Below are 57,671 nucleotides of genomic sequence, written 5' to 3' on the forward strand. Positions count from 1 at the left end.
CGTTCAAGGCATTCGGGATGCCAAACAAGAGGCCGGTCAAGACCCGAATACTATGCTTCTTGTCGAGACCGCTTACGGCGTTGAAACTGGTGAAGTTGCTTTGCGCGAGGTCATGACAGCCGCACCAGAAACGACTGCCGTGATGTGCGTCAATGATGTTTTGGCGGTCGGAGCCTTACGCGCGGCTCGGGAAATGGGGTTTGAGGTGCCTAAGGATCTCTCAATTACCGGTTTTGACGATATCGAAATTGCAATGCTCGCCGAACCAGCTCTTACGACGGTCCATGTCCCACATCGCGAGATGGGGCGTCGCGCTGCTGGGATGCTGATCCAGATACTCCGTGATGCGCACAGCGGTCAAAGTGTTGAGTTGCCGACAGAAATAAGACTACGTCAATCACTCGGTCCTGCCCGCACTACTGAGTGATCCCGACCTTGAGGGCTATGTCTGGAAATCTACTCGCTCGAATCTACCAACGATGTACGACCCGGATTCGGCATGCACGGCCAATCCAACTTGAACTACTGGTGTGAGTATTTCTTAGATTCAGAGTTTATGGCTAACAGACTAAGAAAGCTGTGAGGAAGGCCTTTGTGCGCGGCTCATCCGTTGCGATGCAGAATGCCCCGAACCGGACGATGCCTGCCGTGGCAATCGGGCAAAAATTATTATGTCGCGGCTGTCTTTCAGGTTCTGGTCACGTGGTTAACAGGGCCGAAAGTTCATTTGCTCCCTTTTTCAGGATACCCAGAAACGACATCAGGCTGTTGACGTTGTGACGTTGTGTCGGTGCATGAACCGAAAGTGTGCCCACCAATCGGCCTTGCCCATCTTGAACGGGTACTGCTAGGGCTGCCATTCCACTCATGAACTCTTCGTCATCGGTGGAATAACCGTTCTCAGCGATATGCTGGATTTCCGTGCGCAATGACTGCGGATCGGTCAGGGAACTTTCAGTCTGTGGCTGCAGATTTCCTGCTGAAAGAAATCCATCCAGTGTTTTCTGCCGGAGCGTGGACAAGTACATCTTGCCGCTGGCGGTGCAATGAAAGGGAACCTGTGTCCCAACCGGCAATTGAATGCGCAAAGGCCACTTCGTCTCGACCCGGTCAAGATAGATCATGCCCTCTCGGTCAGGGATGGCGAGATTGCAGGTCTCACCAACCTGCTCGGCGACACTGCGTAAGATCGCCAAACGCGCTGTGCGCAGATGCTCGGACGACATGGTGTTGACTGAAAGCAACCTTAGACGGTGCCCGGGACCGTATGAGCGGCCATCCAGATCACGCTGCAGGAAACCTTCGGCCTCTGCTGTTTGCAACAAACGGTGGATTGTTGGTTTCGCCAGACCGAGTGACTCGATCAGGTCCGATGGTTTGACGGCAACCCCGCGTCGCACCACCTCCTCAAGGATGAGGAGAAGGCGCAAGTTAGTTGGGATCTGGGTTTCTTTGTCTTGTGTTTCCGTTTCGGCCATCCCGCAACAGTCTAGTTATTTGGCAGCAGGATCAAGGCCAGATCGGGTACAAGCGAGATCAAAATCCACACTGATATCAGCGCTGCTAGATAGGGCACAGTGTACCGAAGCAGACGGAAGTAGGGAACGCCAGTCACCCCTGATGCCACGTAGAGATTGAGACCGTAGGGGGGTGTGATGAAGCCAATCGAAGCCCCCACAAGGAAGATTACCGAGAAATGGATCGGATCAATCCCGACCGAAGCCGCAATCGGTGCCAGAATCGGGGCCAGGATGATCGTGACAGGCAGGCTTTCGAGTACCATGCCCGAGAAGAAAACGATCACCATCGAAGTAAACAGAACCGCATAGTAGCCACCCATCGAGGTTACGAAATCCCCAATGGTTTGCTGAGCGCCAAGCAATGAAAGGATCTGCTGCATCACCACAGAAATCGCGATCAGCGGTGCGAGGATACCTGTGATCTGGGCCGAGCGGATCACGATTGAGGGGATCTCGGGGATCGTGAAGCCTTCGACGACAAACATCTCGGCATAGCTTTTTTCGGTGGGTGAGATGTCGTTCCGCGCGCCCATGATCCGATTGATCGGATAGCTGACCAACCCTGCAATAACGCAGAAGCCGACCGTCACTCCGGCTGCCTCAGTTGGTGAGAATTTGCCTGTGTATATACCCCACAGCACCAGGCCGATGGCGAAAAATCCAAGCCATGCCCCGAATGCGGTCTTCAGCACCCGGTTCAGTTGCAGCGGGATCAGATGACCCCACCCGTTCATGCGGCAAATGATCCAGCACGCGAATTGCATGCCAAAAACCATCAGCGCGCCCGGAAGGATACCCGCCACGAATAGCTCGGAAATCGGCAGGTTCATCAGGAAGCCGTAGACGATGAAGATAATCGAGGGAGGAATGATGATCCCCACCGTACCGCCTGCCGCCGCCGTGGCCGCGCTGAACCGTTCGTCATACCCCCCTTTGACCATCTCGGGGTGCAGCATCGAGCCAATGGTGGCTGTCGTTGCCGAATTCGACCCCGAGATCGCAGCAAACAGCCCACAAGCGCCGAGTGACGCCATCGCTAATCCACCGCGTATCCAGCCCAGACAGGCATAGGCGAAATCGCTGAGCCGCCGCGCGATGCCCGATTTATTGATCAGGTCGCCGGTCAGGATGAAAAGCGGCATCGCCAGCAAGGCGAAACCCTTGTTGAACACGTTCAGAAGTTCAGCACCCATGTTGTCCAGCGTTAGGCCAAGAACAAACGAACAGCCGATGACCCAATAGCCGATTACCAGCAAAACCGGCACGCCCAGCATGAACAGAAAGGTTACCGCAAGAGAGATCAGTGTGACCATAGTTCCGTCTGTCATCAGTCTGCTCCGATCACGGCCTGCTTGATCAGCGGCTCGCCTGTTTTCCAGTTGTTCAGATCATCGGCAAGGTTCTGAAACACGCGCCCGACCATCAGAAAGAACGACAGCGGTGCGGCCAGAAGGAACCACCACTGCATGATATTGTCTGTTCCCAGAACGATCTGAAAGTTTGATGCCGACAATGCCACCAGCCGTGTTGTGGTCACGATGACGATCACCGCAAAGATGAACCACAATATCGCGTCGAGTATCAGGCAAGCCAATTGCCCAGCCCTCGGCATTGCAGTGCGGAATTCGCTGAAGCTCAAATGTGTGCGCAGGCGGACGTTATACGACGCCCCAAACCACGCCATGACCATGAACAGAAGCGGGGGGATGGTGGTCGACCAGGGTTCCTGATCGTTGAACACAAACCGGTCGATCACGCCCCAGAAGATGATTAATGCGATCGCAAGGTAGGAATACACCATCACCGACCGTTCCAGATGACGTTCAACAAAGGGCACCGCCCGATAGATCAACATGATCACGATTCCGCCAATCGCCGAGACAATCGCGCCCAACACCCAGGCGGCGTCGGATTCCAGCGCGGATTGAATCTCGAACGAATCCTGGCTGAGAAAGGCGCTGAAAATCGCGCCGATGTCTGCCCAAAACGACATGAACCCCGTCCTCCCAGTCGGTATAAAGTTGAACCGGCCCGCTCAGGGCCGGTTCGTAACAGTCTATCAGGCTTCGCCTTTCCACCAACGGCGCGGTTCGACATTTTCCGGCAGGGTGTCGGCCGGAATCTCGCGCGCGATGTCGTAGATTTCCTGATAGGTATCAATGCCGCCTGCCCATTTATTCAGACGTTCGCGCCACTGGGCCCAAGGCTCTGGGTTGTAGTTCGGAGCGCACATCTCTTCGGCCAGCTTGATCTGATCGTCAGCCAGGAATGCCGGGCGCACGCCATTTTCGGCGAAGATAGTGTCCGGCAATTGCGGCTCCGAGAAGCCTACCGTATTCAGCAATGCGGCTTCATTCGCACCCTGGATCAACGCTTGAGTGAAGTAGGAAGACTCCATAACTGCGTCCTGCAATTCTCCACTCAGACCGTCAAAGACTTCGGCCGACATGGACGTATGTTCAGTGCCGCAGAAAAATTTCAGATTGACCGACTGCGAAACCACCGGCGCCATGTTGGCGTAAGCCACGGCCGAGGCCCAGGTTTCCGCCCCATCGATCAGACCTGTCTTAAGCGCATCCAGTGTCTCTTCCCAAGCCACCGGGACTGGGTTCAGATTCAGCAATTGCATTGCAATCCGGCCCAACTGCGTACCCGTCACGCGGTTCTTGGTACCAAACAACTCTTCCAGTTTGGTGACGGTCGGCTTGTCGGCAAAGGTCGAACCCATTTGCAGGCCGCGTAGCTCACAATGGGTAAACAGGAACTTCAACCCGTGCCGTTTTTCCAGCGGATCACGCAGGATGCGCTGGCTCGCCGGGCTATAGAAGAAGTGATACTGCGCCGCGCGGCTGGGGAACATATAGGCATAGTCCAGCACGTTCAGATAAGGTGCGCCTCCGGCCGAGTTTTGAGTTGAGGCGGCATAAATATCGACGATTCCCTGTTGGGTCTTTTCGACACAGCTCAGCTGGCCGCAGATCTGGTTGTCGCCGATGAATTCGATGCGAATCTCGCCGTCCGTGCGTTCTTCCAGGTCGCGCGCGAACTCGATTGCGCCGGCGCGCTCAATCAACAGGTTGCGGGTGTTGAAGCCCGACGCGCCGAATTTCAGCGTGTGCTTCGGCTCTTTCGAAAAGCGCTTCTCATAGGTGGATTCGGCGGCCTGCGCCAGATTCGCCAGACTCATCGCGCCGCCGAACCCGCCCGCCGCCAGCAGTGTCGAGCTCATGCCGTAACGCCCGGCCACGCGGAAGAAATCTCGCCGTGAAATGCCACTTAGTTTCCGTCCGATCTCCATTGCTTACCTCCCTGATCGCAATTATTGAGACGTTTTGTATCAAAAAAGGCTAGTATAATTCTTGCATCTTGCATAGAGTTTTTTTCAGCGACGTTGGAAGGAGGCGGTCATGGAGGTGGATTATGCAGTTGTTGGCGCAGGATCGTCGGGCTGTGTCATTGCCAATCGGTTGAGCGCAGACCCCAACACAACTGTTGCGCTGCTCGAAGCAGGTGGTCGCGATACCAACCCGTGGATTCACATCCCCGTCGGCTATTTCAAAACGATGCATAACCCCTCGGTTGACTGGTGCTATCGCACTGAGCCCGACCCCGGCCTTAACGGTCGATCCATCGACTGGCCACGGGGCAAGGTTCTGGGTGGCTCATCCTCGCTGAACGGGTTGCTCTATGTGCGTGGCCAGAAGGAAGATTACGACCGCTGGCGGCAAATGGGCAACGAGGGTTGGGGCTGGGACGATGTGCTACCCCTGTTCAAACGCTGTGAGGATCAAGAGCGCGGCGAGGATGAATATCATGGCGTCGATGGCCCCTTGTCAGTGTCCAACATGCGCATTCAGCGCCCGATCTGCGATGCCTGGGTCGCAGCAGCACAGGCCGCCGGTTACCCGTTCAACCCAGATTATAACGGGGCCGAGCAAGAAGGCGTGGGTTACTTCCAACTGACCACGCGCAATGGGCGCCGCTGTAGCGCCGCCGTCGCCTATCTCAAGCCCATTCGCGGTCGTCAGAACCTCAACATCATCACCAAAGCGCTTGTGTCGCGTGTGGTTCTGGATGGGAAAAAAGTAACCGGGCTGGTCTACCGGGATCGTTCTGGTAACGAGCAGACACTGACTGTTCGGCGCGAGGTCATCCTGTCCGGCGGGGCGATCAACTCTCCCCAAATCCTGATGTTGTCAGGGATCGGAGAGCCGGATCATCTAAAGGAAAATGGTATCAAACCGCTGCACGCCCTGCCGGGTGTTGGCAAAGGTCTTCAGGATCACTTGCAGGCGCGGCTGGTGTTCAAATGCAATGAGCCCACACTGAATGACGAAGTTCGCAGCCTGTTCAATCAGGCGCGAATCGCGCTGAAATACGCACTATTTCGTGCAGGTCCGATGACAATGGCCGCCAGCCTTGCGACTGGTTTCATGAAAACCCGGCCCGATGTTGAGACGCCCGACATTCAGTTCCACGTGCAACCCTGGTCCGCCGACAGCCCAGGCGAAGGTGTGCATCCGTTTTCGGCCTTCACGATGTCGGTCTGCCAACTGCGTCCGGAAAGTCGGGGAGAGCTGCGCCTGAACGGACCGGACCCATCCGAACATGTCAAGATCATCCCGAACTATCTGTCCACTGAAACGGACTGCCGAACCATTGTCGACGGCGTGAACATCGCGCGCGGGATTGCCAAACAAAACCCTCTGGCCTCGAAGATTTCAGAAGAGTTTCGACCAACTGCAGAGCTGAGCTGCGAAGATTATGAAGGCACTCTGGATTGGGCCAGATCTAACAGCGTGTCGATCTACCACCCAACCGGCACCTGCGCGATGGGGAACGCCGAGACGTCTGTTGTCAACGCAAGACTAAAGGTACACGGTATTTCGAACCTGCGGGTGGCTGATTGTTCGATCATGCCGGAAATCGTCAGCGGCAACACCAACGCACCAGCGATCATGATTGGCGAAAAGGCAAGCGACCTGATAAAGGCGGATGCTTGAGAAATCTGCCATCGTATCTGATCGCCTGATCCCTACAGTATCAATAGATCAGAGCGTCAATCGCATCAAAAACGATCTGGCGCTGTGCCGGTGGTTGGAATCTGCATTCGCTTTGCGACCGCTTCGTCTTGTGACTAAACGAAGTCTGGTAACAGAACCTCGGATGATATTGCGTTAGCCAATAGTCCTAACCGCAACTCCAACTTTCCTTTGACCTCCCCCGCGTTTCGGCCGGCTCAAAGTCGATCTTTGCTGCCTACATTAATGTCTCAGGCAGCTCCCTTTGGCTGACATTCACGAATTCCAAAACGACACGCCACCTACGTACTAATGACGTGCCAGCAGGGAACTCATAATAAAGTCTTCAGCGCACACAATGATCCCGGTCATGGGCATTTCTGACAGCACACTACGATATGCACTGCCTTCCAGAACTTCGATCACCAGTTGTGACGCCTGAAGGGGATCCGGAACGGTGCGCAATTCACCGCCAGTAATTCCTCGCTTCACTACGGCTTCCAGGGCCTCAGTCAAACTCGATCGGTTCTCGACGAACAGCTGCGCGATGTCCGGTTGACGAACTGCTTCGCTCGAAATTTCCAACGTGAGAATAACGTTTTCCGGCGCAGCAAGGTATTTTGCGTAGGCCTTGATGAACTTTCTTATGACTTTGGGCGCGGGCGCATCTGAGTTCAGGATTTTCAGAAACGGCTCCATCTCGCGGCGTTCAAGTATTGCGATTTCTACAAGCACATCATGTTTGCCGCGAAAATGATTATAGAGATTTCCAAGGCTGACGCCCGCCCGCGCCGCGATATCGCGGACACCGGTCTGATGATAGCCGCGCTCAAGGAAACACATAACTGCGGCCTCCAAAATCTGGTTGCGACGCTTGGCTGTTGCCTTTTCCCGGATTGATTCCGGCTTTTTGATGTCATCGGACATTTTTTCAACTTAATATTGAACGAACGATCGTTCATAGTATATGACACTCTATCGAACGCCACAAGGTGCAATGGATTCGGCGGCACAGGAAAGACTGGTCTATGACAGAAAAAACTTTGGAAACTCGGCAAAGACCGACCCGGCGATGGCTTTGGATTGGACTATCGTTGGCACTGTTTGTAGCGATCGTCGTCCTCCTGTTTGATACAGAAGATACAATTGATGTTCAGGCAACAACGACCTCACCTCCGCCACCGACCGTCTCGGTCGTCACAGTAGTTTCGGCAACCGTACAAGCGCGGGTTTCGGCGTTTGCCGAAGTTCGGCCTCGGTGGGATGCCAAGCTGCGATCTGCTGTGTCCGGGCGCATCATTGCAGTACACAACGCCGCTTTGGCAGGGACTAAGGTGGAACGGGGTGCCCCTTTGTTTTCAATCGAAAATGCACCTTATCAAAGCGCCGTTGCAGCCGCTGAGATGGAGCTTGAGCAAGCGGAACTGGCGTTATTGCGCGCGCAGAACAAAGTGACAGTCGCGCAACGACAGTTTGACCGGGATGAAACAGAACCGCCAAACGAACTGGCTGTGAATCTACCGCAATTGCGCATTGCCGAGAAATCCGTTGCAGCTGCGCAGGCACGGCTGAATGCGGCGCGAAATGAACTGAAGGACGCGGAGGTTGTCGCCCCTTTTTCGGGATTTGTAACCCATCGCTTTGCCAGCCTGGGCCAGACGGTCAACCCAGGCGATGCCCTGATACACCTTTCGGACGACCAGCAATTCGAACTGGTCGCCGAGTTTAGTCAGGCGGACTGGGCGTTGTTGGATCATCCGATCTCTGGCGCCACTGCTGATCTGACACAGCGCTCGGGCGGAGCGTTGGGGCGGGCTCAAGTCCGGCGTGGAGGAGGGTTTCTGGATCAAGACACGCGGCAGGTGCGGGTCTTTCTGGATGTCACAAAGCCCGATGAACGCATACTCGCCGGAGACTTCCTGCAGGTTCACATTCCCGGACGCCGGATCTCGGACACATTAACCCTACCCGAAAGCGTCCTGACCCGTGCAGGATACATTTGGCTTGTAGACGATAACGACCAATTGCAGAGGCTTAGCCCGAACATCCTGTTCCGCAGCGAAAGTACAGTGACGGTATCGGCTCCCGAAGGGACCGGCCCGTGGCGCGTGGCCAAAACACCTTTGGCCTCGTTTCTACCGGGTCAGCGGGTGACGCCGCAATCAGATGGGGGCTGAGCCATGCATGCTCTGACATCCTGGTTTATCCGAAATCCGGTCGCTGCCAATTTGATGATGGCACTGATCCTATTTCTTGGGGTGCAAACGCTGCTGAACATTCGGATCGAAGGCTTCCCCCGCATTCCGCCGGAAAGTGTTACAATCGCGATCGAGTTTCCGGACGCCACAGCCGAACAGGTTGATGAATTGGTGACCCAGAAAGTTGAGCAGGCCCTCGAAGGTTTGGAGGGCGTGCGTAGTGTGACCTCACAATCCCAAAATGACCTAAGTGTCGTGACTGTCCGTCGCGCAGGTGGCCAGAAACTACAAGCCGTCCTGGATCATGTCCGTATTCGGATCGACGGCTTGACTGATCTGCCTGATACTGCGCGCCGACCCGTGATCGAAGCCTCGGGTTTCGATTTCCCGGCGCTGTATCTGAACTTGTTCGGAGAAACAGACCCCGCCACATTGCAGAGCTTGGCGCAACGCCTGAAAGAAGAGTTGCTGGCGCAACCGGAATTGTCGCGGTTGCAAATCTGGGGCCTGATACCGCGGGAATTGCGCATTGAAATCGACCCGGCGTTGCTGCGCCACTATGGGTTGACGGTTTCGGATGTGACCCGTGCCATCGAAGGGAATTCGCTGGCCTTTCAGGCAGGTCGTCTGAGGACCGATGGCGGTACGATCTATCTGCGGGCCGATGACAGGGCGAAATACGTGCCGGAATACGCAGCTCTGCCGATCATCGAACGTGACGACGGGTCCTATGTGCCTTTGGGCGATATTGCCAAAATCGAAGACGGGTTTCAGGACGGCGAGTACCTGTTTCGCCTGAACGGCAAACCAACCGTAGGGATGGAGGTTCTGGTCGGGCAGAAGGAGAACCTGCTGGAGATCAGTGATGTCGTGCGCAGCACGGTTGACGAGTTCAGCCGACAGCTGCCGTCGCAGGTACAGGTCGAGGTTTGGGGTGATAGCGCTGGCTACATCTCGGACCGTCTGGCGCTGTTGCGCTCAAACGGGGTGCAGGGTTTGATCCTTGTGACCCTGATGCTGTCGATTTTCCTGAACGTGCGTTTGGCCTTCTGGGTTGCCATGGGCATTCCCGTTTCGGTCATGGGGGCGCTTGCTGTCTCGGGCTCGAAATGGGTGGACTATTCGCTGAACGATGTCACGACTTTTGGTCTGATCATTGCCTTGGGAATTCTGGTCGATGATGCCGTTGTAGTCGGCGAAAGCGTTTTTGAAGAACGCCGCAAGGGGAAGGACCCGATTAGGGGCACGGAACGCGGCGTGCATCGCGTGGCTGTTGCGACCGTCTTTGGCGTGCTGACCACAATCGCAGCCTTTTTCCCGATGCTGTTGATCGACAATCCGCTGGGCAAGGTACTTGCCGGGTTCGCGGGCATCGTGATCCTGACGCTGATCTTTTCGCTTATCGAAAGCAAATTCATCCTGCCCGCCCATCTGGCGCAGGTTTCGATGCGGCAAGAGCGTCGATACCTGCTGATCCGCTTGTGGGGGCGGGTACAGGATTCTGCGCAGGGCGGGTTGTACTGGGTGCGGGATTGCATCTACCAGCCTTTGCTCGTCGCGGCGGTGCGTCAGCGCTACGCCGTGCTAATCTTGTTCATTGCCGCCGCAACGCTGGGGCTTGGCCTGATGTACAAGGGCAAGGTCAGGACGGTGTTCTTTCCCGAGGTGCCCGGTCAGGTCATCACGATGAACCTGGAAATGGATGCCCGCTCCCCCTTTGCACTGACCCGCACGAACGTGAATCGGATCGAAGCCGTGTTGAACGAGCTGAACGTCGAGCTTGCAGAAGAGGCGAGCATGTCTGCTCCACCCGTTCAGACAGTATTCACCATCATCAACAGCGCTGGAAATGCGCAAATTTTCGCTGAAATGATCCCGGTAGCTGAGCGTCCGAATGTCCCGATCCTTTCTGTGGTCCGCGAATGGCGCGATCGGGTCGGTGCGGTCGAGGGCGCCACCGAGTTGGAGTTCACCGGATCGGAAACGCTTGCCGGAGGGTTCCGAATCCGGTTGGCGTCAAAAGACGAAGATCTTCTGCAGCAAGCCAGCGCCGAAATGAAAGGTTTCCTGTCGAACATCGAGGGCGTGGCAAATGTAAGGGATGGGTTGGTGGGCGGCCAACCTGAACTGAAACTCCGCCTGCGCCCGGACGCGCGGCACCTTGGTTTTAACGCCGAGGCTCTGGCCAGACAGATTGGCTATGGGTTCGGCGGGGCCGAGGTGACCAAGGTCAGACGCGATGGGTCCGAAGTCCGTGTAGTCGTACAGAACGCGCGTGAAAACCGCGATACGTTGGCGGATCTGGTGCAGACCCGGTTGCGCAGCGTATCCGGCGCTTGGGTGCCGCTTGAGACCGTCGCCGAAATCGAGGGCACCTATGCCTCTGGCACTATCGATCGCCGTGACGGCAAGCGCATGAACATCGTAGCAGCGTCCATCGACCGCGACCTTGTTGCTCCCGAAGAGGTGGGGCAGGCGGTGTTCGAGCAGCTGGTCCCGAAACTCCGTGCCAAATATCCCAGCGTAACCGTCCTGCCGGCCGGTGAACTGGAAGAAATGGCCGATATAAGCGATGGCCTGAAGCGCGCGCTGTTGCTGGCAGCCGTTCTGATCTATGTGCTGATGGCCGTGCCGTTGAAAAGCTATTGGCAGCCTTTCGTCATTCTGGCCATCGTGCCATTCGGCTTTATCGCAGCCGCCGTCGGGCACCTGATCATGGGTGTCTCGCTGTCGCTGTTTTCGTTCTTCGGCATGCTTGCTCTGACCGGTGTGATTGTGAACGACAGTCTGGTCATGATCACCCGCTACAATCAGGCGCGAGAGGAAGGTCAGCCCGTGAATCTGGCGCTGAGAAGCACAGGCATTGGACGTTTCAAGGCGATCTTTCTGACCACCGCAACTACAGTGATTGGTCTGCTGCCTTTGCTGACCGAAACCTCTGAGCAAGCGCAGTATCTGATCCCTGCGGCAATCTCTTTAGTTTTTGGAGAACTCTTTGGCACAGCCCTCATGCTGCTGCTGGTGCCGGTACTGATCGCCATCACCGAGGATGTCATTGCCATTTTCAAGTCACCCCTTCCGCAGCCTTCTGAAGAAAGGACAAAGCCATGATACGGAACCTTCTAGCCCCTGCATTCGCCGTGGTAACGCTTGCGACTCCGGCCTCCGCCGAGGGTCTGAATGTGACTGTGGACGGCATCCGCAACGCCAAAGGCAACATCGTGATCCTTGTATTCGATAACGCGCGCGCCTTTGACAGTTTGGATGTCTGGAGCGCCATTGACTACGCCCAGATTCCGTCACGTAAAGGCAGCGTCAGCCATGAGTTTTCTGACCTGAACGCGGGCCCATACGCTGTGCTGCTGTTTCATGACGAAAACAAGGACGATGACCTGAACATGACTGAGACGAAACTGTTGGAGGGGCTGGGTTCAACAGGTGCCTCAGACCCTCAGGACGAGCCGGATTTCAAGGCTGCCTCGGTCTGGCCGGGCGATGTGCGTGTTCGCATTCACTATGATCAGTAATTCGCCATGCTGACAGATCGAAAACTGACAATCGGCACGCTTCTGAGTGTGTTCCGCTGGCGCGTAGGGCTTACGTGGTTCCTGATCCTGGCTGAAACTGCCCTGACGGTTCTGATTCCGCTGTTCGTCGGCTTCGCCATAGATGGATTGCTGAGCGAAGATTTTGAGCCCTTTGTGCAGTTAGGTGCGCTCATGGTTGCCCTCACTATGATCAGCGTGATCCGGCGGATTTACGATACACGTGTCTACGGTATGATCCGTGTCGAATTGGGCAAGGCGCTTGCCGCGCGGTTTTCAAATCTTCCAATTTCGTCGCTGAACGCCCGGATCGGGATGGGGCGCGAACTGGCCGACTTTCTTGAAGAGATCCTGCCCTCGGCAATCGCAGGGGTGGTGCAGTTCGTCGTATCAGCAATTTTGCTGTTTTACTTCTCGCCAGTTCTGGCCCTGTCTGCCTGTGGGGTTCTTGTCGGAATGATATCTGTATACGCTCTGTTTCATTCGACGTTTTGGCAATGGAACCGTGCGCTGAATGAGCAAATGGAGCATCAGGTCAGTGTTCTGGAACAACGACGTGACCGTCCGGTATTCGTCCACCTGAGTAAACTGCGCCGGCTCGAAGTAAAGCTCTCGGATACCGAAGCCGTTCTGTATGGCGCAATCTTCATTCTGTTAATAGGTCTGCTCCTATTCAACCTGTGGTTCGCGACCCAAAACCTGGATGCGACACCGGGCATGATATTTTCGATTATCAGCTATTCGTGGGAGTTTGCGGAAGCCGCACTTGCTTTGCCCGTCACCTTACAATCCTGGTCTCGCCTGTCAGAAATTACGACCAGGTTGCAGAGCGATTGATCAGGCTTGCATACCATAAATGGCGTGATACGGGATTTGTAATCAGGAAGTAATCAGTCCATTCCGGTCGTGCGCAGCCTAGCTAAAGGAGGGGTAAGAAGAGCTGATAAACTAGAGCTTTGTGAATTCAGACAAAGCCTGCAACGGGCGCAGTATGACTGAAGATCGGGCGTCGCGCTGTAATCGTTCGATGAGCTTCTTGAATATGGCCGGATTTCAATAGCAGATTCAGGTAAGTCAGCTCCAAAAGGTCACGCTGTGCGCGGCTGCCACCCAGACGAGCGTGATCTGCCATGACCGGAGTCAGCTGTTGCAACGCATCCGTCCAATCTTGTCGCGCAATCGCACCCCAAGCACGTGCCACCGGGCGAACAAGATCTGCCGCAAAACCCAAGCTTGTTTCGGTCAGAACCGCAAGGCGTTCACCTTCCCCTGCCATAGCATGAGCCAGCGCGCCATGTATGTCCGCAAAACTCATGCCTGGGTTTGGAAAAAACCGTGATGCGTATTCGCTCAGGTCGCGCCAAAGTTTGGGCGCAACTGTTAGACCTGCAATTTCAGTGCGGTGCAAAAGTGCAGCAGCATCGGTTAGAACATTTATCGGCAACGAATAGGACGCTGCGGGTGCGATAGCTCCCTCGTAAATCGTCCATAGCTCAGCCTCATTCCCTTGCTCCAAGGCCCACAGAGCGCGATGCCAACTTAAGTGGCCGTGCAATACCGAGCGCACATCATAATCCGCGATCCAGTCGGCAAGGTATGCGCGACCGGCCTCTCCATAACCTTGCTCGTAGAGCGTGTGCGCTTTGAAGTGTGACGCGTTTGCATTGGCGTTGTTCAAAGCGAGCGAGCCGTCCATCATGGACATGGCCTCATCAAGCCGCCCAACTTCGCATAGCGCCTGACCGTGTACGCTCATAACCCACCAGTCTTCGCCCAAGGCATCAAATAATTTGGTCGTGTAGGCAAGTTGCGTGCTTTCCCGACCAGGCTCACCCGATGTCCCAATCAAACCAAAAATGTTGGTACAGATCTGCGCGACAAGGACATCGCGGGGGTGATGAGCAGCGTGCTTCAGAACTGCGCTTCGTGCCTGTAAGACACGTCCCTGAAGCAAGAGATCGAATACCGCAAGATGACCCTCCTCGCGCTCAGTCAACCCAGATGCGCAGGCGCGGGCCGACGCCATTGCCTCTTGAGCGCCAGACATATCGTTTTCATACATTCGAGCTCGAGCAAGCCCAACGTGACCGAGGGCGAAGCCGGGATCGGCCGTGATGGCGGCGAAAAAAGCTTCGCTTGCACCAAACGTTGCTGCAAGGATGTGATCAAGCCCCGCGACATAGGCGTCCCGCGCCTCTGGCAGGCCGGTCGTCAGCGTCAGTCCATACCGGTCAACCAGCATCTCCATACTCCCACTTTCGTCAGCATACTCAAACGTGCGTGCTCGCGACTGCCCAACGCTAGCACAAAAAGCGAAACCATAAGCACTATTGTGGATAATCGATTGCTATAAGGATCGAACCATCGGTTAACGGGCTGGCCTTCTGGCCTTCACTGCTGATTGAAAAGATATTGATTGAACCAAGCGTGCCTCATAGCCTTTCTTTGCCAATAGGGTTGTCCGAAGGAGGCACAGCGATGAGGTGCACATTGCCTACCAAGTATATGGCGATGGCTTTCTCGCTACGTTTGACGGACCCGGCCAGGCGATCCATCGTGGCAAGGCGATTGGCGATGCCATTTCCAAGCTGAATCTGGAAGTTCGCATAGGGTTTCACACAGGCGAGGTCGAAGTTTCTTTGCATTATGTGCGCGGAATTTCCGTTAACACTGCAGCGCGTATCTCAGAATTGGGCGGAGGCGGCGACATCGTCGTTTCCAGAACAGTAAAAGATCTGGTGGCTGGGTCCGGTCTGGACTTCGAAAGTCTTGTAACAAAAGAACTGAAGGGCTTATCCGAAGACTGGCAAGTTTATAAAGCGGTCTAAAGGCATCTCTAGCCATTCCACCCAGCAGCTTTCGGAAGTCACAAATTAAACATCAAATGATGACGGCGGGAGGGGTCGAGCAGATCTTCATTAGCCTTAAATTGTGGTTTTCACCCAATCAATATGAACGGCGGATTTGGCCTCAAAGCCGCCGAATAGCAGCGTGCTAGCCACCTCGGCACGAATGCTTCGGAGCTGGGCATCGCCTAATGTGTAACCGCTCTTTGAACGTCCGACATCGTTGATCCATTTGCCAAACGCATACTTTTTAGCCAATTTGCGACAATGGAGTTTCTCGACGTCAGCCACAACAGTTTCCTCGTCGCCATGTCCTGCATTGTTGCCTTCGTGGCAGGGTTTACAGGATTGTCGATGACGCGAGATCTTTCGACGAAGCCGGTCTTTGAAAAGAAGGCCTCGGTGGCTCTTGCGGCTGTTTCGCTTGGCGGTGGAATTTGGGCCATGCACTTCGTGGCCATGCTCGGGCTTCAGATGCCGATCCTGTTCTATTACGACGCTGCAATCACACTTGTGTCTGCCCTTGTCGCGATCCTGCTCGTCGGAGCTGCGCTTATTCTGTTGCATTTCACCGAACGCAACCGCGCCACGATTGCGATGGCAGGAGGCGTTGTTGGGTTGGGCATCTTGGCGATGCACTATATTGGCATGGCTGGCTTGGAGCTTTGCCGGGCAGTGTATACGCCCAGTGGCGTCATCTTGTCCTCGATTGCTGCAATAGCGCTTTGTATGCTGGCTTTCGCGATTGCCTACGGGCAGCGAACAAACAGAAACATTTTGCTCGGCACTTTGTGTTTTGCAGCGGCGGTTTGCACCGTTCATTTTCTTGCTCTGGCGAGCACCCGTTTCGTCGCCGTGCCAAGTGGGGTTGAGTTTGGCCCGTTGATGAGCAATGAGACGCTGGCCATTGGCGTAATCCTGTTCAGTTTCATCATATTTGGTGCTTGCTTGTGGGTCAGCGTGACCTACCTGCCAGGACCTTCGAGGAAAGACCCGGAGCCAACAGAAGCGACCGCGGATGTAAAACCATTGCTGCAAATTCCTTGCGAACGGGATGGAGGAAAGGTCTTCATCTCTGCCGAAGATGTTCTGTTTTTGCGCGCGGATGGGCACTACACCCAAGTTTACACCGAAACGGATCGGTTGTTTTGTGTCTGGCCAGTGACCGAGGCCGCCAAGCGATTGGTGCCCACCGGATTTCTCCAGACCCACCGCAGCTACCTTGTCAATCCTCAGCGCGTGGCGCGGTTTGAGCGTACCAAGGATAAGGGCCGATGCCTGTTCGACGGGGATGGTTTGCCACCCGCGCCGGTCAGTCGATCCAAACTCAAGACGGTTCAGGATGCGCTTGCATCGCAGGTAGGCGCAATTCGTGCGACCTAGGGCGCATTTCGTGCAAAATACCTGTTTTTTGTTGATTTACTGAAGCGTCGCCATCCAAGCGCATGCAGTGATCCTTTCAGCCAGAACATTTGCTTGAAGGGAGGAGAGCCGATGATTCCAGCGGCATTCGAATACTACAGACCCAAGGACATGGCCGGTGTGCTGTCGATCCTGGAAGAGCATGGCGATGATGCCCGCGTCATGGCCGGTGGGCACAGCCTGATTCCGATGATGAAGCTGCGGATGGCGGATGTGCCGCATCTGATCGATCTTCAGGATGTTGGCGGCATGTCTGATATCGAGATCGGAGGTGACAGTATCCGCATCGGTGCGATGGTCACCCAGCACGCGATTATTGATCACGACGCACTGGCTGAGGCCGCTCCGATTCTGCGCGAAGCTGCCCTTCAGATCGCAGACCCGCAAGTCCGATACATGGGTACAGTTGGTGGCAACGTGGCCAATGGCGACCCTGGCAATGACATGCCCGGCCTGATGCAGTGCCTGAATGCGCGTTTCACTGTCGAGGGTCCTGACGGGGAACGCGACATCGCTGCCCGCGAGTTTTACGAAGCCGCCTACATGACCGCTCGGGAAGACGAAGAAGTGTTGACGGCAGTCACCATCCCAACGCCGCATGGCGGTTACGCCTATGAAAAACAAAAGCGCAAGATTGGTGATTATGCTACCGCTGCTGCTGCAGTCCAGATCGTGAAAGAAGGTGGCACCTGTGCCTCCGCCTCGATTGCAATGACCAATCTGAGCGACACACCGGTCTTTTCCGAGGCGGCTGGGGCCGCTCTGGTTGGCACCGGCGTCGATGCAAATGCCGTTAAGACCGCTGTGGCCGCCATGCGCGGTGATATTGACCCCACCGAGGACAACCGCGGCCCCGTCGCTTTCAAAAAACACGTGGCAGGTATCATTCTGACCCGCGCCATTGAGCGCGCCTGGTCGCGTGCGTGAGGAGATCGTCCGATGTCAAAGAAACAACACTACAAGATCACGGTGAACGGCAAGGAAGAGGAATTCCTTGCCGAGCCACGCGAACTTCTCATCTACACGCTGCGCGAGCGGCTCAACATCACCGGCCCGCATATTGGTTGCGAGACTTCCCATTGTGGCGCTTGCACCGTCACCATTGATGGTAAATCAGTCAAGTCCTGCACCATGTTCGTGGCGCAGGCCGATGGCAAGGATATCACAACCATCGAAGGCATCGGCGGGCCTGACGCGCTGCACCCGCTGCAAGAGGCGTTTAAGGAACATCATGGGCTGCAATGCGGCTACTGCACACCGGGCATGATCACACGCGCGGCAAAGTTGCTCGAAGAGAACCCGAACCCGTCCGAGGAAGAGATCCGTTTTGGCATGGCAGGTAATATCTGCCGCTGTACCGGGTATCAGAACATCGTGAAGTCCATCAAAGCCGCAGCGGCCGAGATGAATGCAGCCAAGGAGGCGGCCCAATGAATGACATGACACCAGATCGTGAGGAACGCACCGCGAACCTCAAGGGCATGGGCTGTTCGCGCAAAAGGGTCGAAGATGCCCGCTTTACTCAAGGCAAGGGCAACTACGTCGATGACGTGAAGCTTGACGGGATGCTCTTTGGAGATTTCGTCCGCTCTCCCTACGCTCACGCACGGATCACCAACATCGATACGGCGGCAGCGCTTGAAGTGCCCGGCGTTCTCGCTGTGCTGACCGCCAAGGACCTTGAACCGCTCGGCCTCCATTGGATGCCGACGCTGGCCGGCGACAAGCAGATGGTTCTGGCCGATGGCAAGGTTCTGTTTCAAGGCCAGGAAGTGGCGTTTGTGGTGGCCGAAGACCGCTATGCGGCGGCAGATGGAATCGAGGCCGTCGAGGTCGAATACGAAGAGCTTGAGGTTCTGGTCGATCCGTTCAAGGCGATGGAATCAGAGATAGTTCTGCGTGAAGACACCGTGGGCGAGGATGGCAAACCAATCGATGGAGCACATGGTCCTCGAAAGCATCACAACCACATCTTCACGTGGGAAGCGGGCGACAAGGATCCAACATTCGAGACAATCGACAATGCCGAGGTCGTTGCCGAAGAGACCATGTATTACCACCGTACGCACCCATGCCCACTGGAAACCTGCGGCTGTGTCGCCTCAATGGACAAGGTCAATGGCAAGCTGACTCTTTGGGGCACGTTCCAGGCGCCTCATGCTATCCGCACTGTGGTCAGCCTGATTTCCGGGATCGAGGAACACAATATCCGTGTGATCTCTCCCGATATTGGCGGCGGGTTTGGAAATAAAGTTGGGGCCTATCCGGGCTATGTGTGTTCGGTCGTCGCCTCCATCGTCACCGGCAAACCGGTAAAGTGGATCGAAGACCGGATGGACAATCTGATGACCACCGCCTTTGCCCGCGACTATTGGATGAAGGGCCGCATTTCTGCCACCAGGGACGGCAAGATCACCGGGTTGCATTGCCATGTGACAGCGGACCATGGTGGATTTGACGCCTGCGCCGACCCAACCAAATTCCCGGCGGGTTTCATGAATATCTGCACCGGATCTTACGACATCCCGACTGCATTCCTTGAGGTTGATGGCGTCTACACCAACAAAGCGCCGGGCGGGGTCAGCTACCGTTGTTCCTTCCGCGTGACAGAGGCGGTTTATTTCATCGAACGGATGATCGAGGTGCTGGCGATCGAGTTGAACATGGACGCGGCAGATTTGCGCCGGATCAACTTCATCAAGAAAGAGCAATTCCCCTATCAGGCTGCGCTTGGCTGGGAATATGACTCTGGCGATTATCACACTGCCTGGGACAAAGCGCTCAGCACCGTCGACTACGAGGGATTGCGCAAGGAACAGGCCGAGCGTGTAGTGGCGTTCAAACGGGGCGAAACGCGCAAGCTCATGGGAATCGGTCTAAGTTTCTTCACTGAGATCGTGGGTGCTGGCCCAGTGAAGAATTGCGATATTCTGGGTCTCGGCATGTTCGATAGCTGCGAAATTCGCATCCATCCCACGGGCTCTGCAATTGCGCGGCTTGGAACGATTTCGCAGGGGCAAGGCCACGCGACGACATTCGCACAGATACTGGCCTCCGAGATCGGATTACCTGCCGATAGCATCACCATCGAAGAGGGCGACACCGATACCGCGCCCTATGGTCTGGGCACCTACGGCTCGCGCTCGACCCCGGTTGCCGGGGCGGCTACGGCCATGGCTGGCCGCAAGATCCGCGCCAAGGCGCAAATGATCGCGGCCTATCTGTTGGAAGTGCATGACGATGACGTCGAGTTCGACGTCGACCGTTTCGTGGTCAAAGGAGCGCCCGAGCGGTTCAAGACCATGAAAGAAATCGCGTTCGCCGCCTACAATCAGGCCATTCCAGGGATTGAGCCAGGGCTTGAAGCGGTCAGCTACTATGACCCGCCAAACATGACTTATCCGTTCGGTGCCTATGTTTGCGTGATGGATATTGATGTGGATACAGGCGTGCCAGACATCCGCCGCTTCTACGCTCTGGACGATTGCGGTACCCGGATCAACCCGATGATCATCGAAGGACAGGTGCATGGCGGCCTGACCGAAGCACTCGCCGTCGCTTTGGGCCAGGAAATCGCCTATGACGATCAGGGCAACGTGAAGACGGGCACGCTGATGGATTTCTTCCTGCCGACCGCATGGGAGGTTCCGAACTACGAGACCGACTACACCGTCACGCCGTCGCCACATCATCCCATCGGTGCGAAGGGCGTGGGCGAAAGTCCGCATGTGGGCGGGGTGCCATGCTTCTCCAACGCGGTGCAGGATGCGTTCCGGGCCTTTGGTCTGCGGCATACCAACATGCCACATGATCACTGGCGGATCTGGAAGACCGCCAATGAGCTTGGCCTGCACGGCTAAAGGCGAAAGGCAGGGCGGAGACGTTCCGCTCTGCCCGGAGACACACATGACCTGGACCGATTTACAATCCGCTCTTGAAGGGCAGGGCTATGTCGCATCCGACGACCTAGCAGTTGCTCTCCATTTGGCGCTGACGTTGGAGCGGCCCCTTCTTCTGGAGGGCGCCGCAGGCGTAGGTAAGACAGAGGTTGCGCGCACCCTGAGCGATGCGCGCGACACCAAGTTGCTCCGACTGCAATGCTATGAGGGGCTTGACGCCGCTCAGGCCATCTACGAATGGAACTACCAGCGGCAATTGCTGACGATCCGCGCCGCCGCCGAAGATGGTGAGACGGGCAAAAGCGTTGAAGAGCGTATTTTTTCCCGTGATTTCCTGTTGGAACGCCCTCTATTGGCCGCCATTACCCAGGACACGCCGCCTGTTTTGTTGATTGACGAAATTGACCGCGCTGATGTGGAATTCGAAGCCTACTTGCTGGAAGTTCTGGCCGACTATCAAGTGACTGTGCCAGAACTCGGCACCATCACGGCCTCTAGTAAGCCGATCGTGATCCTGACATCAAACGGCACACGCGATCTATCCGATGCACTGCGTCGTCGCTGCCTTTACACCTATGTCGATTATCCGGACCAACAGACAGAACTTGCAATCCTCAAAGCCCGCTGCCCTGCGATTGAGGCGCGTCTTGGCGCGCAAGTCGTAGGCTTTGTACAAAAGCTTCGCGAGGAGGAACTGGAAAAGACACCCGGCATCGCTGAGATGCTCGATTTTGCTGCCGCCTTGATGGGACTTGGGATTGCGGATCTGACCAACGATCCAACCGTGTTGCACTCCACCTTAACCACGCTGCTGAAAACTCAAAGCGATCAGGCACAGATCACCGCCGAAGTCGCGGCCCGTATCGCGGGGAAGGCCGCATGAGCCGGGTTTCCAAATTTGCGGCGCGTGATCCGGGGCCAGCGGCCCGTGTCGCCGGGTTCATTGCGCATTTGCGCCAGAACGGCCTGCGCCTAGGTGTGGCAGAGGCAGAGCTTGCCTTGCTTGCCCTCGGCGAGGTCAATGCCGCTGTCCCGAATGAAAGCCGTCGCGCGTTACGGGCCATCTGCACAGGATGCAAGGATGAGGCCGAACGGTTCGACAGCCTCTTCGATAGTTTTTGGATGGATTCCGGTCGGGTGAAGCAAAGGGCCGTGCCCAAAGCGCAGTCTGCGCTCAGCGATGACGTGCATTCCTCTCGTCAAGCCAAGGGTCAGGAAATGGGCGCATCGGGAAGCGCCATCGCTCCTGATTCCGGTGACGGCGAAGCCGACAGCGATGGCACCGGTAAACTTATCGCAACTCAGCAACGCAATCTCAGCCGCCGCGATCTGCGTGATCTGGTCCGCGCGGATGATATCGCAGAGGCCGAAGCAATTGCGCGTCGCATCGGTGCCGCTTTGCGCGATCGACGTTCGCGCCGTCGGATCGCCGCCCGCAAAGGCGATCGCCTGCATTTTCGCAAGACCATTCGCCTGAGCCTTGCGACAGGAGGGGAACCTCTGCAGCTCTTGCGCAAGTCTCGCCCTGATCGCAGCCGAAAAATCGTTGCGCTTTGCGATGTATCGGGATCGATGAGCGTCTATGCGCAAGTTTTCCTTGCTTTTCTCGCTGGGCTGATGCGCGCTGACAAAGATGCCGACGCTTATCTTTTTCACACACGGTTGGTTCGCATCACTGAAGCATTGCGCGACAAAGACGCACTACGTGCAATTGGTCGGGTGTCGCTGATGGCAGATGGCTTCGGCGGTGGATCAAAGATCGGGCCATCGTTGCAACGCTTTGCCGATACCTATGCGCGGCGCTTTGTAGATGGCCGGTCTGTCGTAGTGATCCTGTCGGACGGCTATGATACCGAGCCACCCGCAATCCTGGCAGCAGCGCTTGAGAAGCTGAGAAAACGCGGCTGTAAGATCATCTGGCTCAATCCACTGAAGGGCTGGAGCGAATACGCGCCCATAGCTGGCGGAATGGCTGCGGCCTTGCCTTATCTCGACCTTTTTCAACCGGCCAACACCCTTGCCGATCTTGCCGCCCTGGAACCAAAATTGGTGACGCTATGAGTCCGGCAGAGATCCTAGACACGGACCTTGCCGATGCGGCACAAGACCTGCGTGACCGGCAAGAACCTTTCGCCTTCGCGACAATCGTGCGCACTGCGGGGGCGACGGCGGCCAAGCCGGGTGCTAAAGCGCTGCTCAGCGCGGACGGGACAATCCTGCATGGATGGCTTGGTGGCGGATGCACGCGTGGCGCGGTCAAACGCGCTGCGGTAGAGGCTTTGCGCGCCGGTCAGCCGCAACTGGTTTCTGTCGCGCCCGAGGAACTCCTGGAAGAAATGGGCGTGATAGCGGGGGATGAGATCGACGGGACGCGCTTTGCGCGCAATGGTTGCCCGTCAAAAGGCACCGTCGACATTTTTATCGAGCCCTGTTTGCCAATGCCCGAACTTGTCGTGCTTGGCGCATCCCCTGTGGCCCAAGCGCTTAGTTCCCTGGCACCGCAATTCCACTGGTCGGTTTCTGGCACCACGTCGGCTGATACGACGTGCAATCGACGACGCTTCGTTGTCATTGCGACGCAAGGCCAAGGAGATCTGGACGCGCTCAAATCCGTACTGACAGATTTGCCCGACTATGTTGCCTTCGTCGGAAGCGCTCGGAAATTCGCGACACTGGCTGAAAAACTAAAGACCGCCGGCATAACGCCCGAGGCCATCAACACCGTCCACGCCCCGGCGGGTCTGGACCTGGGGGCGGTCACGCCCGAGGAAATAGCGCTGTCGATCCTTGCGCAGTTAGTCCGTGTCAGACGGCAGACTGTGGGGCTTGCCGATGGCTGATGTTGCCGCGATCCTTCTGGCCGCCGGTCTTTCCCGTCGCATGGGGGCGCAAAACAAGCTGCTGTTTCCAATAGACGGCGTACCGATGATCCGCCGTGTAGCCATGGCTTACTTAGGCGCCATTGATACTGACCTGACGGTGGTAACAGGACATGAGGCGAGCGCCGTGCGCCGGGTATTATCAGGGCTAGCTGTTTCTTTGGTTCACAATGCAAACTTCACCAGCGGCCAGCAGAGCTCGGTTGCCACGGGATTGCATTGTGCACCTGACGCCCATCTGCTTCTGATCGGCTTGGGTGATCAGCCGCTATTGACCACTCAGGATCTGCAAGATCTGATTGCCGCTCACATTGCAGGTGATGCGACTAAAGTGACGATACCTGTCCATAACGGCGCACGAGGCAATCCAATTACTATCCCGCAGCTATTGCGCCGGCGATTGCTGGAAAACCCCGTACGCCCCGGCTGCTTGGGCTTTACGCGCGATCATCCCGAACATGTACAAGCCGCTACGCTGCCATCGCCAGGGTTCTACACCGATGTCGATACCCCGGATGACTATGCGACCCATTTGGAAACCGCGAACGAGCCGATCTCATGAGCCGACTTCTGATCTGGATGCGCGGGCGTCTTAAATCGCTCGAAATGACCACTGAACAAGCAGACAACATAAGATTTCCCTGTTGCTAAGAAGGACTAGACTATGGAACTGAAGGACGAAATCATCATCAACGCCCCGAAAGATCGCGTCTATGCGGCACTGAATGATCCCGAGGTGTTGAAACAATGCATCCCGGGTTGTGAAGAACTAATCAAGCATTCTGATACTGAACTGGAGGCCAAGGTCTTGCTCAAAGTAGGGCCCGTCAAGGCGCGGTTCGGAGGCAATGTCACCCTGGACCAGACCGGCGCCCCTGATGCATTCTCACTGTCTGGTCAGGGCAATGGTGGTACCGCTGGTCATGCAAAGGGTGGCGCAGATGTGACGCTGAGTGCAGACGGCGACAAAACGATCCTGCGCTATGAAGCCAAGGCCGAGATTGGCGGAAAACTGGCTCAGCTCGGCAGTCGTTTAATCCAGAGCACAGCCAAGAAGCTCGCAGGAAAATTCTTCAAGTCCTTCGCTGATGTAGTGAATGAAGACGCGATGATTTGATCTTAATGGGTGGAGATGAAGCAGTTCTGTAAGCTTGCTCCACCCGCTAACGATCCGAATGGAAATTTGCACCGTTCCAGCAACAACAAATGTGCCGAATATGCGAGCGGAAGCTGCAGGAGCAAGGATCAAGTATTAAGATTCTGGTAAGTCCACTCATCCATCATTAGCTACTTGGTTCTAAACGCTTGATCTGAACATTTGCCGTCGGTTGCCATAGATTCACAGTTTTTCTTTTGCGCTCATCTGCCTATTGCAACTCGGACATGAACGTCTGGTTTTCGCTCTGGTGCCCCGATCTTACCGGCGTGGCCTGTAGAAGGTTTTTCTATCTATAACCCGCGTACTGCTCATAATTCTGGAATAAGTATAGAAAAATTCTCACCACTTTTTGCCCAGGCACCTAGCGTAAGTGCGCCAGAAACTAACGATCAACGTAATATAGCTTACCTAAATGCACTCTGGTTAGTATTTCTGTCCTCGAAAAAAGCGACGCTTGGAATCTTTCTCCTTGAGGGAGAACTGGGGGGCAATTTAGACCGAGAAAGGGAATGTGATAATTCAACCAATCGATAGTGACTTAATATTCAGATATTTAAGTGAAATATGGCTGATGTGGAAGAATGCCATACTAGGTCATTGACATATTATTTATACACGTAAAGTGGAGGGGCAGGGGGCAAGTTAAAGTTCTTGCTGCCTGGTTTGTATCCGCAACAGAATAATCGCCTTGGTAACTTGACCAACGTTGTAAAAAGGGGAGTGTTTGGCGGTTTTTCTTGACTAAAAGATGGGCCGATCCCCATTTAGCTCAGGCCGACTTCTTTCCCAACACTCCGGGCGACGATCGGACTGGGTCGCCTCCGGATGCTTGGCTCATGCGCCGCAAGCGACGACTTACTTGTCGTCGCCACGGCTTAGAAACTTGGAAAAGTAACCAAGTTCTTTCCTACACGGAAGCAAACACGTGTAGCCTGAGCGGGTACTCACGCTTGGTTCGGCACGTCTCTTTCTGCGACAGTAAAGCGTTGATTTTTGAAACACGCCCTAGGGTAACATCCGGGATAATCCAAGAATGCTTCGGCCTTAGCACCGATTACCGACATTCTTAACTATGCTCCAAAAGTCTCATATTTGATCTGATCGCTCATGACGCCTGCAGCCTCCAATCCAGTTTTCAAACCGGTCATAAACTCCAGAGGGCCGCAGATCATATAGTGCGCGTCCGGCCCCGCCCTGATCGCCAACAAGTCCTTAGCAGTGATCCGGCCATGGACGTCAAACGTTTCGCCTAGAAGATCGGTCCTTTCCGGTGAACTGAAGAATATCAATCGGGTGGCATTCGGGTTTCCCGCAATCAGCTGATCAACCTCACGGCCAAACGCATGGGCGCGCCCACTTCGAGCTCCATGGACATACCACACTGGCCGATGGTTTTCTTCTGCTGAGGCTTCGTAAAGCATTGCAAGCATCGGAGTCAGGCCGACACCAGCGCTGATGAGAACTAATGGATTGTCATCTTTGGGGAGTACAAAGTTACCAGCGGGCGGCTTTGCCTCGATCACATCGCCCACGTGCACCTCGTCATGTAGGAATTGCGACCCGATACCGCCTGCCTCGCGTTTTACGCTTATCCTGTAGTTCTGAATCGCGACCGAGCCAGATAGTGTGTATGTCCGACGTACCTTCGCCCCATGACCTGGGATGTCCAAGGCAATCGGCAAATGCTGTCCTGCAAGAAAAGGTGTCACCGCCTCGCCGTTCGTGGGTGCCAGATGGAAAGAGGTGATGTGCTCGGCTTCTAAGACCTTGTCGATCACGGTCAGTTTTGTCATCGTCGCAGGGTCTGCAGACCACCTCAGAGAAAGCGCGGCTGGTCTGTCGATGACAGATTCTATCTCTACATCAATCACACGAAGGATGCTTGGATCGCGCGCTTCCTCCGGGTCCCACTCGACCGAAGCCCGACCCGTCAAATGCAAAAGCCCGCCAGTTGAGAAGTCGACAAAGAGCAACCCAACACGCGGATCTTCGAGCAGGTTCCCGATCGTGTTGAAGAAGTTATTGCCGGTATAGTCGGGGATGCGCAGGCGCTTCGGCCCAACTACCCGGACGAATCCAGGGTCACCGCCACGATGGGAAGCGTCATAGCCGTCGGAGTGCGCTTCGTTAGAGCTTTGTCGCCCCGATCCGATGAATAGAGTGTCAGCGGCGCCTATGTGTTTGATTTGTTCGGAGCTGAGTTGAGTAGACGTCGTCGCTTCAATCGTCATCGCCCTATCGGCTCGCCACCAATTCCGCTCGTTGATATACTTCGGACAATTCCCAAAGGTCTGATGGATATCGACTGCAAAGCCATCCTTGGTTGGACGCGACTTACCGCTGAAGCGGTTGCGGCGGCGCGTAGCGAGTTCGATGCCAACCACGCCGATATCGGTGCCAGCCATAATCGATTCGCTCAGCGGATCTTGTGGATCAATCCGTGTTGCAAGCGTCAGCGTCTGAGAGTCTGGTGACCCAATAAATCCTTCCTCGCCTTCGATGATCGTCGCCCACACTCGTCCCTGGTTATCGCTGGAGGCAGCAACCAGAAACGGTTGTGCTTGATAAAAAGCGCGGTGTTGATCTGGCATGTGATTTCGGATGAAGGGCGACACGCGTTTGGAAAGCCCCCTAACACCCGCGCGTTCTTGTGCAGCCAGTTCGCCCGGATGAAATGGGGTTTCTTCGTCCAACATCGTTTTGTCCTTCTTTCTCAATCTTGTCATCAAAGTCGCTGTACGCTCAGGTCCGGGTTATCGTCCGCAAGCAACCCCATGACCCAACAGTCCAAGCGACTTTCGGGGTGCTCTGCACGGTTGCGTCAGTTGCCGCCTCGCGTTTATGCGGGCGCGACCTTAGCTACGTTGCGTCCGTTCATGCCGACTTAGTCAAGGCGCGCGTTTTCAATCACGGTTTCCCGAGTCGATGATGAGACGGCGCTTCGTTCGCCTTCGCAAATGTCCATTGAACTACTCGGCAGCAAGACCAACGGCGGTGGCTGGCATCGCTTGAAAACCGGTCAGCGCTTCGAACCTTGCAATCCAGGCACGGACATTCGGGTACGGCGCGAGCGAAATATTCCCTTCTGGCGCATGGGCTGTGTAGGAATAGGCCGCAACATCAGCGATGGTCGGTTGATCGCCAACAAGCCAGTCGCGACCGTCCAGCCCAAATTCCAGTTTTTGCATTGCTTTCGCCGCGGTTGCAGCTGCAAAGTTCTCGTCCAGAGGTGCGCCAAACACCGTAATCAACCTTGCAGCACATGAGCCAAATGCAATTTCACCTGCAGCGAGTGTCAGCCATTGCTGAACGTTCGCTTCTCCTACGGCATCACTTGGTATCCAGTCGGGTGCGTATTTGCGGGCTAAGTAAACTAATATTGCGTTTGAGTCAGAAATGACGGCGTCGCCATCTTCCAGCACGGGCACCTGTCCATTCGGGTTCATGGCAAGGAAGTCAGGCGTTTTGTGCTCACCAGCGGCGAGATCTACAAAGACAGCTTCATGGGCAATCCCTGCGAGCTTAGCAAAAACCAAAGCGCGATGCGCGTGACCTGATTTGGGGAAGTGATGAATACGAACCGGGTTTGACATTTAAGGGCTCCTGCTGGGGTTGGTCATTTACCAAAACAGATACGACTTGCACAATTGCGCGATAATCGTCAATTTTTGAGAAAGTTTAGGCCCTGAGGGGGCGGAATAAGCTATGGATAAGATTGACCGCATGCGAGCCTTTGCGCTTGTCGCAAAGAACGCCTCTTTCACACTTGCCGCACAGCGTATGGGACGATCCGCGCGGCAGGTTAGCAAATACGTCGCGGATCTGGAAGAAGCGCTAGGCGTTCAGCTTCTGAACAGAACCACACGCAGTGTATCCCTGACGGATGTCGGCGCCACGTATCTGGCGATGTGTGAACCACTTCTTGACGGGTTCGACGAGTTGGAAGAAACCGTCAGGAACCAACAAACGGCTTTACGCGGTGTCATCCATATCTCGGCTCCGACGGGATTTGGATCGGTGCGGCTCGCGCCTTCTCTTGCGGTATTCGCCGCACAGCATCCGGAAGTTGAAATCGACCTTCGTCTCTCGGATCGAAGGGTGTCAATTATTGACGAAGGTCTGGATCTCGCGATCCGCATCGGACCGATGAGAGACAGTTCACTTAGAGTACGCCAGCTTGGCCCAATGCCTTTGCTAGTCTGTGCATCTCCAGACTATTTGAAGCGCACAGGTATACCGGCGCATCCACGTGCACTGGAGACGTATGAGTGCATTTTAGACGGCAACATGACGGATCCTACGATCTGGCGCTTCGATTTAGAAGGTCGGGAAATTGCGGTCCATGTTAACGGTCGGCTTCGCGCCAATTCACCGGCAGCATCAGCACGGCTGGCAGCCACGGGAATGGGGGTTGCCCGTTGTCCGGCCTACACAGTTTCAGAAGCTCTAAAGACACGAGAATTGGTCGAGCTCTTCGCCGAGAATCGCGTTACACCCTATGTGGTCGCCGCACTTTTTCCACAGAATCGCCGACTGACGACCCGCGTGCGCGCCCTTATTGATCATCTTGCAAGCGACACGTCGCTTTGCTCTGACTTAAAGGGGTGATGAAGCAAAACCGGTTAATAAAAGCCGTTACGATGTGCAGCTTCCTTTGAAGCTCCTGCTTCTCAGTATATCTTAACGAGCTCCGCCTTGACTGAGACCCGCCAATTGCAGCTTGAAGCTGCGTTCAGGATCACCGCGGAGAATGACTGCAGTGAACCCAAAACAGCCGATGCTACACTTCGATGAGAGTGAGGTTTGGGTCGTGCTCTTATCATTGAGCCTGCTTAACTGAACTGGTCCACCACTATATTTAGTGAACGGATGCCCAAGAATGGCCAATAAGCGACCAAAGCCGGAAGAGATTGTCTTGAAGCTACGACAGTTTGAGCTGCTGATGGGACAAGGGATATTCCGTCTTGATGCAATCAGACAAATCGGTGTTGTTTAACAGACCTACTGCCATTGGCGCAGGCAAGGAGCCGTTGAAGGCGCCATTGGTTCGAGCCCAACGGCGAATGCGGAATGGGTGTAGATCAATTGAAGGAACTGAAGCGGCTCCAGAAGGAGAACGAGCATCTAAGACTTGCCGTATCTGATCTGACACTGGGCAGGCTGACCCTTAAGGAGGAGGCAAAGGAAAACTACAAAACTCGCTCGTCGTCGCGCCTGCATTGAACATGTGCGTAGCGAATTCAAAGTGTCTGAGCACAGAACCTGCCGAGTACTGGGGCAACATCGTTCGACCCAAAAGGATCTCCCGATGGCGCGTGCGATGAGAACCGGTTGATTGCCATCATGATCGAACGGCCAGACAATTTGGTCGCGGCTGCTATCGTCGGATTATAGTTTTGCTCGAACCAGTCTTCCATTTGAACGCGGTCGGATTGTACCTCGCATCCAGCCTGAACCGGATCGTTGGTCAATGGGTAACGGCACCTAGCGTCATTTTCCTGGGATTGCGCCGCGAAGCACCAACCTGAGCCGAGCGTTCAGATGCGTCAACCCGCTTTTAGTTCAGGTTGCCATTTGTCCCAAAATCCCTATCGACGGAAAGTGTTTCGTACAGCTCCAACAACCGTTTCGCCTGCGCGTTCCAGCTATACTCTTTGTTAAGTATCTCGAGGGAGGTATCCGTGAGTTTATAGGCTTCGCGGTTCTCAGCAACTTTCTTTATGGCTACGGCGATAGCAAGTGGGTCGGTTTGATCCATAGCGACGCCATGACCCAATACTCTGACAAATTCCCTTTGATCAGGGCGATCTGGAACGCAAACCGGCAGCCTAGCAAATGTGGCCTCAAACAGTTTGTTCGGCATCGAGTGTAGATAACTCAACCCGATGTTTTGTGAAGCGCTCGCTGCAAGCGTAGCATCTGATACAACGTAGGGTACTGCTTCGGCAGGAACGGGCGCCAGCAAGTGAATTCGGTCAGCAACGCCCAGTTCCTCGGCGATACCCATAATCCAAGCGTCGTTGGGTTCCTTGCGTGGCCCAAGGTTTGCAATATGAAAACCAGGTAAGTGGACTAATGCTGCAGCGAGTTTGTCCACGCCACGGTTTTCTCGTTGGATCCCACCAATGTAAGCGATCAATGGAACGTCTTCTGGCAGATCTAGCAGATCACGAAGCCGGTTTCCGCCTCGGTCAGTTTCACTTCGAGCAATGTCGGGTGAGTTATAGATTAAAGTAGGCTTACTCTTTGTGAAGCGCTCAGAGTAGAGTTCAGCAATTCCCTTAGAAACTGTGATCACATGATCTGTTTGCTTCAGGCAATCGTCTTCCAGTTTCTTCGTTAGTTCCTGCACATCTGTATGGAGTCCGGCACGTTCGGCTTCATACTCATGAGCGTCATAAATAAGTTTACCATTGCCTCGCTTTGCGAGCGCGACACCTGCAGGCAAAGTTAGCAAATCGTGGGCATGAACTATGTCGAAAGTACTGTCGTCCAGCACGGGTAACAGGTTTTGCATGAATACCAGCCCCCGAATTGCGCCGAGGCTCTCCCAACTTGCGGCAAGTTCTTTTTTTTCGCGGTCAAGTTGGGCGATAAGTTCAAATTGCCTTGCAACACCGGGCGCGCCGATGCCTATTTTGTTTAAGCTTCTTATAACCTTGTGATGCAGTTTGCGCCGCATTCGAGCGGTACCACGCGCAGATTTATAATAGTATTTGTTTAACGGAGATTGTGCGCAGCAAAACTGAAGGCGTTCTAGCTGACGCTTCTTCTCAAGATAGTCGTCAAACCGTTTTGTTACTTCTGCTCCCGAGTACTCTAAAAATGGAAGTTTGTTGACAATTTCTCTGTCCAGAGTGGAGCGTTCGAAACAGCGGAAACGCTTAATCTTGATGTTCGAGATCGTTTCGTTTTTCTCTCGGTTTCCAAGCTGGTTGCAAAAGACATGAACATTATGCCCTGCATCAGCAAGAACGCGAGCTTGTTTAAAAACACGCGCATCTTGCGTTACTTCGCTGTAATTCAAGATTGCGATGCGCTTCCGATTGACAATATTCATCGCTGTTTTTGCTCGCTTTAATGTGGTGAGGTCAATTGCTGAATTTTGGATTTGTTTGTCTGATTGGCCAATCTTTTTACTGTCGTCAAACTATCTGAAGTTATGATTTGGATCTAGAGATCACCCTAATATGGTCAGAAAAACTTCTCTTCGTCCTAATCCGAATAGACCCATTGGTGTGCACACCGCAGCCTAGCAGAATCGGTAACATCCCAGCCATGTTACTTCTCATTTCCGATGGGCGAATGCATAAGATGGAATATCTTGGGAAGAGAAAAATATAATCCCCATCCTAATCAAACGGGGTCAAACTGCGGATCATAGACGGTTCCGAACGCTTCGTCAGGGCTCGGCATTTCCTTTTCGTAAGTCTCTACTAGCACAGTTTTGTTAACAAAATGCTTGATCGAAAGATTCTCTGATATGGAATTTTTTCCCCAAGTCCCACACCCCATGGTAAGCGTGAATGGTAGTGCATTATTCATCCCGCCGCCATTACCGAATGTGTGAGCCTGGTTCACGAGAACACGCGCAACGTCGACTTTCTCAGCGAGCGCTACCGAGCGTTCTTTTCTAGTGGTATGAATGCCTACGGAATGTCCGGCACCCTCGTAGTCAAGAATATCGTTGCAAATATCGATGGCGCCGTCAAAGTCTTTCGCTTTGTACACCGAAAGTACAAGTGCAAGCTTTTCTCCGGAAAGAGGAGCTTCTTTTCCGATTTGAGACTGAGGAACCAATATGAAGCGCTTTGAATTCGGGAGCTTCATTTCAAACAGTTTCTGAAGGGTAGAGATGTCTTTCCCTACGGCTTGACGGTTTACGGCACCATTTGTAAACAACTTTTCCTCAATCCTGCCTACTTCTGTAGGAGTCGCGAGGTAACCCCCAGCAGTCTCTAACTCTGAAATCATTGTTTCGTAAACACTTTCGAGCAAAATGACCGAGTTTTCCGAACTGCAGGATGTGGCGTTGTCGAAAGTCTTTGACGCCACAATTTTCGCGGCCGCGTCTTTAATATCCGCGGTCTCATCGACAATTACAGGAACATTGCCTTTGCCGACGCCTATACAGGGTGTGCCACTGCTGTAACCTCTCCGAACGTTTGTCTGGTCACCAGTGACCAGGAGGAGGTCGACATTTCGTGCAAGATAGTCAGCCTTGTCGAATGATATAGGTGCATGTAGCACTTGGAACAATTCAGTCGGGGCGCCGATAGCTCGCAATGCGTCATCGAAATATGATTTCAGTTTTTGAGCAGTGCGCAAACCGGCAGGGGAAGGGCTGATTATGATTGAGTTTCCACCCTTGACCGCCATGAGTGCCTGATTTGCCGGAGTTGCTGCAGGGTTAGTCGAGGGCGTTAGGCTACCGATGACGCCAACAGGCTTTACCCATTCCGTTATGCCGCGCTCTGGATCTTCAAAGATCTTTCCAACTGTTGGAGTCGCGAGTAAGTCGCAAAGTGTTCCAAATGTTTTCCGACGGTTCTTTAGTATTTTATCCTCAATGTTTCCAAGGCCAGTATCGGCAACTGCCATTTCCGCCAGGGTGCGCGCATGGTCCTGTCGATAGATTGCCCAAGCTAGTGCTCGCACAACGTTGTCGATCTGGTTCTGACTATATTTTGCAATTTCCTGCTGCGCGTCATGAGCTGCGGCCAGCTGTTTATCTATCTCTGAAAATGCCAAACGATTTGTCCTGAGTTTGTCGGGTTACTTCTTATTGAGGGGAGTTCAACATTGACACTATATCGTCAAATTTACGAGGCTGTTAGAGCTATCCTAATCTTAAGCACCGCTATCCATAAATTATTTCGAGTCACGAAGGCCTGCGTATATTTCGAGATTTCTTTGATGAGAGATTGCAAAGTTCCCCGATACCACTGTGTTATCAGGGAGATGCGAAATGACGATGCTGCCGATCTTGATATTGCAATTGCGTCCAATCCGCCGATTGTTCGATATCGTCGATCCAGCCCAGATTTCAGTTCCGCTACCGATCTTCGTGCCACCGGCGACCTGGCACCTAGTTCCTATCAAGCAGTCTTCGTCAATTTCGACATTATGTGCGATCTGAGTAAGGTTTCCGATGCGAACCCCATTGCCAATCATTGTGGGCGACAGGCCTCCACTATCAACACAGGTGTTTGACCCAATAGAGACATCGTTCCCGATTACGACACCACCGAGGTGTGGAAACGGCTTAAGGGCACCATTTGGCTGACGTACATGTCCGAAGCCAGGCGCCCCGATGACGCAACCAGAACAAATCTCAACGTTGTCGCCTATGCTTACGCCTGGGTAGACAGTCACATTCGGATGAATAATCACATCTGCACCAATTGCTGCTTCTTTTGAGACAGATGCAGAATGAGCAATCCAGGTATTCTCGGACGTTTGAGCAAACATAGTTTCGTCGTGGAGGCCCTTTGAGAAAGCTATTTCATCGCTGTAGAGCCCAACCAGGATCATTCTAAAGGTGTCACGTGGATTATCCACCAAAATTAGTGTTTTATCGCTCTGAGCTGCTATGTCTTTTGCTTTAGCGTCGGGTAAAATCAAAATACTTGCCGGAACAGAGATTACGTCGGCGGATACCTCGCGCGACCATGTAAGATTTATTGATTCACTTTTTCCAATCGGAGCAGGGCCTATAAAGTCGCGATGGTCTCCAACGATCCTATGGGCTACCCGCATTTTTGTAAGAAACGAGCAAAGAGCTTCGGAGTTTATTGATTGGAACAGCACGGATCAAACCTTTAGAGTAATTAATTCAAACGCTTCTGAGTATTTGACACCCTGCTGGATGCCACGAACTGCAGCAAGCCCCCGAATAAATTCAGATTCAAAATAGTTGCGGTTCTTCAGAATCTGAGACTCATACGACTGTAGTGCTCTTTGCTTCGCCGCTAGATGCTCTTCAGTAACCCGGACAAAAACCCGGCTCTCAAAGCGGAAGTTGTTCCAAGGTAGCTCGTAGCCCAGCATAGTGGTCGTTTTGAATGCGCGCAGTGACTCATTGTGAACAACTTGATGATCCTGATGAACGTCACCACCGGAAGGCGTAAAAATTATGTTTGGTTTGATTTTGCTTCTTAGTTGCACCAGATCTTCGAGAACATCTTGGCGCGAATAATTCAAGCGCCTTACTTGATAATCAAATACGTGCAGCCGCTCTTTGGGAATATCATAAGTTTCCATAGCAGCAAAAAACTCACGTTTTAGGTGGTCCTTGTCGAGGCCACTAGGCAGGGATTGCGCGGCCGTGGAAAACACTGCGACATCAACGGTTTCGCACTCCTCCATGCATCGAGCAAGCGTTGCTCCACACCCAAGCTCTACGTCGTCAGTATGTGGGGCGAGAAACAATACTCTCGCACCGCTGAAAAGACTCATGTTGCCCTCCGGTACAACGCTCTGGTTTCGATCAAAAAAGTGTTATCGGCGTTCTGGCTAGAAATCATAGGGCATTAAATATGTCTAGCAGAAAACCTCTGACTTTGTTGGAGAGATGCCAGCAACCATTTCCGATCAATAAGGTTGGGTCGTTGAGAGTCGCGCGCAAACAGTTCATCAAGGGCTACGAACCTGAATTTGCGCGAACAGTTGACAGCGCTCTTCAGGTTGCCTTCGGCAATTGGTGAGTCAGTTGAATGTTGTGGTAAGGCTTGTTTCGAATGCCGCTTAGCCTTGCGCTGGAAAAGCCCATTGGCCTGCCAACCAAAGGTCGCTTAGGCAAGAAATCAGAACGGCAACAATTCGTGACAGGTCCACAATTGCCAGATAGATGACAAGTAACGAGCCAAATCATTGCGATGGTTTTACTAGGTTGCATGCCACGCTGAGATTAACGTAAATGCGATTGCATCTGAATTTCTAGGCAGGAAACCATCTAATCTGGTTTGGACGAAGATGCGATTTTTAAGGGCTTGTCAATGAAAAGAACTATCGCTGTCGGTCACCGTCTCCCTTTCGTCAAGATTCCCCTCTTCGGTGATCGCGACCGCTTCGGTTTGATTTCGGACCGTAAAGATCCAATGTGGGACGAATGGGAGAAAGCGTGCGCGGATTTTTATCGGGCCAACCAGCGATCAGGGCTCGGAAAGTCTATCAACGACGCGGGTTACCGTGTTCTAAGTACATTTGATTTCACCGGAAAAACTGTGATCGAGATCGGGCCCGGTTATGCGCCACATTTGCCGTTCTTTAAGACGAAACCTTCGCATTACATTCTGATTGATATACGCGAAGAGTTTCTACTGAACGCCGCTGAACAATTGAGCAAGATGGGAATTTCCTACGAAACTCATCTGATCGATCCACAAAATCCGCATAAGCTACCTCTAGAGGCTGGTGTGGCAGATGTTCTGCTGACATTCTATTCTCTCGAGCACCTCTATCCATTGCAGAGTTTCGTTGAGGAATACCGACGTGTTTTGCGGCCCGACGGCCATGTTGTTGGTGCGATTCCAGCTGAAGGCGGGCTTGCCTGGGGCCTTGGAAGATACTTTACTTCGCGTCGTTGGTTGAAACGCAATACTATGATCGATCCCGACAAGCTGATCTGCTGGGAACACCCAAACTTCGCTGACCATATTCTCGATGTTCTTGGCGGGTCGTTCCACTTCAAAAAATTGACATATTGGCCGCTTGGTATTCCATTGATCGATACAAATTTGATAGTTTCCTTCGTCGCAAAAACTCGACATGACGAATGATTGCAAGGCAGCATCCGCTATGAGTAGGTCGGTTCTCGTCATCACGGGGAACGGATCGCCGGCCCGAGCAGCTGCAAATATCTATGCAAAAGCTTTCTCTGAGGCAGGCTACACTATTCATTTCATTGAGAATACGATAGGTCCAAGGCGCATCGCGAGTTTCTTCTGGAAACGGTTCAGACGTTATGGATTACGCGATGTATCAAGCATGTTCTGGCTACGTCTAACTGGTCCGGGGCCTGCGTCGGTCGAAAAAACCTATACACTGCATAAGACCGTTAGTGACCTGGATCACATCGACACCGATTATCTGGAGAGTATCGCTCCGTCTGTGGTCATTACCAATGCCTGCGCCCTTCTGAGTGGTGCTTTGATTGATCGTCTTCATTCGTTTGGATGTGAGATTATCAATGTACACAATGGCATAAATCCCCGTTACCGAGGAACCGGAAACATCTGGGCTGCATACGAGCGCAACTTCAAGATGACCGGCGTGACGCTTCATCATATAGATGCGGGTATAGATACAGGCGAGACCATTGCTACCCGCTATATTGATTTCATCGCACAGGAGACGTGTTTCAGGCAGATTGATGTTGTCGCCTTTGAGGAAGGCGCAAGAATGGCTGTCGAGTATGTTTTGGAGGGATCCGTAACCGGAACGAAAGGAGTTGCTGCACGCAGCCGCGCTTACACCTTTCCACGGCAGGGCCAGTATATCGCTGCGAAGGCACGATATAGTGCGGCACTGAGCGCCGATGCAGTTTGTCAGACATCTGAAATCTGGCAGAAATCGTTTAAGGATTTGGCATCCGAAGAAGACAAGGATGTTTATCAGCGTCAGCACTGGGGGGACTCTGGTACTATCGCTTCGCGGGATCAGCTTGTACGACAGATCGTTGATGAATGCGGACCAGGCCCCAAAATCCTGGACATCGGTTGTGGTGACGGGCGGTATCGTAGCTTTTGGACCGGTAGCGATTATTGGGGCTGCGATTTTTCATTGGAAACAATGAGCTTAGGTGGCAAGCTGGTGCCTTCATCTACCCACTTACAGTGCCCAGTCCGACCAGGTGCAGAAGTCCTTAGCGATGGTGACGGAAATCATTTTGTAGAGGCGGCCGTCGATGCGATGCCTATCGGGGACGCTCAGATGTCTACTGTACTTTGCGTGGGTTTGTTCCAACATCTTGATAACACGGGCGAGGCGGCGGATGAAATTTTGAGGGTGCTGGCGCCGGGTGGCCAGTTAATTGTCAACACATTGAGACAACCATCGTGGTTTGAGCTCTTTCCGCTGCGACTGCTTGGCTTGATGAAGAGGGATCTTGGTGCCCTTGTGTCGGCGATTAGCCGACAAGACTACTTTTGCAATATCGAAATTGCTGGCACAAAACTCGCACGCCGCTATTCAGTCGCCGAGTTGTCTTTGCTTTTCGCTCCGCAAGCTGTGGTGAAAGCCGTCCATTATGGTGGACTCGGGAGAACTCGCTTTTTGTCGCGTGAAATCACGATTGTATTTGAGAAAAAGCACCGCTAGGCGTATTTTATGTTAAATGAGGCACTAGGACAGGCGGTGCGGCTTTCAAAAGCCATATTGGGCTATGCGCAATTACTTGGCGGGCCAGAGAAAAGCTAGAATTCAAGTCTATCGGCTTAGGCGTATGTTGCCAATAATAGGCATAGGCGGGGCTTTCGATACAGCCCCAACGTTGTTTGAAAAACAGAAGTGGTGCATCACTAGGTGCTGAGGAACCAAAGCCGAATGTTTGCGCTTCAGCTTCAATGGCCAGAGAAATCGCATGATCCAGTATGAGTGATGCTAAATCACGCTGGTCAAAGTCTGCCCGCATTGCTCCCCAGCAATAATCCCATCGCTGGCTGTCATGTAGCAAGAACACCCCGCCGACCACTCGCGAATTTTCTCGCGCCAATAACAGTGTACTATGACTCTCAATCTCAAGAAGACGCTGATACAGCGAAAGAGGCTGGCAAATCATCCGGTGCTTATTCCGGTATAACTGTAACATCAGATCGTACCATTCGTTCAGATCATTCGGATCTCGACTGGTACCGATCTCTAACTCGGCTAGTTCTCTCCGAGCTTTGTTCACCTTCGTACGATGACGTTTTTTGTAGCTTTGCCGCTGTTTTTCAATCGTGGAAGACAGCGGCACTTCGCTGACAATTGAAAAGATGGTTTCCGCTAGCTCATGCTGATTGACTACATCTCCATCCAACCGATCTAGCGTCTTGTATTCAGCATAACAGCGCGGGCCTTTGGTTTTGGCCAAAGAAATCAAGTGTTTCACTGCGGCCTGTTGTGAACCTTCCCCTGTGAGCGGTGGATAGAAATTGAAAGGTGCACTTGTAATTTTATGACCGGAAAAAAACGAATGGCTTGCAAAGGCCGGAACCCCGGTAATACCGGTTTCGCTCATTACCGATTGATGGAGCGGTTTGATTTTATAAACGTGCTCCAGCACCGACACAAATTCGCGGGCATTCATATAGGAGCCGGCTTGTGCTTCTGTGAAGAATTCAACCAGACTCATTGGGTGTCTTCCGTTTTATGCCGTTTGCCGTGAATCTGCCAAATTCTCTGATAGAGATCCCGGAAGTTGAACCCATCAAATACCAGAATGTACAGAAGCAATAAGATATTTGGCACTAGCACGATCAATCTCAGCATCAAGCCGTGCACCAAACCCTCGACGACGGGGATTCCGTATGTGCTCAAGGCGAGAGCAATAGCAAACTCATAAGTTCCAATTCCACCAGGAGTCACCGTTACAAATAGACCCAGCGCTCCGGCTATGAAAACCAACAGTACCGCCAATGCGCCGATCTGAGCAGTTGTTCCTTCAGTGTTCAAATGCACGAGGTAAACATAGAAAATAAGGTAGGAATTGGCCCAGACGATGACAGATAAAACGCCCGCCTTCGTAAGAACAGGGGTAGAGTTGGTCAAAGCGTACAGGAACTGAATGGTCATCCGTTTCAATCCGTCAAAGGGCAAATTTTGAACGGCGCGAACCAATGCGTTTGGCGCAAATATCAGTAGTGAAAACACAAGCACAAGGGTCACGGCCAGCGCGGAAAGCAAGGTGGTGCTCCCGATCAGTGCCTCGTCTCGGGCGGCTCCTTGAGCAAAGATCAGTATAGCCAGCATTCCAAGAAGGACAAAAACGTCGAGAGCGCGCTCATAAAATAGGATAGAGAATCCCTTGGATAGCTCAAGAGAGGCACGCTCAAGCAGATACACGGGCTTGACGAGGTCTGATAATCTGCTTGGAAAGACAATTAAAAGTGAGGCAACAAGCGCTATGGATTTGCTCCCGGTGGCAAGGCTTACGCGCCCTTCGCTAAGCACTTGCATTCGCCACGCAGCGCTTATCAGCGACACCCCGCTGACGAGGACCGACAAGATAAAACCTCTGATCGGAACAATGGTGTAGTCTTCCTGCCAGAGTGTCCGAGTTGCCCAGATGATCAACAAACCAAGCAGCAATAATGCGATGCTAATGCGAAGGACTGGCCGGTTTTTGGGTGCTTTCGTTACGAATCTATTGTGAGGCATCGCGCTTTGTCAGACGAGCGTAAATCATGAAGCCTGCGTGCTTATCGAGAAACTTGTGTAAGCCAAGAGGTATCGGGAAAGGTAGCGCCCGAGCCGGAAAGAAGTGATAGAAGATCTGGTCAATTTCAAAATATGGAGACAGCAAATCGACAAATTGCTGTTTCGAATAGGATTTTCCTATGGGGTTCTCGGCGCCGTCATAAAGCCGGACAATTTCGTCAACATCAGAGTTGTTCATTATGTCTTCGCGCCCACGTCCTTTGAGACCACCGCCCAGCTTACTGACGATCCATCCGCCATATCGCAAAATCGGCCACATCCGGATAAACAGATTTCGGTAGTAGACCGAGATCATCGCGGTGCCGCCAGGTTCAAGGACACGAGCGATCTCTCGCACGCAAGATTCTGTATCGGGCGTGTGATGGATTACTCCCTGACAATTCACATGGGTAAAACTCGCGTCGGGGTATGTAAGCTTTTCCGCGTTTTGCTGGCTCGCCTCGACTGTCAAACCATAAATTTCAGCGCGTTTTTTTACCAATTGTACCGCCTGTTCGGTCAAATCCGCCGAACTGACGTGTTTGGCACCCCTATTTTGCAGTTCTACAGACCACATGCCGGGACCACAGCCTAGGTCCAGAACGTGCTCATTCGTCTGCGGGCTTGGGAATAAATGATCGGGCAAAGCACCGGCAAAGCAATCATCAATCACGACCTGACGATGGTGATCAAAAAAAGCCTTCGTCGCAGGCTCATGTTCGGATTCACCGGTGAACAAGGGATTTGCTTCCCAAAAATCGCGGACGTCATCGATGGTTTTATTCTGACTCATTTCCATGATGCCTCCAATTGAACCATTGAATATTGGTTTTGGTTCCGGACTTACTTGATATCAAGGCGCATATGCCACGTCTCTTCCACCTGGCGCAACCATGCTTCAAGGCTAAGTAGCATCCAAATTCGGTGGCTGGGCAACTCGTCCAGCGGGCGAAATTTCCGCTTCAGACTTCTTTGGTAATCATGAACCACAGCCTCAAGGTACTCTGGCCTGAATAGCCGTTGCAGAGGGCTGTCTTTTGCAGTTAGGCGCTTGGTCATCCAAGATTGCATCGGCCCTCGCAGCCAATTGCGCAATGGTGTTGGGAATCCACGCTTGGGCAATTGGTATAGCTCACTGGGTAAAAGGTCGCGGGCACCACCTTTGATGATTGCCTTCAATTCTCCGCCTGTCAATTTGACGTCGGATGGAATCGAAAGCGAAAGAGCAATCATCTTATTGTCGAGCATTGGAGTTCGAGACTCGAGCGCATGCGCCATCGAAATCTTATCTTCCACCACCAATAAACCCGGCAGGTATATCTTGAAATAGGTGTAAATTAGCTGTTCGTACAAACTGTGTGCTTTGGCGTTGACCTCCTTCAACTTGGACGCCGGGTCATGGGGCTCCAAGGCGTTCCAGGCATTGGGCTGCAAAACGCGAGCCTGATGTTTGCGTGAAAACAAAACCGGAAGCAAATAGCGCCCTTCTCCTCCGCGCAGCATCGAAAGCGTAAAGTAGCCAATGTGTGGGAGCTCGGACATACGGATCGAGCGCAGCGCAAACCAAGTCTTCCTTAAGCTGCGGCGGAAACCGGATAGCACCGCGGCAAACTTGAAGACAGGGTAGCCGGAAAAGAGTTCGTCACCTCCATGTCCGGTAAGGATCACCTTGCATTTTTGCGCAGCAGCTTGTGCAACCAAATACTGCGGAAGTGCACCCATACCCATTTGGGGAGCGTCAAGTGCATAAGCCAGATTATCCATCTCTGCCATCGCACAATCTGGAGTGATATCCACACCTTGATGCGGGGCGTTAATACTGTCAGCAACAAGCGCGGCCCCTGACATCTCATCGTACCATCCACCTTCGGGGAAACGCCCGGTAAAAGTCAGTGGTGGGGTCGGCAATAGCGCGGCTGCGGAACTGGCTACTGCCGAACTGTCAAACCCTGCACTGAGATAACTGGCAACCCCCACGTCGCTCATCAGGTGTCGCTGTACACTTCCCTTTAAGGTATTTTGAAAGCCCATGGAAGCTTGCACGAAGTCAATTTCGTTGTTTGGAGTAACGCAGAGCTCCCAATAGTGTGTCTGCGTTACGTGATCTTCAGAGACTTCGAGAAAACAGCCAGGCTCAAGAAGCTTGACATCCTGAAAAAGCGTCGTTGAACCGAACTGGTTCTGGTAGGTCAGGTATTGAGAAAGTCCTGTTGGATCAATTGGCCATTCTCGGGCATCGATAGCGCCAAAGAGGGCCTTGATTTCAGATGCGAACAGAAACTCGCCCAACCGGGTGCTGTAATAGTATACCGGTTTGATACCCATCCGGTCACGAGCAAGGATGAGACGTTTTCGGGCAGGCTCCCAGATGGCGATCGCGAACATTCCGTTTAACTTAGAGAAGGCATCCGTTCCATACTGTTTGAATAGGGGCAGAATAACTTCGCTATCGCAATCGGAGTGAAACACATGACCAAGCGCTTGCAATTCGCGACGTAATTCAGGGTAGTTGTAAATCTCTCCATTGACGACACTGCTCAAGGTGCCGTCGGTGCTGTGCATTGGTTGGCTTCCCGCATCGGTCAGATCGACAATCGCAAGGCGCGTATGTCCGAGAGTAATATCGTTATCCGACCACGTTGCCTGTCCATCGGGTCCACGATGCCGCAGGCGTGCCATCATTCCATCAACCCGAGTTTCACGGTTCTCGGGTGTCCCACGAGCAAAATCTAGAATACCACAAATCCCGCACATATCCTGTTACTTATCTTCCAGGTCTTTGAGACGAGCGCTGATCCGGGATAGCAGGACATAGTTCTCTTCAAAATTCTTCCGATTTTGTTGAGAAATGAAATAAAACACCATGAAGATAAAAAGTATCACCGATGAAATGAATACTAAGAACAAGGTAAGGTACCCGTTGATCAACGTTTCGCGGAGCGATTCGTAGAAGGAAAATGCCTCAACTCCCATTCCGCCCCAGATGTAGATAGTTAGAAAGTTCTTGAGAAGGATCACCAAGCCAACAAAGATGACGCTTGAAAGGAGCACCGTGGGTACAAACAAAATCAGTCCCGGTCGCAGCAGCCAGTTATAGACCAAGTGTGACGCCATCGTGCTGGACATCGAAACAAAAGGTAACGATGCAATAAAGCCTTTTTTAGCGGCTTTTCCACGATCCCGATCGCGCCATTTCAGCAAGGCGGGAACCTCGACAATCTTCAGGTTGCCTAATCGCGCTTTTTGTAGGATCTCTAGGTGTAAGTCTTTGCCATCATTAATTAACTCCATAGCATTGATGGCCTCGCGCGTATAGCCGCGTACGACGCAGGTCACGGTTGCAAATTGCCCATTGAGGCTGGCCGACAGAATTTTGTTTCCCCATTTTGACATCAATGCGCGCGAAGTTGGCACATTCTCGACACCACCACCGGGCGCATACGCCGAGGCCAAAGAGATATCTGCAGTGCCATTCTGCAATGGCTCAAGTAGTGCAGGAATGTGTGACGGGGCGTAAGAAAGGTCGGCATCAAGACAGATCACAACCTTCCCTAAAGATTCATCAAAACCGGTCCGAATAGCTTTTCCGCGCCCCATGTTGCGTTTGTGATGTGTGACCCGAACTCGAGCGTGCTCTTGTGCATAGCTATCAACAAGATCACCCATGCCATCAGTTGACCCGTCGTCGACGACCAGAATCTCGTAGTCGAGATCTGGCATATTCTTCTTAAGCCAGTCCCGAAGTTCTGTTAGATTTCGAAGGATGATCTCGCTCTCGTTAAATGCGGGGACAAGAAGTGACAACTCAGGAGTAGCAAAGTCCTGCGGCATATCTGCGTATGTCATATGGGGTCTTTCAGCAAGTCGGAATTAGGATGCATTTAGGCTGGCCACGTCGAGAACGAAAAAGGTATCATTCTCGAATACTGGTGTATAGCGCGGACCATCCACGGCGTGTTCTTTTAGGTATACAAAATAATCGATTTCATAGTCACGGACCATGTTGGTCATCCAGTCTAGGTCCTGCGCGTAGTATATCCTGCGTGCAATACTACAGACATTTCGAAAGTTCCGTCGGATACTTGATGGATCCTCCTGCAACATTTTGCGACTATCGATACCGATCCTTTTAGCACGCGCCAACCCTTCGTCGAAATTGTTCAAATTCCCTGAGTAGAGCCATCCATTCTTGAGGAATTCTTGAATGCTACCCCAAGAGCTGCGCTGCGAGAAATCACGCCAACCATATGAAATACAGGGATCGGTCATGAATAGATCGGTTGGGTCAGAGTTGCTCTGCGCCCATAGTTGTACTTCTTTGTATTCCGATGCCGTGGTGCGACGGTTTTCTGTTAGCGTGTAGCGTTCAGTGATCCATAGATAAGACAGAATCATGCTGATTAGCAGAATGCTGAGCGCGGTCAGCCGCGCCAGCCAATTCGGCAAATGCCACAGCTTAATTGAGGTAGCTGATTGAATGAGGATTAATGCAACCCCAACTAAGGATAAAGCAAAGAGCCATGGCGTACCGAAATATCTAGCAAACGACAATTGATATCCCGCATGAAAGTGAAGGGCCAGCAGTAAGGCTGGGGGTAAGGCAAACAGGACAACCGCCGTTTCGTAGGACCACAACTTAGGTCGGTGCACAATGGCACCGATGACCGGACTGGCATAGAGAAGCGCAAGCACGATTGAATATGGATATTTCTGAAACAGCGCTGTCGCGAGAAAAGCAATGCCAATCAAAACATACCCATAATTGCCGCCCAGCAAATCGCGAAACAGACGATGAACTATGATCGGTAGTAAAAGCAGCGCACCAAATGCACTTAGTCGCTGAGGTGATATCTTTAGTAGTTTTACACTCCACTTATGTTCGGCTGCCAGCAAGCCAAACAAACTAACGATACAAATTACGGAAATCATCACCAGGATCTGCTTGCGGCGCAGATCACCCAGTTCGGGCGTGCGCCTCAATGCCTCGACACCTACCAAAACAAGCCCCATGAAGGGCAGAAGCACCCTGTCCGGGTTTGGTAGAATCATGCCCAAATCGGACAGATACCAATGAAAGTTGAAGAGGCGACTAAACTCGATATACTCAAATTCAGGTATTTCTGGCCCCGTCAGTGATTGTGACGCGATGAATTCAAAAAACCAGATCGCAGAAAATGTGACGGATACAACAGCCGCGATCCACGGTGTCGGCCGTTTCAACTCGGACTTGTCAATCAGGAAAGCAAAAAACAGAACCGGAAGGGTCAGCGCTGTCATGGACGGATGGATGGTAAAGCCGGCCATCAGAAGGACCGCCATCAACACATATCTATGGGTCAAAAGCGCGCAAAGCGCCGCTAGTCGCAGCATGTCGGCAAAAACGTAGAATTGCCCGACCAAGAATGGTGTGCCAAATCTTGCAAGATCAATCTGGCGGGCGCTACTTGCTAAAAAAAGGATGGCAAGCAGAACAAAACTGTACGGAAGCGTTTGCGGTAAAAGTGTTCTCAGGATCAAAACAGCGCCAGCGATCAATAGCACGACTTCGCAAGCGATCATCATGTACATAGCGACGATAGGCTGAATGCCTAGATAGCTAGCGACAAAGGGATAAATCCAAACAAGCAGTGAATTGCCGATAAAGGCGGCACCACCAGGGTAGTCCTTAGAGAAGTTCTCAGGGTAAAGTACCGAATTCGCGAAATCCACGGCCGAGAACCCACCCCAAGCTACAACGAGGTCTAGTTCAAGGAAATAGGTGTGCCCAAGGTAAGCGAATACCGCCAGAGCGGTCATACACAGCCATATAACCGCGAACTCATGACGTTGCATTAGGATTTGCCAAATTTCATAGAGACCCGCAAAGGGTTGCCAGCGCAGGTTTTTTCATGGAGGTCTTTCACGGTGTCGGAACTGCGATCAGCAAGGGTGTGCTTCCGTTCTATATCTGCTAACTGGGTGCTGTTCTAGTCCTTTTTGTGAGACCCCTCATGTCTAATAATGTGGTTGTCCAGTTCGTCTTGCAAAGTGCTGAGCGCTATTGTGCCGAGGCGACGAAGGATGCCCTGATTGACCTTCCAATACCGACTACTTCAAAGCCATTCGATTGGCCGCTTGTCCGCATTTGCCTGCCGGACTGGGCCGCGGATATTGGTGTCGGCCAGCCCTCGCACCTGATGGCGCCAGCCTTTTGTGTAACAGGTGAAGGTGCGGACTGGGAGTGCTGCGATTGGTGGCGTGCTTGTTTTTCATTTCTGACTTGCGAAGCTGAACGCCATTACGAACAGAGAATGGGCCCCTGTCATTCCTATGCCTATCGGCTACCTAAGACACTTACATCACTCTGGGACCATGCTTGGGTAAACCGTATTCTACTTTTTCTGCGGCGCTGGGCTGCCTGGAAGGCAGGGCGAAACGAAGCTGATATGTTTGGTGCGTTACGTGGGGCGGAAATTTTGCTCACGCATGATGTTGATGCATTACAAAAAACCTTGCCAATAAGGATCAAAGCGCTGGCCTTTGACGGGTTCAACGCCCTTAAGCTTGCACGGCAAGGTGCGCTTCGTGACGCTGTAAAGCGATTGGTCAAAGGGACTGGTTTTTTCTTGCGTCCGGCCGATTATAATTACTTGGCGCATATTGCTGCCCTTGAGCAAAGTTTCGGACAGGTCAGCACATTCAACTTCCACGGTGGAAAATCGCGACGGATACGCGGGCCAAAACGCTATCTGATGGATCCCGGCTATGATGTGACATCTCCGTCAATTGCACATGAGTTGCGCAAATTGGCCGCGAACGGCTTTACGATCGGAGTCCATCCATCCTTCGACGTGTTTGCCGATGCAGGACAATTGCGCGCCGAAATGGATCGCATACGCTCAGCAACAGGTTTGTCGGTCGTAGAAATCCGCCAGCATTGGCTGCGCTTCAGTTGGGCAGACACCTGGCGGGCGCAAGAAAAGGCGGGGCTATTGCGTGATACCACATTAGGTTTCAATGATCGCCCAGGATTTCGCAATGGTGCAGCAATGTGCATACCGGCGTGGATAGCACCAGAAAAGCGCGCCTCAGAGCACTTGCGTAGTATACCCATGATCCTTATGGATTCACATTTGTTCGATTATCATGTTTCAGACGAGCAAACGCGACGTGCCACAATCGATCGGTGGTTGGACGAGGTGAAAGCCGTGCACGGGATCGCCACGGTGGTCTGGCATCAGAGAGTGTTTCACCCTAAGGACTACGGCTGGGGGGACGACTACACCTATCTCCTGTCTCGCCTGCCTGGCTCCAAGGAAGATCTTTAATGATAGACAAGGTCCATTGCCCATATCTTCAACAGGTGCACAGGGCGTTGCCACGACTTCTGGCACTCTTTGACACAGATCCGCTTTCGCCAACGCTTGGTATGGGTGATCGAACTTATTGGGCTTGGAAACTCAAGGACTTTCCCAATGCCACACAACAAGGTGCGGTTAACGGGCTCGCGCGGCTTGTCTGCGCGGATCTCCTGCCGGATGGGATTAGCGCGAGATCGGTGATCGAACGGATCATACAGATCATCCACGGAGCGAATGAAGCTACCGATCGTAACGGATCACTATCTGAAGCGCTTCCAAATGAAGGGTCATTTTGCGTCACCGCTCTTGTTGCTGCGGACGTCCTGACTGCGCTGGATCTGCTCGGCGACCGACTGACTGCACAAGAGCAGCAAGCGGTCGAAGCCGTCGTCGCGCCGTGGATTGCATTTCTGCATCGCCAAGACGAGTTTCACGGGATCATATCAAACCATCTCGCCGTTGCGGTCCTTGCGCTGGTAATGTGGGAAGACCGCACAGGCGAAGACCAAAGCGTACGTGCGAAGGAGTTTATGAACCGAATTCTGCAGCATCGTTCGACCGAAGGCTGGTTCCGTGAGTATAATGGGGCTGATCCGGGCTATCAAAGTTGGCTTATGAGTGCGCTTGCCGAGGTGCATAAGCGGCGCCCTGATTGGGCACTTGGTGATGCGTTGGAACAAGGATGTACTTTTTTGATGCATTTTGCACATCCCGACGGGTCATACGGCGGAGTTTATGGCAGTCGTATGACCCGGTTCTGCTTTCCTGCCGGATTTGAGGCGCTTGCCCACGAAATGCCGTCAGCACACAGCATGGCGATTTTTGTTCGCAACTCGATCTCTCGTCATGCACTGGTTACGCTGGATACTATGGATGCCCATAATTTGGTTCCGCTATTCAATGATTACGTCTGGGCAGCTGTTGAGCGGCGCGCCAACAGCTGCCGCCCAACCCCCTTGGGCCTTCCCGCCACGCAAGCCGGCCTTCGGGTTCATTTTGAAGATGCTGGATTGTTGATCGACGTAGGGGAGACACACTACACCGTCATCGCCACAAAGAAAGGTGGCGCCTTGCTTCATTTCCAAAACGGCATAGCTGTCCGCGAAGACGAGGGCACAGTTTGTACCAAACGTGGGTCTGCGCCTTTGACTTCGCAATACCTGGATCAGAATTCCGAACTTCAAGTTCTGGATGCTACGGTGCAGATTTCATCAGATCTACGGCCAGCACGTGCACAGTTACCAACTCCTTTCCGCTTTATCATTCTTCGAATACTGTCACTTACCTTTTTCCGCACTGTCGCATTGGGAAATACGATCAAAAAAGCGCTCGCTGCCTTCCTTGTCACCAAAGTGCCTAAGGCGAAGGGTAGAGTTACACGGTTGATAACCCTTGGTCACGATCTGAACCTGCAAGATACGGTTCAAGCACCTGCCGGTTACAAGCAAACCAAAGCCTCTAAATTCAGGGCGATACACATGGCCAGCCAAGGATATTGGCAAAGATCGGACGATACCCGATGATTCCGCGTTTCAAGGCGGATTTTGGTGCCGCGGAGCTTCGTGCTGCATTCAGCCCATTACTTGGGCGTGAAAAGGAAATCGCAAAGTTCGAATTAGATTTTGCTGGGCTCTTTGACCAGCGGTATGCCATTGCAATGCCTTATGGGCGCACTGGCCTGATCATGCTGCTGAAAGCGTTTGGTTTTGAAGGAGACGAAGTGCTGTGCCCATCTTACACCTGCCTTGTCGTTCCCGAAGCGATCGAAAAAAGTGGCAACCAAACTGTATTCGTCGATTGCTCGGCTGCCGACTACAACGTGGATTTTGATCTGCTGGAAGAAGCAGTCGGCCCACGTACAAGCGCCTTTGTCGCAACCTCGATTTTTGGACATCCCATAAATGCTAAGAAACTAGCGTCATTTCGTGCGCGTCATCCGCAGATCAAAGTAATCCAGGACTGCGCCCACAGCTTTGCAGCCGAGTGGGACGGGGAATCGGTGGTGGCAATGGGTGATGCGGCCTTCTTCGGACTCAACATATCCAAGACGATGTCCTCGATCTTTGGTGGCATGGTTACAACAAACGACGTGGCGCTTGCCGAACGCCTGCGAGTGCTTTGTGCCGAGCAGATACGCGCCCCGGGAGTAAAGAAAAACCTTGCACGCAGAGCTTATGTGCTGGCGGCTTGGACCGCATTCACCCGTCCGGTATATGGTGCAGTAAACTGGCTTGAGCGTATTGGCGCCTTAAGTAAGTTCACAACCTACTATTCTGAAGAAACCGTTATGATGCCTTCAGACTATCTCGACGGGATGACAGCTATAGAAGCGCGGGTCGGGCAACTGCAATGCGGCAAGTACAAAGACATTGTCGCGCATCGGCGTGCGGTCGCGAAGATATATTTTGACGCATTGTCTTCGACTGAAGCAGAGGATTTTATCCTGCCACCCAACCTTGCTGGCGCCAGTTACTCGCATTTTGCCGTTCGGACCAAATTCGCACCCGCCCTCATTGAGGACTTGCGTAAGAATGGTGTCCAATTGGGGCATCTCATCGAATATCATTGCCCTGATCACCAAGCATTTAATGCAAGGCGCTGCATCGGCCCACGTCATGCTGCAGAATGGCCAGGAACCATGATTAATTTGCCATTGCAGCGTGATCTCAAGCCAGCTGAGGCGTTAGAAATCGCAGAATTGATCACGGGTAGTTTGCTGAGATTACGTGCAGAAGCCCCGAGAACCTGCGTGTTAAAGTAAGTTCGATCCAGAAGTTCTTGAAGATTCAATAAAGCAACCAGCATGGGACGATTGACGCTGAGCGTCTTGCTCGCTTTGCGCAGTTTGTACGAGAGGTGACCGCAGAGCGCATTCGAGACAAGATTGCTGCTTCCAAACGAAATGAGTTGTGGATGGGTTGAGATGCAGCCTGCGGATACCTCGCAGATGGAAGATCGCTGCTAAAGATGGATGAAAAAGAGGCAGAAAGGCACTTCTGATGATGGCATTTCATCCGTGATTTGTGCAGTCAGGGCTGATAGAAGGCGAACTTCAATGGAACAGCGCTGAGAAGTTCGCGGGTTTCTGAGTAGAAGCTGCTTCGCATCCCAAGGGTTCAGCCCCGACAGGCAAATCAAATCATCGAATGTTTCCGGCGCAACTGCGGGCGCGGTTGTCCACGATCAATTGGGACAACAAAGGTTTACAACACACTCACTATGCTGAATGACCGAGTACGCTGGCAGATCGTCTTCGGGGCGTTTCAATGGCTCGCATAGCGGATAAGAAGGCGTTGTAAGGGCTCTCTGCCAAACTTGGAACGTTCACAGCACCGAAGTATAACCAGACCTTGATTTAGAAATGGCGATGCTGCGTTGTAGCAGGTTGGAATGGCATAAATTGCTATCGAATCGTTCTCGGTCGATCAATATCGAGCAACGCGGACGCCAGCGTTAAAGCCGCTGACAGCGATACCTCAAAACCAGACTTATTGAAAATCAGCAGCACTTTAGCGCAGAATCTGTGACTAACTTGCTAGCAGTAACCGCAAGTGTAACCCCCCAGCCCTCATTGGACATACACTACGGCCAGTTAATTCCCCTGATTACGAGCTTCCAGCCGTTCAAGGTTTACAACCGTCGAAAGCATAAGACGATCATGGCTCCAATCCTGAGTTTGACGAACCGAGGCCGAACCAATTGCAAGCACAACAACAAGGGAAAGCGCCGACCCAACGAAAATAGCCGACAATTGGGTCGTCGTCACTGGTGCATCGGTCAGGGCGATCACACGCTGTCGCAGAACATGCTTTGCTTTCGGCCCGTTAACCAAGGCCACATGAAGAATGCGAGGGCTTTTTAGCTTAACCGATCGTGTGCAGTAGTCCAGTAAACAGGCGGTATAGTCGGTCGCGTCAATCCCTTTACGCGAGACGACAGACTGATCGCAGGCCAATTCGCGAAGCCGGTCAAACTGATGCTTCATAGCCAGATAGGCCGGGTTCCAGAACAGCAACGGGCGTAAAAGCTCGAAACCCAGTTCCCATTCCACGTCCAATGCGCGGATGTGCTGAAACTCGTGCGCCAGAGCAAAGCGCAGATCGCGTGGCGAGTTCAGTAGATGGCTGGGCAAAACAACGTGGCGGCGACGAAGGCCGCGTACTGCAAAGGGTACGGTCACGCGATCCGAAAGACGAATGTCCACTTTGGCCGATTGTCGCCATAGAAAGCTGGAGCTTACAGCGTTGCGAATTGCAAGCGCGTTGAGGGCAACCCGAATTGCCAGAACAGCCGCCACCAAAACCAGTGTAATCAACGCACAAGTCACAAAAACAGAGCCGCCTGACATGACATGATCAACCCAGCGTTCGCGCGTGTTCAGAAGGGTTTCGAACTGCGCAGCCGGCATTGCGATTTCGCCGCGCAAATAGGCTGCCACTGCGATATCCCCCAGCGCAACAACCCGTCCGGGCCATACCTGAGCAACAAAACCCGAAACACCCATCGCCAGAACCGGGCTGAGCATAACGCCGATGCAGAGTATCTTGAGCGAACGAAGCTGAGCAACAAAGCCGTACCGCATGGGCGTCAGCGCAAGGCCTCCGCGCACGGCCAGCCAGATCAGCGCCGACAATCCAAGCACTATGTTGAACTCGAGAAACGCATCGAGAACCGGTTTAACCGCTGTCATTTTGCAGTCTCCTCTCTACCAGTGCTCGAATCTCCTCTAGATCATCTTCTGTCAGCCCCTCATCATCGACCAGCCTTGCCACCAGAGTTGCGGGCGTGTCGTCAAACAGGGTCCGGGACAAATTCTGCAACGACCGCGACTGATACCTGTCCTTCTCCAGAAGGGGTCTGTAGATCAGCGACTTGCCGTTCTTCTCGCTTTCGACAAAGCCCTTTTCATCAAGAATACGCAAAATTGTGGCTCCGGAAGTGTAGGCCAGATTGCGATCAGGTGGCAGGCGATCAAGGACTTCACGGACCGAGCCCTGACCAAGCGCCCAGAGTTCGTTCATGAACTCAAGTTCCACGTCGGTCAGAAGATTTGTTGTCTTTTTCTTTCGCATCGATCTCGGTGTCGCCATTATTTAGTATGCCTGACAGACAAGCATCCTTTCGCTGTTTCTCAAAGCTTAAACTTTCCAGAAGACGAAGACGCCCCAACCGATGGACAGGAAAAGAGGCGTCCATACAGGTTGGCCTACCAGCCCAAGCCAGGCCAGGAAGATATAGGTCGAGCCGAGCAGTGTTATGAACAACCGATCGCCCAACGTGGTTGTCAGACCAAGTACACCGCGACGTTCAAGGCCGTCGCGGAACTTGAACCCTTCCAAAAGTCCAATTAATGCGATGGCCGCAAAGATACCCACGAATACCGCCAACGTCGCCGGGGTCCAGGCCATCCAGAAATCAGGCCAAAGAGGGGCGGTCCACGAGAATCCCTTTTCCTCTTGCTGGCCAACATTGCCCCATCCGGCTTGCTGGGCGAATGCCATCGAAGGCAGGAAGGGGAGGGTGAGAAGAAGTCTACGCATATCGAACCTCACACACGGCCCATCGCGAAACCGCGCGCGATGTAGTTGCGGACAAACCAGATGACAATGGCACCAGGGATAATGGTCAGTGTTCCGGCTGCTGCCAGCAGACCCAACTCATACCCCGCGCTGGAGGCGGTGCGGGTCATCACGGCGGCGATGGGCTTGGCCTCGACCGCGGTGAGGGTCTTGGCCAGCAGCATCTCGACCCATGAAAACATGAAGCAGAAGAAGGCCGCGACGCCGACACCCGCTTTGATGTTGGGCAGGAAGATCGTCACGAAGAAGCGTGGGAAAGAATAGCCGTCGACATAGGCTGTCTCATCCAATTCTTTCGGGATGCCGCGCATGAAGCCTTCGAGAATCCAGACCGCCAGCGGCACGTTGAACAGCGTGTGCGCGAGCGCCACGGCCAGATAAGTGTCGAACAGGTGGATTGACGAATAGAGCTGGAAGAAGGGCAGCGCGAACACCGCCGCTGGCGCCATCCGGTTGGTCAGCAGCCAGAAGAATAACTGCTTGTCGCCCAGAAACCGATAGCGCGAGAACGCATAGGCCGCTGGCAGCGCTACACAGACCGACAGCACCGTGTTGATCGTCACGTAGATTATCGAGTTGATATAGCCCCAATACCACGTCGGATCGGTGAAGATGGTAATGTAGTTCTCCAGCGTGAAGGTCTGGGGGAACAGGGAAAAGCCCGACAGGATCTCGTTCGTGGTCTTGAAGGACATCGCCACCAGCCAATAGATTGGCAGCATCAGGAACGCGATATAGAGGATCGGGATAAGGGACCGCTTCTTCATTGCGCGTCATCCTTTGTCATCAGAGTGTAGAAGACCCAGCTGACCAGCAGCGTGATGGCGAAGTAGATCAGGCTCATCGCGGCCGCAGGGCCAAGGTCGAACTGTCCCAGCGCGATCTTCACAAGGTCGATCGACAGTAAAGTGGTTGAGTTGCCGGGGCCACCGCCGGTCAGAACGAAAGGCTCGGTATAGATGTTGAAACTGTCCATAAACCGCAGCAGAACGGCGATGGTCAGGACGGTTTTCATCTTGGGCAGCTGAATATAACGGAATACTGACCAGGGGCTCGCGCCGTCGATCTTAGCAGCCTGATAATAGGCATCCGGGATCGACACGAGGCCGGCATAGCACAGCAGCACGACCAATGAGGTCCAGTGCCAGACATCCATCACGATGACCGTGATCCAGGCCGACAAAGGTTGCTGCGTCATGTCATAGTTGATGCCCAGGACGTCATTCAGGAAGTACCCCAGCAAGCCGATCTTGGGCAGAGTGAAGATATTCCACATCGAGCCGACCACATTCCACGGGATCAGCATCGGCAGGGCCATCAGGACCAGACAGACCGGCACCCAGAACCCTTTGCGTGGCATGGAAAGCGCCACGATGATACCAAGCGGCACCTCGATCAGCAGGATCAGAAAGGTGAACAGGAACTGCCGTCCCAGAGCCGCCTGAAACCGGTCGGAACGCAGGATCTGTTCGAACCAGCCCAGTCCTTCCCAGAAGAACTGGTTGTTACCGAAGGTCTCCTGCACCGAATAGTTGACCACCGTCATCATCGGCACCAGCGCATTAAACGCGACCAGCGCCAGCACCGGCAGGACAAAGAACCATGCTTTTTGGTTTTCCGTTCTCATTGCGTCCGCTCCTCGGTTGCGATCCAGCCGTCACGGTAGACGCGAGATTGTTCGGGTTTGAATTGCAGGTACACATGTTGGCCAGGGTTGGGCGCATTGTGTTCTGCTACGGCTTTCACCGGCGTATCACCGACCATGGCACTGACCACATAGTGTCGCCCGATATCTGCGACCTTGGTAACATGGGCAGGGATGCCGGTTTCGCCAAAGCTTATATATTCAGGCCGGATACCCAGATCGGTGCGGCCTCCGTCACCGTGGGTCTGGCCTTCCAGCATCACTTCATGGCCTTCGAATAGGGCCCGATCGCCCTTCGCTTCGCATGGCAGCACATTCATGCCGGGTGAGCCGATGAAATGGCCGACAAATGTGTGCTGAGGGCGCTCGAACAGTTCCACAGGGGTGCCGATCTGCACGACTTCGCCCTCCTGCATCACGACAACTTCGTCCGCGAAGGTCAGCGCCTCGGTCTGGTCGTGCGTGACGTAGATCATCGTGGCTTTGACGCGCTGGTGCAGCTCTTTCAGCTTGGACCGCAGTTTCCATTTCAGATGTGGGTCGATAACAGTCAGCGGCTCATCGAACATCACCGCGTTCACGTCGTCGCGCACCAACCCACGACCCATCGAGATTTTCTGTTTGTTGTCCGGGCTCAGACCTGAGGCCCGGGTATTCAACATATCCGTAACGTCCAGCATTTCTGCAATCTCATCGACGCGACGTTTGATCGTTGCCGGGTCAACCCCCCGGTTCTTCAACGGGAAGGCCAGATTTTCGCCCACAGTCATCGTGTCGTAGATCACCGGGAACTGGAACACCTGCGCAATGTTGCGTTGATCTGGGGGCAAGGCAGTAACGTTCTGACCATCGAACAGAATCTGTCCCTCGGAAGGCGTCAGCAACCCCGAGATGATGTTCAGCAGCGTTGACTTGCCGCATCCTGATGGTCCCAGCAGCGCATAGGCCCCGCCGTCGCGCCAGGTGACGTCGATTTCCTTCAGGGCGTAATCCTGTGGCCCCTTGGGATTGGGGAAATAGCTGTGTCGCAGGTTTGCAAGCTTGATCTGTGCCATGTCAGGCTATCCTTTTGCCGTCTTGGCCGAAATACCGGCAATGGGCCGGGTTCATGTAGAAGCTGTGGTCTTCACCCACCTGATAGGGATGGACACCCGAGGCCAGGGATACCCACGCCTCATCCCCATGTTGGAAGTGCGCGCTGGAATCCGAGCCCGAAAGCTCGGTCACGATGACCCGCCCGGTCAGCTCCACGTCGGCGTCGGAACAGCGGAACGGGGTCACCCGGTGCGGACGCACGGCGACCAAGTAGTCACCATCGGCTATATCGGTGACTTTCCAGCCACCACCGCCGACCAATTGCGCCTGCGCATCAGACACAGTGATGCGCGCCACATTGATGGGCGGGTCAGAGAACACACGAGCTGCAGAGATGTTCTCGGGGTTGCGATAGATATCTGAGGTGGGGCCAAATTGGGTGACGCGCCCGTCCTCCATCAAAGCGGTGTAGCCGCCAAGCATCAACGCCTCTTCCGGTTCCGAGGTGGCATAGACCACCACGGCCCCGCGCCCGGCGAACAGGTCGGGCAGTTGTTCACGCAGTTCTTCACGCAGCTTGTAATCGAGGTTGGCCAGTGGTTCGTCAAGAAACACTGCGCGGCTTTCCTTTGCAATCGCGCGGGCCAGCGCGGTACGCTGCTGCTGGCCACCTGACAACTCATGCGGACGGCGCTGTAGCATTGGGCGCAACTGCAGCAAGTTGGCGGCCTCTTCGACGCGGCCTTCGATTTCGGATTTTGCCATCCCCGCCACGCGTAAGGGCGAGGCGATGTTGTCGAAAACGGTCATATGCGGGTAGTTCACGAAGAACTGGTGTACCAAACTGATCTGCCGCTTTTGCGTGTTCAGCTTGGTGACGTCCTGCCCGTCCATCAGAACTTTGCCCGAGGCGATCGGGTCCAGCCCTGCCATCATCTTGATCAGCGAGGTTTTGCCCGACCCCGTAGCGCCCAACAGCACATTGAAATGGCCAGTCTTGAGCGTCAGGTTCGTAGGCTTGATATGGATGACATTGCCAACCCGTTTGGTGGCGTCTTTAAGTTCGATCATGTCCGTGGGTTCCGGTCCTTCAGTGCGTCGCACTGGCCTTGGGGTGGGGATGCCGCACACGGCACCCCCGGTTTCGTTTGCTTACTGAGACTGCCAGCGCTGAACCAGTTCGTCATAGTTGACGGTCTGGCCCTGCGGCTTTTCGTTCTCAAGCTTGGCCTTGGGCGAGCCCGGCTTTTCCAACCAGAAGGCGGCATCCTGCGGCTCGTTCAGACGCGGGCCACAGCCACCGTAGACACCGGCGCTTTCGTCAGCGGCCTGCATCCGGGCCATAGTGATGTCCATCTCTTCTGCCAGACGGTCCATCGCCTCTTGCGGGGTGAAGGCGCCCGAGTTCACGTCACCGATCTGCTGCCACCAGATCTGGGCCAGCTTCGGATAGTCCGGCACGTTGATGCCGGTCGGTGACCATGCCACACGGTCGGGTGAGCGGTAGAACTCGACCAGACCACCCAGCTTGGGTGCGCGCTCGGTGAACGACTCGTGGTTGACCGAGCTGTCGCGGATGAAGGTTAGGCCCACATGGGATTTCTTCACGTCGACAGTCTTGGAAGTCACGAATTGGGCATAGAGCCAAGCCGCCTGAGCACGATCCGCAGGCGTCGACTTCAGGAAGGTCCACGACCCCACGTCCTGATAACCAACCTTCTGGCCTTCTTCCCAATAGGGTCCGTGCGGGCTGGGCGCCATCCGCCACAGCGGCGTGCCTTCGTCATCCACGGTGTTGTTGCCTTCGGACTTCGGCTTCACCATGTCCGCGGTGAAGGCAGTGTACCAGAAGATCTGCTGAGCCACGTTGCCTTGGCTAAGCGCTGGCAACGACTGGTAGAAGTCATAAGACGCCGCACCCGGAGGCGCATAAGCCCGCAGCCATTCATCCCACTTGCGGATCGCATAGACCGCAGCCGGGCCGTTCGCAGCACCACCACGCGAAACGGATGCGCCAACAGGGTTACAAGTGCCCGCTTCCATGCGGATGCCCCATTCGTCGACGGGAACGCCGTTCGGTTCACCCACGTCACCGGCGCCGGCCATCGACAGCCAGGCGTCAGTCATGCGCCAGCCGAGGTCAGGCGCGCGCTTACCATAATCCATGTGGCCATAGATCGTGGT

The 57,671-nt window shown here is 53.7% G+C and carries 49 protein-coding genes and 2 pseudogenes (2 of these 51 cut by a window edge); 24 read left to right on the forward strand and 27 right to left on the reverse strand.

Annotated elements, in window-relative coordinates; translation table 11 throughout:
- Positions 1–427: the 3' portion of a LacI family DNA-binding transcriptional regulator gene (locus ACR0AH_RS16035; RefSeq protein WP_170733105.1), read on the forward strand. The gene continues 611 nt to the left of window position 1, outside the view; the window shows 427 of its 1,038 coding nt (coding positions 612–1,038); its start codon lies beyond the left edge, outside the window; the stop codon is at positions 425–427.
- A gap of 271 nt (positions 428–698) precedes the next feature.
- Here the strand turns inward: ACR0AH_RS16035 and ACR0AH_RS16040 are convergent, their stop codons facing one another.
- The 4 genes from ACR0AH_RS16040 to ACR0AH_RS16055 form a co-directional block, all read right to left on the reverse strand.
- The gene (locus ACR0AH_RS16040; RefSeq protein ID WP_480592748.1) at positions 699–1,478 is read right to left on the reverse strand and encodes an IclR family transcriptional regulator; all 780 of its coding nucleotides are present in this window, start codon (positions 1,476–1,478) and stop codon (positions 699–701) included.
- Positions 1,479–1,489: 11 nt separating this feature from the next.
- On the reverse strand, positions 1,490–2,848 hold the full coding sequence (locus tag ACR0AH_RS16045; protein WP_170594355.1) for a TRAP transporter large permease: 1,359 nt from the start codon (positions 2,846–2,848) through the stop codon (positions 1,490–1,492).
- Positions 2,848–3,513 (reverse strand): TRAP transporter small permease, encoded by a 666-nt coding sequence (locus ACR0AH_RS16050; RefSeq protein WP_170392533.1) that lies wholly within the window; start codon positions 3,511–3,513, stop codon positions 2,848–2,850. The genes ACR0AH_RS16045 and ACR0AH_RS16050 overlap by 1 nt, the downstream gene beginning before the upstream one ends.
- Positions 3,514–3,579: 66 nt before the next feature.
- Complete coding sequence (locus ACR0AH_RS16055) at positions 3,580–4,818, reverse strand: TRAP transporter substrate-binding protein (protein WP_170402109.1); 1,239 nt, start codon at positions 4,816–4,818, stop codon at positions 3,580–3,582.
- 109 nt (positions 4,819–4,927) lie between these two features.
- Here ACR0AH_RS16055 and ACR0AH_RS16060 point away from each other — a divergent pair, with 109 nt between their 5' ends.
- Positions 4,928–6,523, forward strand: coding sequence for a GMC family oxidoreductase (locus ACR0AH_RS16060; protein WP_480592752.1), 1,596 nt, complete (start codon positions 4,928–4,930; stop codon positions 6,521–6,523).
- A gap of 327 nt (positions 6,524–6,850) precedes the next feature.
- On the opposite strand, the gene ACR0AH_RS16065 is transcribed toward ACR0AH_RS16060, so the two are convergent.
- Positions 6,851–7,468, reverse strand: coding sequence for a TetR/AcrR family transcriptional regulator (locus tag ACR0AH_RS16065; RefSeq protein WP_170733069.1), 618 nt, complete (start codon positions 7,466–7,468; stop codon positions 6,851–6,853).
- 101 nt (positions 7,469–7,569) lie between these two features.
- Here ACR0AH_RS16065 and ACR0AH_RS16070 point away from each other — a divergent pair, with 101 nt between their 5' ends.
- From ACR0AH_RS16070 to ACR0AH_RS16085, 4 genes are read left to right on the forward strand one after another with little or no spacing between them, the layout of a single operon-like run.
- Positions 7,570–8,718: an efflux RND transporter periplasmic adaptor subunit gene (locus ACR0AH_RS16070; RefSeq protein WP_480592754.1), complete on the forward strand. Its 1,149-nt coding sequence runs from the start codon at positions 7,570–7,572 to the stop codon at positions 8,716–8,718.
- Between the two features lie 3 nt (positions 8,719–8,721).
- The gene (locus ACR0AH_RS16075) at positions 8,722–11,850 is read left to right on the forward strand and encodes an efflux RND transporter permease subunit (RefSeq protein WP_480592756.1); all 3,129 of its coding nucleotides are present in this window, start codon (positions 8,722–8,724) and stop codon (positions 11,848–11,850) included.
- Entirely contained in the window at positions 11,847–12,266 is a 420-nt protein-coding gene (locus tag ACR0AH_RS16080) for a DUF2141 domain-containing protein (RefSeq protein ID WP_170512800.1), read from the forward strand. Before ACR0AH_RS16075 ends, ACR0AH_RS16080 begins: the two co-directional genes overlap by 4 nt.
- Before the next feature lie 6 nt (positions 12,267–12,272).
- Entirely contained in the window at positions 12,273–13,121 is an 849-nt protein-coding gene (locus tag ACR0AH_RS16085; protein ID WP_480592759.1) for an ABC transporter six-transmembrane domain-containing protein, read from the forward strand.
- 127 nt (positions 13,122–13,248) lie between these two features.
- Here the strand turns inward: ACR0AH_RS16085 and ACR0AH_RS16090 are convergent, their stop codons facing one another.
- Positions 13,249–14,532 carry a tetratricopeptide repeat protein gene (locus ACR0AH_RS16090; protein WP_480592761.1) on the reverse strand — a complete coding sequence of 428 codons (1,284 nt, stop codon included), beginning with the start codon at positions 14,530–14,532 and terminating at the stop codon, positions 13,249–13,251.
- A gap of 235 nt (positions 14,533–14,767) precedes the next feature.
- Here ACR0AH_RS16090 and ACR0AH_RS16095 point away from each other — a divergent pair, with 235 nt between their 5' ends.
- Positions 14,768–15,112: an adenylate/guanylate cyclase domain-containing protein gene (locus ACR0AH_RS16095; protein WP_170733066.1), complete on the forward strand. Its 345-nt coding sequence runs from the start codon at positions 14,768–14,770 to the stop codon at positions 15,110–15,112.
- A 96-nt stretch (positions 15,113–15,208) separates the two neighbouring features.
- Here ACR0AH_RS16095 and ACR0AH_RS16100 read toward each other — a convergent pair whose 3' ends face one another.
- Positions 15,209–15,388, reverse strand: a complete 180-nt coding sequence (locus ACR0AH_RS16100) for a hypothetical protein (RefSeq protein WP_480592764.1) — start codon at positions 15,386–15,388, stop codon at positions 15,209–15,211.
- 9 nt (positions 15,389–15,397) lie between these two features.
- On the opposite strand from ACR0AH_RS16100, the gene ACR0AH_RS16105 reads away from it, so the two are divergent.
- The 9 genes from ACR0AH_RS16105 to ACR0AH_RS16145 all read left to right on the forward strand — a co-directional run bounded on the left by ACR0AH_RS16105 (position 15,398) and on the right by ACR0AH_RS16145 (position 24,447).
- On the forward strand, positions 15,398–16,513 hold the full coding sequence (locus ACR0AH_RS16105; protein ID WP_480567406.1) for an MHYT domain-containing protein: 1,116 nt from the start codon (positions 15,398–15,400) through the stop codon (positions 16,511–16,513).
- 111 nt (positions 16,514–16,624) lie between these two features.
- Entirely contained in the window at positions 16,625–17,479 is an 855-nt protein-coding gene (locus tag ACR0AH_RS16110; protein WP_480592766.1) for an FAD binding domain-containing protein, read from the forward strand.
- 12 nt (positions 17,480–17,491) lie between these two features.
- The gene (locus tag ACR0AH_RS16115) at positions 17,492–17,986 is read left to right on the forward strand and encodes a (2Fe-2S)-binding protein (protein ID WP_170392521.1); all 495 of its coding nucleotides are present in this window, start codon (positions 17,492–17,494) and stop codon (positions 17,984–17,986) included.
- Positions 17,983–20,412 carry an aerobic carbon-monoxide dehydrogenase large subunit gene (locus tag ACR0AH_RS16120; RefSeq protein ID WP_480592768.1) on the forward strand — a complete coding sequence of 810 codons (2,430 nt, stop codon included), beginning with the start codon at positions 17,983–17,985 and terminating at the stop codon, positions 20,410–20,412. The genes ACR0AH_RS16115 and ACR0AH_RS16120 overlap by 4 nt, the downstream gene beginning before the upstream one ends.
- A 46-nt stretch (positions 20,413–20,458) precedes the next feature.
- On the forward strand, positions 20,459–21,334 hold the full coding sequence (locus ACR0AH_RS16125) for an AAA family ATPase (protein ID WP_480592770.1): 876 nt from the start codon (positions 20,459–20,461) through the stop codon (positions 21,332–21,334).
- Positions 21,331–22,512: a vWA domain-containing protein gene (locus ACR0AH_RS16130; RefSeq protein ID WP_480592772.1), complete on the forward strand. Its 1,182-nt coding sequence runs from the start codon at positions 21,331–21,333 to the stop codon at positions 22,510–22,512. Before ACR0AH_RS16125 ends, ACR0AH_RS16130 begins: the two co-directional genes overlap by 4 nt.
- Entirely contained in the window at positions 22,509–23,291 is a 783-nt protein-coding gene (locus ACR0AH_RS16135) for an XdhC family protein (RefSeq protein ID WP_170564287.1), read from the forward strand. The genes ACR0AH_RS16130 and ACR0AH_RS16135 overlap by 4 nt, the downstream gene beginning before the upstream one ends.
- A complete protein-coding gene (locus ACR0AH_RS16140) occupies positions 23,284–23,892 on the forward strand; it encodes a nucleotidyltransferase family protein (RefSeq protein WP_480592774.1) in 609 nt (202 codons plus the stop codon). Before ACR0AH_RS16135 ends, ACR0AH_RS16140 begins: the two co-directional genes overlap by 8 nt.
- A gap of 102 nt (positions 23,893–23,994) precedes the next feature.
- Positions 23,995–24,447, forward strand: coding sequence for an SRPBCC family protein (locus tag ACR0AH_RS16145; RefSeq protein ID WP_170513592.1), 453 nt, complete (start codon positions 23,995–23,997; stop codon positions 24,445–24,447).
- Between the two features lie 1,112 nt (positions 24,448–25,559).
- Here the strand turns inward: ACR0AH_RS16145 and ACR0AH_RS16150 are convergent.
- Both ACR0AH_RS16150 and ACR0AH_RS16155 read right to left on the reverse strand, forming a co-directional pair.
- On the reverse strand, positions 25,560–27,185 hold the full coding sequence (locus tag ACR0AH_RS16150; RefSeq protein ID WP_170646647.1) for an FAD-binding oxidoreductase: 1,626 nt from the start codon (positions 27,183–27,185) through the stop codon (positions 25,560–25,562).
- 273 nt (positions 27,186–27,458) lie between these two features.
- Complete coding sequence (locus ACR0AH_RS16155) at positions 27,459–28,082, reverse strand: glutathione S-transferase (RefSeq protein WP_170424858.1); 624 nt, start codon at positions 28,080–28,082, stop codon at positions 27,459–27,461.
- Between the two features lie 112 nt (positions 28,083–28,194).
- Between ACR0AH_RS16155 and ACR0AH_RS16160 the strand changes: the two genes are divergently transcribed.
- Together ACR0AH_RS16160 and ACR0AH_RS16165 are read left to right on the forward strand one after the other, a co-directional pair.
- Positions 28,195–29,097, forward strand: a complete 903-nt coding sequence (locus ACR0AH_RS16160; RefSeq protein ID WP_480592777.1) for a LysR family transcriptional regulator — start codon at positions 28,195–28,197, stop codon at positions 29,095–29,097.
- 271 nt (positions 29,098–29,368) lie between these two features.
- Positions 29,369–29,891: pseudogene (locus tag ACR0AH_RS16165) on the forward strand (transposase family protein); the annotation flags it as partial.
- Positions 29,892–30,046: 155 nt separating this feature from the next.
- On the opposite strand, the gene ACR0AH_RS16170 reads toward ACR0AH_RS16165, so the two are convergent.
- The 4 genes from ACR0AH_RS16170 to ACR0AH_RS16185 form a co-directional block, all read right to left on the reverse strand.
- The gene (locus ACR0AH_RS16170) at positions 30,047–31,549 is read right to left on the reverse strand and encodes a glycosyltransferase family 4 protein (protein ID WP_480592779.1); all 1,503 of its coding nucleotides are present in this window, start codon (positions 31,547–31,549) and stop codon (positions 30,047–30,049) included.
- A 296-nt stretch (positions 31,550–31,845) separates the two neighbouring features.
- Positions 31,846–33,240, reverse strand: a complete 1,395-nt coding sequence (gene sauS / locus ACR0AH_RS16175; RefSeq protein WP_480592781.1) for an acylating sulfoacetaldehyde dehydrogenase — start codon at positions 33,238–33,240, stop codon at positions 31,846–31,848.
- Positions 33,241–33,360: 120 nt separating this feature from the next.
- Positions 33,361–34,299, reverse strand: a complete 939-nt coding sequence (locus ACR0AH_RS16180) for a UDP-3-O-(3-hydroxymyristoyl)glucosamine N-acyltransferase (RefSeq protein WP_170733056.1) — start codon at positions 34,297–34,299, stop codon at positions 33,361–33,363.
- A gap of 3 nt (positions 34,300–34,302) precedes the next feature.
- Positions 34,303–34,947: a PIG-L deacetylase family protein gene (locus ACR0AH_RS16185; RefSeq protein ID WP_170733055.1), complete on the reverse strand. Its 645-nt coding sequence runs from the start codon at positions 34,945–34,947 to the stop codon at positions 34,303–34,305.
- 506 nt (positions 34,948–35,453) lie between these two features.
- On the opposite strand from ACR0AH_RS16185, the gene ACR0AH_RS16190 reads away from it, so the two are divergent.
- Both ACR0AH_RS16190 and ACR0AH_RS16195 read left to right on the forward strand, forming a co-directional pair.
- Positions 35,454–36,269 carry a class I SAM-dependent methyltransferase gene (locus tag ACR0AH_RS16190; protein ID WP_480592783.1) on the forward strand — a complete coding sequence of 272 codons (816 nt, stop codon included), beginning with the start codon at positions 35,454–35,456 and terminating at the stop codon, positions 36,267–36,269.
- Between the two features lie 19 nt (positions 36,270–36,288).
- On the forward strand, positions 36,289–37,809 hold the full coding sequence (locus ACR0AH_RS16195) for a formyltransferase family protein (protein ID WP_480592785.1): 1,521 nt from the start codon (positions 36,289–36,291) through the stop codon (positions 37,807–37,809).
- A 7-nt stretch (positions 37,810–37,816) separates the two neighbouring features.
- On the opposite strand, the gene ACR0AH_RS16200 is transcribed toward ACR0AH_RS16195, so the two are convergent.
- From ACR0AH_RS16200 to ACR0AH_RS16225, 6 genes are read right to left on the reverse strand one after another with little or no spacing between them, the layout of a single operon-like run.
- Complete coding sequence (locus tag ACR0AH_RS16200) at positions 37,817–38,824, reverse strand: GNAT family N-acetyltransferase (RefSeq protein WP_170733052.1); 1,008 nt, start codon at positions 38,822–38,824, stop codon at positions 37,817–37,819.
- Positions 38,821–39,849, reverse strand: a complete 1,029-nt coding sequence (locus tag ACR0AH_RS16205; RefSeq protein ID WP_480592787.1) for a lysylphosphatidylglycerol synthase transmembrane domain-containing protein — start codon at positions 39,847–39,849, stop codon at positions 38,821–38,823. The genes ACR0AH_RS16200 and ACR0AH_RS16205 overlap by 4 nt, the downstream gene beginning before the upstream one ends.
- Entirely contained in the window at positions 39,836–40,681 is an 846-nt protein-coding gene (locus ACR0AH_RS16210) for a class I SAM-dependent methyltransferase (protein ID WP_170733050.1), read from the reverse strand. The genes ACR0AH_RS16205 and ACR0AH_RS16210 overlap by 14 nt, the downstream gene beginning before the upstream one ends.
- A gap of 50 nt (positions 40,682–40,731) precedes the next feature.
- Entirely contained in the window at positions 40,732–42,642 is a 1,911-nt protein-coding gene (asnB, locus tag ACR0AH_RS16215; RefSeq protein WP_480592789.1) for an asparagine synthase (glutamine-hydrolyzing), read from the reverse strand.
- 6 nt (positions 42,643–42,648) lie between these two features.
- Complete coding sequence (locus ACR0AH_RS16220; RefSeq protein WP_170733048.1) at positions 42,649–43,734, reverse strand: glycosyltransferase; 1,086 nt, start codon at positions 43,732–43,734, stop codon at positions 42,649–42,651.
- Positions 43,735–43,758: 24 nt separating this feature from the next.
- Positions 43,759–45,684: a hypothetical protein gene (locus ACR0AH_RS16225; RefSeq protein ID WP_480592791.1), complete on the reverse strand. Its 1,926-nt coding sequence runs from the start codon at positions 45,682–45,684 to the stop codon at positions 43,759–43,761.
- Between the two features lie 629 nt (positions 45,685–46,313).
- Between ACR0AH_RS16225 and ACR0AH_RS16230 the strand changes: the two genes are divergently transcribed.
- From ACR0AH_RS16230 to ACR0AH_RS16245, 4 genes and pseudogenes are all read left to right on the forward strand, one after another.
- Entirely contained in the window at positions 46,314–47,195 is an 882-nt protein-coding gene (locus ACR0AH_RS16230) for a polysaccharide deacetylase family protein (RefSeq protein WP_480592793.1), read from the forward strand.
- Between the two features lie 101 nt (positions 47,196–47,296).
- A complete protein-coding gene (locus ACR0AH_RS16235) occupies positions 47,297–48,751 on the forward strand; it encodes a hypothetical protein (RefSeq protein ID WP_170733045.1) in 1,455 nt (484 codons plus the stop codon).
- Entirely contained in the window at positions 48,748–49,989 is a 1,242-nt protein-coding gene (locus ACR0AH_RS16240) for a DegT/DnrJ/EryC1/StrS family aminotransferase (RefSeq protein WP_170733044.1), read from the forward strand. The genes ACR0AH_RS16235 and ACR0AH_RS16240 overlap by 4 nt, the downstream gene beginning before the upstream one ends.
- 24 nt (positions 49,990–50,013) lie before the next feature.
- A pseudogene (locus tag ACR0AH_RS16245) lies at positions 50,014–50,147 on the forward strand (recombinase family protein); the annotation flags it as partial.
- A gap of 673 nt (positions 50,148–50,820) precedes the next feature.
- Here ACR0AH_RS16245 and ACR0AH_RS16250 read toward each other — a convergent pair.
- The 8 genes from ACR0AH_RS16250 to ACR0AH_RS16285 form a co-directional block, all read right to left on the reverse strand.
- A complete protein-coding gene (locus ACR0AH_RS16250; protein ID WP_170401969.1) occupies positions 50,821–51,918 on the reverse strand; it encodes a M56 family metallopeptidase in 1,098 nt (365 codons plus the stop codon).
- Positions 51,905–52,300, reverse strand: coding sequence for a BlaI/MecI/CopY family transcriptional regulator (locus ACR0AH_RS16255; RefSeq protein WP_008759241.1), 396 nt, complete (start codon positions 52,298–52,300; stop codon positions 51,905–51,907). Before ACR0AH_RS16255 ends, ACR0AH_RS16250 begins: the two co-directional genes overlap by 14 nt.
- Positions 52,301–52,366: 66 nt before the next feature.
- Entirely contained in the window at positions 52,367–52,768 is a 402-nt protein-coding gene (locus ACR0AH_RS16260) for a DUF2160 domain-containing protein (RefSeq protein ID WP_170401966.1), read from the reverse strand.
- A gap of 8 nt (positions 52,769–52,776) precedes the next feature.
- Positions 52,777–53,574 (reverse strand): carbohydrate ABC transporter permease, encoded by a 798-nt coding sequence (locus ACR0AH_RS16265; RefSeq protein WP_058280831.1) that lies wholly within the window; start codon positions 53,572–53,574, stop codon positions 52,777–52,779.
- Positions 53,571–54,434: a carbohydrate ABC transporter permease gene (locus ACR0AH_RS16270; RefSeq protein ID WP_170392846.1), complete on the reverse strand. Its 864-nt coding sequence runs from the start codon at positions 54,432–54,434 to the stop codon at positions 53,571–53,573. The genes ACR0AH_RS16265 and ACR0AH_RS16270 overlap by 4 nt, the downstream gene beginning before the upstream one ends.
- Positions 54,431–55,507 carry an ABC transporter ATP-binding protein gene (locus ACR0AH_RS16275; RefSeq protein ID WP_170733043.1) on the reverse strand — a complete coding sequence of 359 codons (1,077 nt, stop codon included), beginning with the start codon at positions 55,505–55,507 and terminating at the stop codon, positions 54,431–54,433. The genes ACR0AH_RS16270 and ACR0AH_RS16275 overlap by 4 nt, the downstream gene beginning before the upstream one ends.
- Position 55,508: 1 nt before the next feature.
- Positions 55,509–56,558, reverse strand: a complete 1,050-nt coding sequence (locus ACR0AH_RS16280) for an ABC transporter ATP-binding protein (RefSeq protein ID WP_480592796.1) — start codon at positions 56,556–56,558, stop codon at positions 55,509–55,511.
- Positions 56,559–56,639: 81 nt separating this feature from the next.
- Positions 56,640–57,671, reverse strand: the 3' portion of a protein-coding gene (locus ACR0AH_RS16285) for an ABC transporter substrate-binding protein (protein WP_170392843.1). Its footprint extends 708 nt past the window's final position; only the last 1,032 of its 1,740 coding nucleotides appear in the window; the start codon falls outside the window, past its right edge — the gene reads right to left on this strand; its stop codon occupies positions 56,640–56,642.

It is taken from the genome of Ruegeria sp. AM5, from assembly GCF_056540645.1.

Coding starts and splice junctions, on each gene's coding strand:
- ACR0AH_RS16040 (WP_480592748.1), bottom strand. CDS start 1,478: ATGGCCGAAACGGAAACACAAGACAAAGAAACCCAGATCCCAACTAAC.
- ACR0AH_RS16045 (WP_170594355.1), bottom strand. CDS start 2,848: ATGACAGACGGAACTATGGTCACACTGATCTCTCTTGCGGTAACCTTT.
- ACR0AH_RS16050 (WP_170392533.1), bottom strand. CDS start 3,513: ATGTCGTTTTGGGCAGACATCGGCGCGATTTTCAGCGCCTTTCTCAGC.
- ACR0AH_RS16055 (WP_170402109.1), bottom strand. CDS start 4,818: ATGGAGATCGGACGGAAACTAAGTGGCATTTCACGGCGAGATTTCTTC.
- ACR0AH_RS16060 (WP_480592752.1), top strand. CDS start 4,928: ATGGAGGTGGATTATGCAGTTGTTGGCGCAGGATCGTCGGGCTGTGTC.
- ACR0AH_RS16065 (WP_170733069.1), bottom strand. CDS start 7,468: ATGTCCGATGACATCAAAAAGCCGGAATCAATCCGGGAAAAGGCAACA.
- ACR0AH_RS16070 (WP_480592754.1), top strand. CDS start 7,570: ATGACAGAAAAAACTTTGGAAACTCGGCAAAGACCGACCCGGCGATGG.
- ACR0AH_RS16075 (WP_480592756.1), top strand. CDS start 8,722: ATGCATGCTCTGACATCCTGGTTTATCCGAAATCCGGTCGCTGCCAAT.
- ACR0AH_RS16080 (WP_170512800.1), top strand. CDS start 11,847: ATGATACGGAACCTTCTAGCCCCTGCATTCGCCGTGGTAACGCTTGCG.
- ACR0AH_RS16085 (WP_480592759.1), top strand. CDS start 12,273: ATGCTGACAGATCGAAAACTGACAATCGGCACGCTTCTGAGTGTGTTC.
- ACR0AH_RS16090 (WP_480592761.1), bottom strand. CDS start 14,532: ATGGAGATGCTGGTTGACCGGTATGGACTGACGCTGACGACCGGCCTG.
- ACR0AH_RS16105 (WP_480567406.1), top strand. CDS start 15,398: ATGGAGTTTCTCGACGTCAGCCACAACAGTTTCCTCGTCGCCATGTCC.
- ACR0AH_RS16110 (WP_480592766.1), top strand. CDS start 16,625: ATGATTCCAGCGGCATTCGAATACTACAGACCCAAGGACATGGCCGGT.
- ACR0AH_RS16115 (WP_170392521.1), top strand. CDS start 17,492: ATGTCAAAGAAACAACACTACAAGATCACGGTGAACGGCAAGGAAGAG.
- ACR0AH_RS16120 (WP_480592768.1), top strand. CDS start 17,983: ATGAATGACATGACACCAGATCGTGAGGAACGCACCGCGAACCTCAAG.
- ACR0AH_RS16125 (WP_480592770.1), top strand. CDS start 20,459: ATGACCTGGACCGATTTACAATCCGCTCTTGAAGGGCAGGGCTATGTC.
- ACR0AH_RS16130 (WP_480592772.1), top strand. CDS start 21,331: ATGAGCCGGGTTTCCAAATTTGCGGCGCGTGATCCGGGGCCAGCGGCC.
- ACR0AH_RS16135 (WP_170564287.1), top strand. CDS start 22,509: ATGAGTCCGGCAGAGATCCTAGACACGGACCTTGCCGATGCGGCACAA.
- ACR0AH_RS16140 (WP_480592774.1), top strand. CDS start 23,284: ATGGCTGATGTTGCCGCGATCCTTCTGGCCGCCGGTCTTTCCCGTCGC.
- ACR0AH_RS16145 (WP_170513592.1), top strand. CDS start 23,995: ATGGAACTGAAGGACGAAATCATCATCAACGCCCCGAAAGATCGCGTC.
- ACR0AH_RS16150 (WP_170646647.1), bottom strand. CDS start 27,185: ATGTTGGACGAAGAAACCCCATTTCATCCGGGCGAACTGGCTGCACAA.
- ACR0AH_RS16155 (WP_170424858.1), bottom strand. CDS start 28,082: ATGTCAAACCCGGTTCGTATTCATCACTTCCCCAAATCAGGTCACGCG.
- ACR0AH_RS16160 (WP_480592777.1), top strand. CDS start 28,195: ATGGATAAGATTGACCGCATGCGAGCCTTTGCGCTTGTCGCAAAGAAC.
- ACR0AH_RS16170 (WP_480592779.1), bottom strand. CDS start 31,549: ATGAATATTGTCAATCGGAAGCGCATCGCAATCTTGAATTACAGCGAA.
- ACR0AH_RS16185 (WP_170733055.1), bottom strand. CDS start 34,947: ATGAGTCTTTTCAGCGGTGCGAGAGTATTGTTTCTCGCCCCACATACT.
- ACR0AH_RS16195 (WP_480592785.1), top strand. CDS start 36,289: ATGAGTAGGTCGGTTCTCGTCATCACGGGGAACGGATCGCCGGCCCGA.
- ACR0AH_RS16200 (WP_170733052.1), bottom strand. CDS start 38,824: ATGAGTCTGGTTGAATTCTTCACAGAAGCACAAGCCGGCTCCTATATG.
- ACR0AH_RS16205 (WP_480592787.1), bottom strand. CDS start 39,849: ATGCCTCACAATAGATTCGTAACGAAAGCACCCAAAAACCGGCCAGTC.
- ACR0AH_RS16210 (WP_170733050.1), bottom strand. CDS start 40,681: ATGAGTCAGAATAAAACCATCGATGACGTCCGCGATTTTTGGGAAGCA.
- asnB (WP_480592789.1), bottom strand. CDS start 42,642: ATGTGCGGGATTTGTGGTATTCTAGATTTTGCTCGTGGGACACCCGAG.
- ACR0AH_RS16220 (WP_170733048.1), bottom strand. CDS start 43,734: ATGACATACGCAGATATGCCGCAGGACTTTGCTACTCCTGAGTTGTCA.
- ACR0AH_RS16225 (WP_480592791.1), bottom strand. CDS start 45,684: ATGACCGCTCTGGCGGTATTCGCTTACCTTGGGCACACCTATTTCCTT.
- ACR0AH_RS16230 (WP_480592793.1), top strand. CDS start 46,314: ATGTTTGGTGCGTTACGTGGGGCGGAAATTTTGCTCACGCATGATGTT.
- ACR0AH_RS16235 (WP_170733045.1), top strand. CDS start 47,297: ATGGGTGATCGAACTTATTGGGCTTGGAAACTCAAGGACTTTCCCAAT.
- ACR0AH_RS16240 (WP_170733044.1), top strand. CDS start 48,748: ATGATTCCGCGTTTCAAGGCGGATTTTGGTGCCGCGGAGCTTCGTGCT.
- ACR0AH_RS16250 (WP_170401969.1), bottom strand. CDS start 51,918: ATGACAGCGGTTAAACCGGTTCTCGATGCGTTTCTCGAGTTCAACATA.
- ACR0AH_RS16255 (WP_008759241.1), bottom strand. CDS start 52,300: ATGCGAAAGAAAAAGACAACAAATCTTCTGACCGACGTGGAACTTGAG.
- ACR0AH_RS16260 (WP_170401966.1), bottom strand. CDS start 52,768: ATGCGTAGACTTCTTCTCACCCTCCCCTTCCTGCCTTCGATGGCATTC.
- ACR0AH_RS16265 (WP_058280831.1), bottom strand. CDS start 53,574: ATGAAGAAGCGGTCCCTTATCCCGATCCTCTATATCGCGTTCCTGATG.
- ACR0AH_RS16270 (WP_170392846.1), bottom strand. CDS start 54,434: ATGAGAACGGAAAACCAAAAAGCATGGTTCTTTGTCCTGCCGGTGCTG.
- ACR0AH_RS16275 (WP_170733043.1), bottom strand. CDS start 55,507: ATGGCACAGATCAAGCTTGCAAACCTGCGACACAGCTATTTCCCCAAT.
- ACR0AH_RS16280 (WP_480592796.1), bottom strand. CDS start 56,558: ATGATCGAACTTAAAGACGCCACCAAACGGGTTGGCAATGTCATCCAT.